We start from the raw sequence: 57,671 nt of genomic DNA, 5'->3' as shown, positions 1-57,671 counted from the left end.
AATAGGTTTTCTTCTAGCAGATTCATTATGCCCTTCCTATCAGGTGTGGTTATTTTATTACTTGTATTTGGGATTGGAACATACTCTTATTATTCCATTTTTAAAGAGGAACCCTTACATGCAGATTCTGCCTCATCATTTATAATTGATCTTCCAAAAGAAATTACTATAGAGGAACAAGGCGATTCACATATTTTTTTAAAAAATGGAACAGAGGTTGGGGGGGTAAAGAAGATCAACAAGGAATTAAAACAGCAACTTTTGTCTCAGTCAGGGATATTTGAAGATGATTTGTTGGAAGATTTTCAAGAACCAACTCAACGCGTCCTTTTCCATGTTAAACAAATACACGCCATTCAAACTGTTCATTATTTCATTCAACCCAATGATAAAGACGTCATCTATGATTTGTATTTTCATGCAAATAATCCCGGCTATTTCGGTGGTTCGGATTATCAAGCAGACTTAAAGATTATTCATGACATAGCAAAGACATTTCGAATTAACTAAACCTAATAACAATCGTTTCACTACCTTTATATATTTAAGTATTAATTGTGCTACCACAACCCTTATCTTTTAGTATTTCATTAAATTCCTCCTTTACATGCATTATTTGGTAAAAGTTGAAAATACTACACCTATGAATATAATGGCTTGGAGGAAGAGGAATGAAGAAGTTTTTACTAGTTGGGGTACTTTTTTTATTCCAGCTTGCGTATTTGTCTGTAGATGTGTTTGCTGAGGTTACCACAGAGGATTTAAAGAAATATACAACAGAGACCGGTTTGACTGAAGATGATCTTGAGGATTACCTGGCAGTTTATGATTTGTCCTTAAAGGATTTTGAAAACGTAAATGAACTGGTTTCCTATTTAGGAGAGCCTGTTAACAATGAGACCATTCAGACTCTTTTAACAAAACATAATCTAAATGAAGAAGAATTACAACATATCCTGGGCGGATTTGGGGAGTCAGTAGAAGATTATTTATTCATTAAGGACCTTGACACAACTGTTGACTTCTATCTTAATCATGCCGAGGTATTGGTAGAAGCAGAGCGAATGCTGTCTGAGGTTGGGCTAACAGAGGACGAGATTGATGGTTTATTTCTTCACTTTTTAAGCTTAAATGATATAAATCTTGAAGAGAAAATGAGATCTATCAGCTCTAATTTAGAGCAATACTTTTCCTATAATAATTCAGAAGGACTGTCTTCTGAGCAACAAAAAGAGCTTCTAGTGATGTACGATAAAATGATCGAAGTTTTTGAGTTACAACCAAGATACTATCTATTAAAGGATGGTGCTAAAGAAGCTATTGCTTATAATAAGCTACTTGAAATGGACACACTTGATGGTGCGGAACTGCTTGTTGAACTATATCGAGCTAATGATGAATACCTGCTCGATTTAAAGCTTTCAGAGGAAATGCTAGCTACTGATTTTATCATTGAACGTGGTGAAAAACTTCTAACTGTTGCTACACTTGCAACGGAAATGAGTATTAAGGTTCAAGGGAATAAACTTCCTATTACTGCTAGCCCATATTCGAATCTGCTATTAATTGGTACCCTATTCCTATTACTTGGGATTGGTGCTGTATTCATGACTCGTAAATATGCTTAAAAAATAAAGCCAGGTCTACAATTGGTAGACTTGGCTTTGCTTTTTTATCCTACACTTTGTTCTGAAAAGGATACCTTTTGTTTTTTCTTTCGCTCGCCTATGGAGTATAGCCAAATCCCAACAACAATAATGACTCCCCCAATAAGCTGTGTTTGGATGATTTTTTCTGAAAGGATAAAATAGGCTAGAATTCCCGCTCCTACTGGTTCAAATAGTATACTGACCGAAATGGTGGACGTACTTACCCATTTTAATGACCAATTGAAAAGGTTATGACCAAGCAAAGTTGGAACGATCGCTAATAGTAAAAAGTACATCCAGTCTTGATTAGCGTATCCTCCTAGTGGATAGTTAAAAATCACTACATATAAAAATAGAGTTATCGTACTAATGCTATACACAACAAATGTATATGTGACAAGTGATATCCGTTTTCGAACCGTTTGCCCAAATAGAAGATAGGCTGTAACCATCACACACGAAATGATTGCCAAGAAATCACCGTATAATGCACTCCCACTAATTCGGAAATCCCCCCAACTAATGATTATACTTCCACTTAAAGCTAGAAGGGTGCTTAGTATGGCCCCTAAACTTATTTTTTCTTTAAACAAAAAATAAGTTCCTATGAAAGCAAACACGGGCTGCATCGTTACTAATACAGTTGAACTCGTCACGGATGTGTAGTTAAGCGATTCAAACCAAAGGATAAAATGGAGAGCTAAAAAAACACCTGATATTGTGGAAAAAAGCCAATCTTTTTTTGTGATGACCCGAAGTTCTTTTCGATACTTCCATAAAAAAACAGGAAGCATTAATAGGACTGTAAAAAACAGCCGATAGAAAGCAATAACCGGTGCGGGTGCATTTGCTAATTTAACAAAAATGGCCGATGTCGATACTGCAACGACACCAATTGCCAACACGAAATATGGATTCATTTTTGGTTGATTCATGTATGTCCCTTCATTTCAAATATAATCTTATATAGTATATAAGATAAATGCATAAAAAGGATAGAAGAAAATTCTACCCTTTTTTATCGTAAAGAGACCTCACCTGTTTGGTTATAATTTTTTATGTCATATGCAGAAATCATAGTCGGCGAAATGGCATACAATGTGTCACCGATTGTCAGTAGACGTTGTATTCCCCCCTCCCACGTTTCATATGGTCCAGTATCGTGTGATAATTTTGCTTTCAAATCAATTCCTTCTAAATGGATATCGTATACATATGCACCCTGAAATTCGAATTTTTGCTCATACATTTTTCCTTCTAGATTTTGATAAACAGTGATTGGAAAGGCGAAAATCCCTTTTTCCTTATTAAATAATAATGCTTTATGGTCATAATTTAATGGGGAGTATGTTCCACGACCACCAATGATTTCAGTGAACTTTTCCTTTGGATTATTTACATCACGAATATCAAACAACGAAATTTTAACACCATCTGTATAAACCATAGGCTCACTATTACTTGTTTTATTATCAGCAACAACCTTTGTGTCTTGTCCAAAGCCAATCACATGATTTTCGTCATATGGATGGAGGTAGTTGCTAAAGCCGGGGATTTTAAGTTCTCCAAGGACTTTTGGTGCTTTTGGATTACTAGCATCGATGACGAATAACGGATCTACTTCTTTGAAAGTGACAATATAAATACGTTCACCCATGAACCGTGCTGAATAGATTCGCTCTCCTCGTGCCAGATCACTTAATGAACCAATTTGCTTTAAATTCTCATCATAAATAAACAAATTGTTCGAAGATGGTTTGGTGTTATTCCAAGTATCTCCTTTCGTTGTGGCTACTCGGAAGGTTCCATTGAATTCGTCCATGGAAAATTGATTTAAAATGGTTCCTGGTACTTCAGTTGAACTATGGAATTCGACTTTGTCCCCTTCTACTGTAAATTTGTAGACATTGGTATCTGGGGAATCGGAGTCACCCTCCCTAAATGGAATCGCATAATAATTTGCAACTGCAATATAGATGTTTTCCTTTGACATATACATTAAATTCCCACTACCTAAGTAAGACGTAATAGAAGCTTCTTTATCAGGGGCATTTAAGTCAAAGGCAGCAATTAGGGTAAAATTAGTTTCTTTTGAACCAGGAATATATTGAATTTTTTCATATGGTACCAAGGAACTTTCCTTACTAGTTGCTGAATCTGAGAAACGAGGCCTTAGATCGATTTCGTCTTCATTCGTATCTTCCATAATCCAATAATTCGGGTAGTGATTCGCAACCAGATAGATATAGTTATCAATTCTACGTGATGTCACATGGTTTCCTTCAACTTCTACCCTACGGATTTCCTCGGGATTTTTTGGGTCCTTTATATCATAAACAATCGCTGTTGTTGCTTCAAAATGTCGAGGAGGATAGATCATTGAACGTTGATTTTGATTTTTTTCCGGCGTACTATCATGAAATGTATAACCAATCACGACTAGTTTGTCTTCGTATAAGAACATTTGGTTCGGCGAAAATGAGTGAGAATATGGTATTGTCTTGATTACCTGCATTACATTTGCTGGTACTACCTTAATGATATTTAGTTTTCCATCAATAAGTTGATAAATATATTCCCCATCGGTTTTTACGATATCTGCTTCATCAACACCTTGGACTTGAGTGTTCGTCTCTGAGTGCTCGCTTCCACCTTTTTCCGCACTATCACCTGCAGCGGATTCTGTTGACACCGACATTTCCTGTTGTGCAGTATCTCTCGCGAAAAAACGAAACCTTTGATTACGCTTTTCCTCCTTAATCGCATCACGGAATATTTCTGTTAGCTTTTCTTTTGTAACGGGTTGTATCTCAGTATCGACTTGGCTAACAACTGCCGGCTTTGAAGTAGTAAAAATAGCCGTCATAGTAGTTATCACAATGACCGAGGCCAGAAAAACAATCCATCTTTTCTTCATTCATTTCACCCCTTTTCCACTTAGACGATAACTGGTAAGAAATGTTACAAAGAAAAGCGGAAACGCCTTGAATGAGGAACATCGACTAACTACTGCCACGTCCTGTGGCATACGTCGATGTCAGCACTTCCTCGAAAATGCAAAGCATTTTCTTCGTGCGATGATTATGCTGTCGAAGCTTTCCTTGTCCTGTGCAAGTCCGACAAGCATAAGAAAAGCCGGCGAGAAGGATGCTCTTTATCCTTCTTGACGGATTGACTTATGACCTCGAGGGGCTAGGCGCTGCAGCTAGACAAAAAGAAAGCCTACTAAAAAGAAGGCTCACCTACTATTTCATATTGGTTTAATAAAAGTTCAAATGTACGTAGCATTTTTAGCATTTGTTTTTCTTCATGACTGCTTAAACACGAGATTTGAATCCATTTCTTTTCTTGTAAATAGTGACTTTCATAATGAAGGTAATATCCCTGAAGTGCCATGTCATCTCCAAAATCCTTTGAAGATACATGTTCTGGCAAAAGAATCGTCATGATTGCGGGTGACGAATATTCAGGTGGTGTTAGAATCTGCAATCCTAGACCTTCAATGTACTCACGAATCATCTTGTATCGTTCTTTAATTTTCTGATAGCAATCATCATTTTCGTATTTTTTAAGTGCTTCATATAAAGCCTCAAGCATGTTTGAGGAATGGGAATATGGAATACTGTCATGATTTGCATACATTCCGAGATCAAGATATCTTGGAATGGACGGGTTTGGTGTAATGTCATGATTATGGAAGACAAATGATAATCCCGTATATCCGCCAATAGCTTTTCCACTTACTCCCGATGCAAAATAGACATCCTGTAAATCTAGTTTAACTGCACCGACCGTACTGATACAGTCAAGACAGAGGTTCACCTTGTTTGAAAGACAGATTTCTTTTAAATTCTGGAAGTTTGTAAGCATCCCCGTTGAAGTTTCACTATGAACGGCCCAAAGCCATGTATAATGACCTGTTCCAAGCTCTTTCTTAATCTCTGTTTCAGTGATAGGTACTCCCCAATCTTTTTCTAGCTTTTTAAAAGATAATCCCGCTCGATTGGCATGGTCAATTAGCCTTGAACCGAACTCCCCATTGTTTAGGATTAAGCCTTTTCCTCCAATAACAGCAAGCTGAGCAGCAATTACATCATTCGCAAGAGTCCCCGAGCCTACTAACACTTCCACATGCTTTGAGTTTGTCATGCTACAAAGTTTCTCTCTCACAGACCTCATTTGTAATAAAAATTCATTTGAACGATGTGATATTGGCTCCTGCTTAAGTGCCGCATTCACATTTTCATGAATTTTAATGGGACCAGGTAAAAAGCTAACCGGTTCCTTTAGAATTCTTCCAGCCAGTGACTCATCAAAAGTTTGTTTCGTTAAATACATTGGCCAGAACGAAGCTTCCTCAGAACCAGTTAGAGAAGCAAATGGAATAAACCCTAGCTGTCGATACAATTTCTCTTGTCTTGTTGTTCCAGAAATCAAGGCTACATCATAGCCTTCTTTCAAGCAAAAATTAGACATTAGCTGGGCAAGTCCAAAAAAGATTCTACCATTACTACGATATTCTTCTTCAACCGATAATAATCGAATTTCACATGGTTTACTCGGTTTTACCGGTAGTTGTTCATCTAAATTGTGTAACTTATAATCTAGTGAGAATGGTCTTTTGGCTCTTACAGCAATCATTCCCACTACTTTTGAATCCTTTACACAAATCAAATACGTATTTTGATCATGAAATTTATCCACTAACATCTTTTCTTCATTTTTATCATGCTGAGGAATTTCTTCAACAAAGGTTTTATAGTTTAAACGGTGTATTTGATTAAACTCCTGTTTTGTCCGAGCAATTTTATAGACAAATGTCATGATGGGATCACTCCACTTATTTATTTTCTTTTCCTACTCTTTCTTTTAAATTATCTCGATGTGCAAATAACAATAAAGCGATTACAATAAAAACAAGGGCACATTCGAGGATGGAATAATCCATAAACCAATAAATAAATGGCATCGTAAAAAAAGCTGTCATCCCTGCTATTGTAAAGCTTCTCGAAACTGCTAATAAAAGGAGAAAGATTCCACTAAACACTAGAAATGGCTGATATGCTAATACAACAAGACCACCTGCAGCTGTCGCAATTCCTTTTCCACCTTTAAATTTGAGCGTAATCGGCCAAATATGTCCGACGACAACAGCGATCAATGATAGAATCTGATATTCTAAGGAAAATCCAAGATATTTTGCCCCCATAACAACAAGTAACCCTTTTAACACATCACCTAAGGCTGTTAACAAAAATCCTGTTTTCCCTAGCAATCTACCAGCATTTCTCGCTCCAACATTTCCACTTCCAAGTTTGCGGATATCTTCACCTTTCATAAACTTCATTACGACATAGGCGGACATAATCGTTCCAATAAAATATGAGGCTAGTACATATAAAAAAACCACGAGTTCACCACCATTTTAGGTTTAATCAAATTTTACCATTTTTTATGACTGTTCACATTAAAAATGTAGATTGGCTTAGTCCTTTTTTAGTAGAAATATATGAACCTTTGGTTATTCTCATGCAAAAAATGAATCAAATACGACTTGGCGTATTTGTGTCCAAGACGTTGCCACAGGATGTGGCGCTCTTAGTCTTTGAACTTATGCTCGAAAACTTCCTTTAAAAATCTGTGACATCCGCCGGAGGCTTTAACTTTATTCAGTAGTGGTTTGAACCCCATACTTACTTTGTAACTTATAAAATCCCCCCCTTCTAGAGTAGTTAACTTCTGCTGAATAAAGTTAAAATGATTGTCTATTAAAAACGCTCATGATATAATTTGGTTAATTTCATTCGGGGTTGTAGCTCAGGGGGAGAGCATTTGCCTGGCAGGCAAAGGGTCGTGGGTTCGATTCCCATCAACTCCACTAAGTAAAAGTCACTCTTGTTCAACAAGGGTGGCTTTTTTCTTGTATGTGCAGCAAATTCTTTGATAACATTTATTTTAAAATAAATTACATACACTAAACAAAAATATTCTACTAGGGGGAAAAAACGGTGCAATATTTGTTGGGCTGTCTAGGAATTATTCTCCTACTTGCTCTTATTGTCGCAATCATCTCATGGATTGTCTCAAATCTATTCGCCACTATAGGGCTTGTGTTAGCAGCTATTGGCATCTATACGACCTATAAATATCAAAAAAACGGGCGTAAATTGAAACTACCGATTACCTTAATTGCCGTAGGTATAATCCTTGCTATTATTGGATTCTCTACAAATAATGAAGAAACTAAAACCGAAGTTGCAAAGGAACAAGTGGCAGATCAAGTAGAGAACGACAATGAACAAGTAGCGAAGGAAAAGGCGGAGGAACAAGCAAAAGAAAAAGCCGAGCTAGAAAAAGCTGCTAAGGAAGCAGAACAAAAAGCGGCTGAAGAAGCTAGACAAAAAGAAGAAGCGGAACAAAAAGCAAAAGAAGAAAAGGAACGACAAGAACAAACGGAACAAACAACGGACCAACAGGCTCAGGCAATCGGCTTAGAAGCGGTAATCGTATCTCGTGTTGTTGATGGGGACACAGTTGAGCTTTCTGATGGTCGGAAGATTCGTTTAGTTGGAGTAAATACTCCTGAATCAACAACAAGACATGAAGTATATGGGAAAGAAGCAAGTAACTATACTACCTCTCAACTGGAAGGAAAAAAAGTGTGGCTTCAAAAGGATGTATCCGATAAAGATCGCTATGATCGTTACTTACGTCTAATCTGGGTTTCAGTTCCTTCAAATGTCATGAATGAATCAGAAATCCGTTCCAAAATGTTCAATGCACAACTAGTCTTAAATGGGTATGCAGAACCATCCACCTACCCTCCTGATGTCACTTACAGCGACTATTTTGTCAAGTTCGCGCGAGAAGCACGAGCAAACGGAACTGGGCTTTGGGCATACGGAGAAAACGGTACAACAAAAGGAGACCTCGATACAGGTAGTTCAAAACCTGCGCCACCAGCTAACAAACCATCCACTGGTGGTGGCTCTAACAGTAATACAGGTGATGGTCAGGAATCCTATAAGAATTGTACAGAACTTCGAAAAGTCTATCCTGAAGGTGTTCCATCCACACATCCAGCTTATGAAGCCAAACATGACCGAGACAAAGATAATTGGGCATGCGAAAAGGCCTCATAGAGCGTACAGACTCAATCAGTTTGATTGGGTCTTTTTTTATTTAAAATTTTGATTCCTCACTTCAAAAGTTATGTAAGCTACTTATTATTTATGTCGAAAAAGGTTGTCGCAAATAGTCGGAATCTTTTGCCAAAAGTTGGTTGATTACTAGTTTCAAAATGTTACCATAGTATTGTAGGCGTTTCCACATCGCCTGTATTACTAGTTTTATAAAAAAAGGAGGAAAAAAATGAGCCAATTAACTTTTGCATTACGAGAAAAGGTTGAGTCATTTTTAAACGGGACAAAGAAGCTTTATATCAATGGAGAATTTGTTGAAAGTGCTTCTGGAAAAACCTTCGAATCCTATAATCCTGCAACAGGAGAGGTATTAGCAACTGTAAGTGAAGCAGGACCAGAGGACATTGATCGAGCTGTAAAGGCAGCCCGAAAAGCTTTTGATGAAGGCCCTTGGCAAAAAATGACTGCAGCCCAAAGAAGCCGTATCATGTATAAACTGGCAGATTTGATGGAGCTACATAAAGATGAGCTAGCACAATTGGAAACATTGGATAATGGAAAACCGATTCGTGAAACGTCAAATGCAGATATTCCTCTAGCAATTGAACATATGCGTTACTATGCTGGATGGTCAACAAAAATCGTAGGACAAACGATCCCAGTAAATGGACCATTCTTTAACTATACTCGCCATGAAGCAGTTGGTGTTGTGGGACAAATCATTCCTTGGAATTTCCCACTGCTAATGGCAATGTGGAAACTTGGTGCAGCTCTTGCAACTGGTTGTACTGTTGTATTAAAGCCCGCTGAACAAACTCCTCTTTCTGCTCTTTATTTAGCTGAGCTTATGGAAGAAGCAGGATTCCCAGCAGGGGTTGTGAACATCGTTCCTGGCTTTGGTGAAACAGCTGGCCAACCACTTGTAGATCATCCACTGGTTGATAAGATTGCTTTCACAGGTTCAACAGAAGTTGGAAAAAGCATCATGGAAAGAGCCTCCAAAACATTAAAACGAGTGACATTAGAATTAGGTGGAAAATCACCTAATATTATTTTACCGGATGCTGATCTTTCAAAAGCAATTCCTGGCGCATTAAATGGGGTTATGTTTAACCAAGGTCAGGTATGCTGTGCAGGTTCACGTGTCTTTATCCAAAAGAAACAATTTGATAATGTTGTGGCGGACATGGCAAGCCATGCTGAAAAGATTAAACAAGGGGCTGGACTTCATGCTGATACAGAAATTGGACCACTTGTTTCGATTGAACAACAAAATCGCGTTCTAGGATATATTGAAAAAGGACTTAATGAAGGGGCAGAACTAGTAGTTGGTGGTCAAAAACCATTTGAAGAAGGCTACTTCGTATCTCCAACAATCTTTGCAAACGTAAAAGATGAAATGACAATTGCAAAAGAGGAAATCTTTGGTCCTGTTATTTCGGCCATGCCATATGATGACCTAGATGAACTAATTGCTCGTGCAAACAATTCAGAGTATGGTCTTGCTGCAGGTGTGTGGACCCAAGATGTAGGAAAAGCACATTATATTGCAAATAATTTACGTGCGGGAACTGTATGGGTGAACTGCTATAATGCGTTTGACGCAGCTTCTCCGTTCGGTGGATACAAACAATCAGGTATTGGCCGTGAAATGGGATCCTATGCCCTAAATAACTACACAGAAGTAAAGAGTGTTTGGGTTGCAATGAATTAATAAGAAAAGCGCAAGCGCCTTGAAGATGAACATCGACTAAGTACTGCCACGTCCTGTGGCAAACGTCGATGTCAGCACATCATGTGCAAGTCCGATAAGCACAAGACGAGACAGCGAGAAGGTCGCTCTTTGACCTTCTGATGGATTGGCTTGTGACCTCGAGGGGCTAGGCGCTGAAGCTAGACATAGAAAGAAAGAAAGAAAGAAGGCGAGAACCTCTAGGTGGTTCTCGCCTTTTTCGTTAATAAGTAGTTGAATTTTGTTTTTGAGCTTGCGGTATCGGCAAATTGACCTTATTTATAAGATCGATGATCCTTGTGCTAATAAATTGACTTACAAGCGCAAAAATAATGATTTTCCAATCTACTACGATTCCAGTTGTAAGCAAAATGGTCCCATTAATCGCAAATAGAGTTTTTCCTGGTGAATATCCTTTTAATTTTGAAATGATTAACGCTAAAATGTCCATGCCACCAGATGAAGCTCCCATTCGAAATAATATTCCAATCCCCACTCCAAAGATGATCGATCCCACAAGTAAATCGACGAATACATATGAAATCGGGTTTGTTATAAATGGAGTAACCAATCGAATGGTGATTGCCGTGACTGTGACACAATACAATGTCCATATGGCCGTTCCCTTTCCAAGCCACTTAATTGCTGCAAATAAAAGGCCCGCATTTAGCAACCAAAGTGTACGATCAAAAGGAATACCCGCTACATAATTGAACAGTACTGCAACACTTGCCGCTCCTCCTGTTGGAATAAAATGCGGAAAAAGAAAAGTTGCCATTGCAAATCCTTGAATCATCGCTGCCGTTCCAAGTATTAAACTTTTATTCAGTGTATTCATAATGTTAAGCTCCTAATTCATCTCCTTGCGGTTCTATCACAATGGTACCATTCCTTTTCTCAGTAAAACAATCATTTATTCTCCATCATATCTTGCGAGTAACTCATATGGCCTCACTTTAAATGCTTCATATGGCGCATAATCTCCTTTAAGTGCATCCAGAACACGTGGTTTAAACTTTGGTCTTTTAATATATTCATTCATGTTCGATTTATCTAATTTTACAAAAGCTACTTCCCTTGTCTCCTTAGAGGTTGTTACATTTCCACCTACAGATTCGCCACGAAAGACAATTGAAATAGTGCTCCCATTTGAATAAATTCCTGTTACACCATGTATTATTATTTGAATTCCCGTTTCTTCAAAAACTTCCCGACAAAGTGCTTTGTCTAATGTCTCCCCTTCATCAACAGCTCCACCAGGCAGCTCCCATGTATCGGATCGCCAATATGTCTTAACTAATAATGTTTCTTGATTTTGATTTGTTATAAAACCACTAACACTAACCGTATGCTGTGGAGATTCGTATGTGCCTGTTGAAGATAAGAAATCCTCGTCACAATCCAAGTACAGTTTTTTAAATTCTTCTCCAATTTTTTCCTTTTGAACCCTCTTTTCAATCTGCAAATACTCGTCCATATTGGGATACTCCCAAATCGACATCAATTCCTCCATGGATTCCGTTTGCCATTGTCCAATTAGTTTTGCCCCATTCTTTATTTGAATTGGGATAAAGTGATCATTTAAAAAACGAATACATTGAGAAGCTTGATCAGGTTTGACACGGTATGTGATTCTTTTATAAAGCATACAAATCATTCCTTGTGACATAGATAATGTATCATACGCGAAAGGTTTTAATTCGTATGGACGGGATATGTTTCCCAAAATAAAAAGGCCTGCTTTACCCTACAATAATGGTAAGCAGACCTTTTTTATTTTGATTAGTCTCTCCAAATAATTTCACCCGATTTTGTTTGAGGATCGATTTCAACTTCGAAATCGTGTTTTTCATAAAAATAAACGAGGCGGTCAACGTGATCCCAGTCTCTTTTTGCAATATCACCTGTAATCACAGGAATATTTTGTTCACGAGCGATATCCTTTAAATGATTCATACAGATTGAACCATATCCTTGGTTCGCAGGTCCTTTAATATCACCGATATGGATCGCATTATCCTCGTCCTTGTACTGTGCATGAAGTGAAAAATCCCATTTACCTCTGTAGGCTGTTTCACAGTCGTTCACCATAATTTGGCATTGGTTCCCATCATCAAAGGCTGAGACGATTACCCATTTTTCATCTTTCGATTGGTCAATTCCGATGATTTGATGTTTTTTTGAAATTTCTTTCATGTTATCCTGCATACGATAAATCTGGAACTGCAATTCCTCTAAATCTTGTTTGACCTCTGACGGGCTCTTGTTCAGATCCTCTTTCATTAGCAAACTTTGAAAATACATCACAAACACCTTTCATTTTTTTGCAAAAAGCAATTTATTTCCATTTGTATGACAAAAATAGGAAATGTTTACGTTTCTTACAGTAAACATACAGTTTCCGATTATACTAAACTACTAGCATTTTTGCAAATCTGTCTTTACTGTCATATTTATATAAACTGGCCATAACATCTTTGTAACATTGCTGTCATTTTATTATGTTAGGATAGTTTTCAGAGTAGGAAAAAGGTCTTATGAAGGAGGTAGGATACTTTGAAAATCTCAACTCTTACAAAAAAGAAACCAGCTTTTCTCTATTTCATTGGAGCTTTAGTTATTATGGGTACTAGCATTTTTGCTACGATGCATCATTCAAATGCGCAAACAATTGAAAAGAAAAACAATCCAGTACAAGAAATAAAGAAAGAAAAAATAGATCATCAAGAACAACCAACTCAACCTGTTGAAAGCAAACCCGTTCAAATGGCTTCAAAAAATTATAATGTTGAACAGGAAAATACAATCTCTGGTCCTGAGCTGGACAAGCATTTAAAGGGGAATTTAAAAGGTCTTGGACCAAACTTTGTAAAATCGGGTGAAGAGCATGATATTGACCCTGTCTTTTTAGCTGCATTAGCTGCACAGGAAACCGGTTGGGGCAATTCGGATATTGCAAGTTCCCCATGGAATAATATTGGGGGTATTACTTGTATGCCTGATATTTACGCAAATATATTTGGCGAAGATTATCCTAACCCTGGTTGTGAAGCATTAGTAGAAGGTGGAACCAATTGGCAAAAGTTTTTATCAATTGAGGATAGTATTCGCTTTAAGGCAATCTATTTAAAGCAGTATTATGTAGAAAATGGGAATGAAACGATTGGTGAAATCCAAACAGTTTATGCTCCAAGTCAAGCTGCTAATGATGCCACTGGTTTAAATAATCACTGGGTAAAAAATATTGTATCCATCATGAACGATGTAAAAGCTGAACAAGCCTAGCAAAGGTGCCATTATGGCACCTTTTTATTTTGTAATTTAAAGTGAACTTTCTTATCATCTCATTCGTATTATCTGCAGAATATAAATGTGAATGAGGGTGTTAACAATGACAGAGTTTTTCATTTTCTGGATAGCTGCTTCGATTGGGGCAATCGCCGTTATGCCGTATCAATTTAAAATGCTGAAAGGGAAGATTGAAGAAGAAGCTAAAAAGAATCCAAGCAAAAAGATTCCTCCCACTCCTGTGCTGATTCTAATTAGTATTGTACAAAGCGTTTTACTTTTGGGAGTGTCAGCTTTTATTGGGACCTGGTTGGCACCAAAGGTTGATTTACATTGGTGGTTAATTGATCAATGGTTATATGGTACGGCTGTTCCTTATTCCATTTCGGGGACGATTCTATTGAGCGTGCTTGTCGGTGCCATTGCTTCAATTGTTATCATCGGTTTGGACTTTTTATTTATGAAAAGAATGCCCAAGGTTGACATGGATGAACCCTCAAGATTTCAGGCGTTATTAGCTTCATTTTATGGAGGTATTTCAGAGGAAGTTTTAACCCGTTTATTCATAATGACGGGAGTGGTTTATGTATCTAGCCTTTTGGGTTTAGGGAATGCATCCTATTGGATTGGGATTCTGTTTGCCGCTCTTTTATTCGGGGTTGGGCATTTACCAGCTGCCTTTGGACTATTCGGCAAATCCAATCTTGTGGTGACACGTACGATTTTACTTAATGCAATCCCAGGTATCCTATTTGGGTATTTATATTGGAAGTATGGAATCGAAATTGCCATGATTGCTCACTTTACTGGCGATATCTTTTTACATGTCATTTTCGGTCCGATATTTAGAAAAAGAATGGAAAAGTAGCTCACGAGGTTTCGTGGGCTTTTTTAAATTGTTTGACACACCTAATATGCCAGAACTAATACAATACAACAAAAGAGATATGGGAAGGAGCTCCACGATGTATTATTATGAACCTTGGATGATGCGCTCGCAGCAAATTAGAAGTAAGCATGCAAATCAAAATAAATTGAAGGTGAATGGGGAAGGAATTGTCACGGCAACACCGACTTCTTCCACAATTACGTTGGGTGTTATAACTGAAGGCAATACGGTTTCGGCTGCTCAAAATGAAAATAATCAAATCACGAATAATGTTATTCAATCTCTCGTTGTGCTGGGAATACCGAAAAATCATATCAAAACAGTAGAATTTCGAATTGAAATCCTGTATGATTTCGAAAATTCAAAGCAGACTTTGAGAGGCTATAGAGTTATTCACATGCTGCAAATTTCAGATGTAGATATTCAAGCAACCGGTAGCGTAGTTGATACGGCTGTTCAAAACGGAGCCAACACTGTTACAAGTATTCATTTTACTGTTTCGAATCCTCAGGTTTATTACGCAAAAGCGCTTGAAAATGCTATTAAGGATGCTCAGGGCAAGGCACGTACAATCGCTACTACATTAGAGGTTCAGCTACAAGAAATCCCGTTTCATATCAAGGAATTATCACAACAATCGCCACCCATCCCATTCCAAACGGCGATGTTTGCTAAAAGTGAAGCAGCAACACCGATTCAACCTGGGGAGCTAACGATCACGGCTAGGATTGAAGCGACTTTCACTTATACATTTTAGTTTTTTGAACAGGAATTATTTTTTAAAACAAAATAATGAACTGCACCTCAATAGGTGCAGTTTCTCTATGTTTTTTACGAAACTCACTATCCTCAAGATAGAGTAATTACTTCATATTTTGAGGCTAATTCGATAAATTGGTCCATCCCGCTTATCTGCCCGGCTGTAAGCTTTTCATTTAGCTCATAATAGTCAACACATGTTTTACAAGCAAGAACCTCAACTTTCTTTTCTTCCAGATCTTTTAATTGTAAAGAAACAAGCGAACTTTCCGTTAAAGTAAACACACCTCGGTTCATACAAAAAACCGCTGCAGGCAATTCTTCCTTTTGTTTAAGAATGGTGAAGAACGTTTCTAGTATCCCTTCGCCTAGTTCTTTTTCTCCTTTGCCAAGCTGATCGGAAGCAAGCAAAATAACTTTGTTTTTCATTATTTCCACCTCACTGATTTAATCATTTTATGTTAGCATATTTGAGGCCCGAACCAATAATGTTATAAATTGTAATTTAAATTATAAAAAGTGAAATACAGATAATGAATTCACAATATATTAGAAAGGGGCTTGAATTAAACAATTTGGGGAGGGGAAGAAAATTAATGAAACTAGCAAAACAATCATCTTAGCCTATTCAGCAATGGGAATCGCACTGAACGTGGTATTAGGCACGGTGGTATCCTGGATGAAAATTCCACTGTTGTTTCTAGATACGATTGGAACAGTGTTGATTTCCGTTCTATTTGGTCCTTGGTGGGGAGTCTTAACGGGGGGTTTAACGAATGTTGTATTAGGAACAACAACGGGTGCCTCCGCTATTTTCTTTGGTCTTGTCAATATAGCCATTGCATTAGTCGTTGGGTTTATGGCGCGCAAGTTTGACTTTACAAAATGGTACGTTGCTATTTCCGCGGGAATTCTTGTGTCAATCATCGCACCTTTAATAGGAACGCCAATTGCTATCGCGGTCTATGGTGGACTTAATGGAAGTGGAATGGATTTGATTGTTTTGTGGTTACGAGCTTCTGGTGAAAGTGTTTTTGCATCGACCTTTATCTCAAGAATAACTGGGAACTTTATTGATAAAATTATCACTTGCATGCTAGTTATGTTTTTAATCGTACGTCTTCCAGGTTTTACAAAAATAATGAATAAGGGGAGGAACCATGCAGCGTAGTAAAAAGATTTTACTAGTTTCTCATTGTATCTTAAATCAGAATACGGTGATTGAAAACGAAGCAAGAGCTGATGGGGCTATTATGTCCGCTATAGATTGGGCAATGAAAGAAGGATTTGGATTTTTGCAGCTACCTTGCCCTGAATTCACGTTTCTAGGTTTAAGCCGACCGCCCATGACGTACGAACAATATAATACTCCTGAATATAGGAAACATTGCAAAGTAATCCTCGAACCCGCCCTTAATCAAGCAAAAGAGTATTTAAAAAATGGCTACGAAATAGCAGGTATATTAGGAATCAAAAGCAGTCCTTCATGCGACCCTTCTAGGGGCATATTCATGGAAGAATTGATTGCCTTGTTTGCAGCTAATGAGATTCATTTGAAAACGTTGTGGTATTTGCCTAATGATCGTAATCCAATTTTTAATAGCAAATTACATTATATTAAAGTCTAATCCCCCTCGTACAATTCCAAGAGAATCTTATGGTGTTATAAAAGAGAAGTAACTACCTGCATCCCAGGCGAGGATAGGCGGTTACTTCTTTTTGTTTGCAATGTTCAACATGAATACTATTGTTAGATTAAGGTGCCACGGACTTTGCCTCGAAGTTGCCATTTAGACCACCTCCTTTCTCAAGGAAGTCGCTAAACACTCAAATGCTGGGTATGGTTTTATTTCTAAATAACCCCTTCAACTATTTGTGCATCTTTTGAAATAAGCAAATCTGTATGCTCCTTAAACAATACCTTTGCAAAATTTTGTATATCTTCATAGTTAATTGAAGTCCACTTTTCTAACTGTCTTTCTGCGTTTTTATTAAAGAAGTGTTTAGAAAACCGTTCGATAATAATAAATGCCGAATAGTTATGTGGGTTAGCGTTATTTACAGCTTGAACCATGAACTTCTCAAAGACTTCAAAGCTAGAGTAGTAAATAAGCTCCACAAGCTTTGCTCGGTACTCTAAGTCTTTTCCACTCAATTTCGGAAATTGTATATAATCGCTATAATGTTGTGCCTCGTGTTTAAGGAATGATACGCGAAAAACATCAGTTTCTAATTTGTCGCGATAATTGGGTAAGATACAGTACAACGCATCTTTTTCTGCCCAACCACCAGCATATACCTCTCCAAAAGTGGCAAAGTGTAACCAACTTAGCATCAGAAAGTCATCCAAAAAACATACTTGAACCTCTTGTGTCGTATCAGGAAGGTCAACAGAATATCTCCTAATGTTCGATATTTGCCAAATAAAAGGACCATAATGTGGCGTCACTTTGCCACCCTTAAAACCAAAGCCCTTTTCGTTAAAAATAACTTTCAAGTTTTCTTCAGTGGATTTCATGTCAACTCCTCTAAAATCCATAGGCAAAAAACGATTTAACTTGTTTAATAAATCTTGCTCTGCAATAGAACGCGCTTTTCTATTTGTTAGCACAACAACAAAATAATCACGATATGTATTCATTATATTTTCAACCCATGGATCTTTGTGGTAGATTTTAAAATTCGGATTTTCCTTAAAAAAGCGGTTATAATATTCCTCTTCCATCTTGATTTGCTCTTCTGTTTTATCATCAAGATTTTTTAAATACTCATATGTTTTTAACACACTACCTTCAACGCATTGAAGAAACACATTCTTCATTTTAATCCCCCTGACAGTGTACAATTTAACTCCAACTCATTATACATCCTAAACGATTATGGGACTGACAAAAACTATTTTAGTTGTAATTACCTTTGTATATTTTGTAGGCTGCTTTCTAGGAGAGTGCGGACTAGTTAAAGCCGTTTTCTAGTTCGCAGATGGATATTTATAGGAGATCACTAACTAGTCAAAGCCATTTACCGGTTCGTAGATGGATATTTATAGGAGATCGCTAACTAGTTAAAGCCGTTTTCTAGTTCACAGATGGATATTTATAGGAGATTGCTAACTAGTTAAAGCCATTTACCCGTTCGCAGATGGATATTTATAGGAGATCGCTAACTAGTTAAAGCCATTTACCCGTTCGCAGATGGATATTTGTAGGAGATTGCTAACTAGTTAAAGCCGTTTTCTAGTCCACAGATGGATATTTATAGGAGATTGCTAACTAGTTAAAGCCGTTTTCTAGTTCGCAGATGGATATTTATTGGAGATCTTTGGCTAGATTTGCCTAACTTCTAATAAAACTAGACTGTTTTCACAAAAAAATGCACCCTATTTAGAGTGCATAGTTTAATTTTCAATTTTTATGTTGTTTACAGCCGAGATATCCAAACCGCTATTGGATTTCTGCCGTTTCAATTCACAATATAGTCAATTTCAATTAAATCCCATGATGTAATGATACCTAATGGTTTTTCATCTATTTGGCCATTTTCAGTGATGATAACAGCCTCTAGTTTTTTTCCATGGGCATGTCGTTTTTCAAACATTTCCTCGACATTAAATATATCTCGATCTTTATCTACGAAATCAATGAGATGTTTTGTTTCGTATGGCATTACGTCCCCCACACGAATATCAGCTAAATGAATCTCATCATTAGCTAAATGCTTCGCCATCCATTTTAAGACGGCACCAGACGTTAATATTCCCACACACGAACCATCTTTATAGATAGGAAACTTTGTATACGTATTATTATGAATGGCAAGGATGACGTCTTTGATTGTTGAGTGATAATTAAAATAGATAACAGGGTTACTCGAAATAGAAAATGCTGTAACTGGTCGTTCCAAAAGTTCTGCAATTTCTTCAATTCGCTCAACCACATCTTGGTGAGGCTCTGCGATATAAAAATCAGCACGTAATTTTTCATGGACAATGGCATTTCGGAGCTTAGCAAATTGAAAAAGTTCATCTTTATATGATCGAATAATGGCATGCCTTTTCGCGCCATGCGCAACTAATTGACTAAAAATATCCCCTTGTACATTCTTGACCATCTTACTTAACGCTTTATGAATTCGATTGAAAGCTATCTCAAAACGTTCTGATAAATCTATTTCAACAGTTTCCACTTTTATAACCCTCCTACTCTTCTATCATTATATTTTAAAAATGACTAGAGTTGGAGAAAATTGTACAAAAAAAGCAGCCAAGGCTGCTTTTTTATCCATATTTTATTTTTTTGCTTCTTTATCAACAACAAGTTCAAAATATAATTGCCTCAGAATATAAGTTTTGTATGTTTCTAGTTTTTTACGTTCAACTGGATGTTGATGAATTCCTTTTTCTTTGAGTTGTTTGACATACCAACCCTTTGATCCTGGATAAGCCATATTCCATTCCCCCTCTTTTTTCGCTTGTCCTAAATGTATGCTACTAAGTGGAAAAGAATGACTCATAGAATGAATAGATTCTATGAAAAAATTTAAAATAAACGTGTAACCTATTTTGAAATTCTGCGTCTAATTCTATGAAGTTTTCATTTCTCTCTTGCCTCTAATTACTCTCTCATAATTAGAGGCATTTTTTTCATGTCCCCCCTATCATTTATATAGCGAAAAGGTCCCTAGGGTTTCCTAGGGACCTTTTCCTTTGTATGAAACATTACAATATTGCAAATGGTATTTTGGAGGAGGTGCTTGTGTGTGAAAAAGGAGATACTTAGTTGGGTACTAACTGGACTTGTAATAGCTTTTTTCCTATGCTCATTCTTTTACTTCAGTTCTGATATTTTCGCCAAATTTATTAGTGGGTTTTGGGATTAAAAAAGCTCCCTTGCGTTAAAATGGGAGCTTCTGCTTTTATAATTCTTCTAAATCGGCTACTGGAACGATATTTTTTTCATGCTCCCGGCCTCTCAAGTGTACGGTGCACATATTCCCTTGTTCATCACAGCTATCGATCCATACAGAGGTTCCTTGATAATGAACGGTTACTTCATTCGAAGAAGATAAAATTTGCTTTGCTCTACGAATATCCATCTTTCTCACTCCAATTTTCATTTTCTTTCCTTCCAATAGTTTCCGACTCTATAGGAATTTTATGCAAAAAAAAGTAAGGTATTGAACACACTAAAAGGAAAGAATCAAGGTAGAGGAGTGTAGGTATGAAGCTAAATGAAAATGAGAAAAAAGTACTTAGTGATTCGATCGATAAATTAAATGAAGGCTTAGATGTAGTTATACAGCTTTACAACGAAGCAGAAGAAGACAAGCCAATCATCCAATTTGATGATGAAGTCATAGATGCCATCGAAAAAGCAAAACAAACCTTTGGGGATGAAGAAATTACTCGAAGAATTAATACGATTATTAAAGAGATATTTGCCTTCCTACCAAAAGATGAAAAAAAATAAAACCATCAGAACATCATCTTTTCGAAAGGAGTAGTCAATTTGATATCAAGTATCTTATCTTCTTTTTTTAAGCGCTTTTTGATTGCAAAGCTAATTGGAATTGTATTATTGGTCATCATCATTTTTGGGGCAATTATTCACTTAATCGAGCCGGAGAACTTTCCAACGATTTTTGATGGGGTTTGGTGGGCAATCGTTACCGCAGCAACGGTTGGATATGGTGATTATGCGCCAACCTCCTTCTTTGGAAGAATAGTAGGTATGTTACTTATCTTTATCGGTGCTGGAATTGTAACAAGGTATTTTGCTGCCATTTCGACTTCAACCTTCGTTACCCAAAATGCTTATCTTGAAGGAACTTCCGGATTTCATGGCAAAAAACATATTATCATCATCGGTTGGAATGAACGTGTCAGAGAAACGATTTCGCTTCTTAAAACTCCTGGATCTGTCCTTGAAATTCTGTTAATCGATGATTCATTAGAAAAAAACCCGATGCCAGGCAATCATTTTCATTTTATTAAAGGAGATCCAACCCGTGATGAGACATTAAAACAAGCTAATATTCAAGATGCGGAAATGGTCCTCGTGACAGCGGACCAAGGAAAAGACGAAATACACGCTGATATGATTTCCATCCTTACGTTATTGGCTATAAAGGGTCTAAATCCCACTGTATATACGATTGTGGAAATCCTTACTACTCATCAAATCCAAAATGCAAAGCGTGGCGGTGCAGACGAAATTATTCAAACAAATCGGATTTCAAGTTTAGTCATGGTAAATAGTATTTTATCTCATGGGGTATCTGATGCATTACTCTCAATGTTAGTGGATTTAAAAGGCGTAAAGTTGCAGTTCTTGGATGCTACTTTTGATTTAATTGGGATGACGTTCCAAAAGGCGAGTGAGACCTTATTAAAAGAAGGTAAAATTCTAATCGGGATAAAGCGGAACGAAGGAATAACCATTAACCCTCCACTATCTCTTGAAATACGTACAAACGATCAAATCTTGATATTAAAAAGCTAAAAGGGATTCCAACTCATCGGAATCCCTTTTTTAAATATTTATATTATAAGCGTTTTTCTAGTTCAGCTTTCTTTTCTTCGAAGCCAGGTTTACCTAGTAATGCAAACATATTCACTTTGTATGCTTCAACACCAGGTTGGTCGAATGGGTTAACACCTAGTAAATAACCGCTCATTGCACATGCTTTTTCAAAGAAATACACAAGATATCCAAATGAATACTCGTCCATTTCTGGTACATGAACAATTAGATTTGGTACTCCACCATCAGTATGCGCAAGCATTGTTCCTTCAAATGCTTTTTTATTTACAAAATCAACGGATTTACCAGCTAAGTAATTTAATCCATCAAGATCGTACTCCTCGGCTTCTACAATAAGCTCATGACGGGATTTTTCAATATTAATGACTGTTTCAAACAAATCACGTCGACCTTCTTGTACATATTGTCCAAGAGAATGAAGATCGGTTGAGAAGTTTGCTGATGATGGGTAAATTCCCTTTTGGTCTTTCCCTTCACTCTCACCGAATAATTGCTTCCACCATTCAGAGAAATATTGAAGTCCTGGCTCATAGTTGATGAGCATTTCAATTGTCTTCCCTTTGTTGTAAAGAGCATTACGTACTGCAGCATATTGGTATGCAGGGTTTTCTTCAAGCTCTGATTTAGAGAAATCAACACTTGCAGCTTGTGCACCCTTCATCATTTCTTCAATATTTGCACCACTAACAGCAATTGGGAGTAAACCAACAGCAGTTAATACAGAATAACGGCCACCAACATCGTCTGGAATGACGAATGATTCATAGCCTTCTTCAGTTGCTAATGTTTTCAATGCGCCACGAGCTTTGTCAGTAGTTGCAAAGATACGACCACGAGCTTCTTCTTTTCCGTATTTTTCAATTAACATTTTTCTAAAGATACGGAATGCTAGTGCTGGTTCAGTTGTTGTACCAGATTTAGAAATGACATTAATTGAGAAGTCTTTTCCTTCTAGTAAATCCATTAGGTCTCTCATATAAGTTGAGCTAATGTTGTTTCCAACAAATACGATTTGTGGTGTCTTACGTTGTTCTTTTGATAGTGCATTATAGAAGGAGTGGTTTAACCAGTCGATTGCAGCTTTTGCACCTAAATAAGAACCACCGATTCCAATGACAAGTAAGATATCAGAATCTGATTTGATTTTTTCAGCACTCTTTTGAATGCGTGAAAATTCTTCTTTGTCATATTCTGAAGGAAGGTCTACCCATCCTAAGAAATCGCTACCTGCGCCTGTTTTTTCATGTATAGAATGGTGAGCGACCTTTACCGCATCACGCAGATATGTAATTTCATGTTCTCCAAAAAAAGTTAAAGCTTTTGAATAATCAAAACGAACATGTGTCATTTGCTATACCTCCACCCTTGTATTTTCAAAGTCTCTTTCCACTGTACCCAAACTTTTCCGCAAAATCAATACTGCCGACCTACTGTAAGCGTAACCAAATAAATTTTTCAAAAAAAAGTGGCTCACACAAGTAGTATGAGCCTTTTTGTTAGATTATAGGAATGTTTTTTTGCATTTATAGAGATGCCCGTAAAATTTCAAGGGAATCTTGTTTATTAAGTACTTTAAAGCGGCCGAATTCTCCATAAACAACTGTTTTTTCAGCCATAAGTTCAAGATTTTCTTCACCAATACCATAATCCGCAAGTGTAGACGGTGCTCCGATACTGCTCCAAAATTCTCTAAGTTTCTCGATACCTTCAAGAGCAACTTCTCGGTCTGTTTTTCCTTCAGTATCGACATTAAAGACACGAACTGCTAATTGTTTGAAACGACCTACATTTTCATCTAGTACATGCTTCATCCAATTTGGGAATAAAATCGCAAGACCGCCACCATGTGGAATATCATATACAGCAGAGACTGCATGTTCAATATTGTGTGTTGCCCAATCTCCGCTATATCCCATGTTTAACATCTTATTTAAAGCGAGTGTTCCATTAAGCATAATGGTTGCTCGGTAGTCATAGTTTTGAAGATCGTTGATTAACTTTGGTGCTGTTTCAATAACCGTGCGTAGAATCGATTCACACCACTGATCCTGTGTTAATGTATTTGGAACGTGATGGAAATAATGCTCTAAGACGTGTGACATCATATCCACCATGCCATAGACAGTTTGATCTTTTGGTAACGAAAACGTATTAACCGGGTCTAAAATAGAGAACTTAGGAAATACTGCTGGACTTCCCCATCCGTATTTTTCATTCGTTTCCCAATTTGTAATAACAGAGCCTGAATTCATTTCTGAACCAGTCGCAGCAATCGTCAACACTGTTCCTAATGGAAGAGCATCAGTAGCAACCGCTTTACGGGACATAAAATCCCATACGTCTCCATCGTATTTTGCACCGGCTGCGATTGCTTTTGTACAATCAATGACACTACCTCCACCAACTGCAAGTATAAATTCGATTCCTTCCTTACAGCATATATCAATGCCTTTTCGGACTGTTGATAAACGTGGATTTGGTTCAACTCCAGAAAGTTCGTGAACCTCTGCATCGATTTCTTTTAATAGATCTATGACCTGGTCATACAATCCATTTCTTTTAATGCTTCCCCCACCGTAAACAAGCAGTACTTTTTTGCCGTATTGTGGAATTTCATTCTTCAGCTCTTGTATCTGTCCTTTTCCGAATATAAGCTTCGTTGGGTTATAGTATGTAAAGTTTTCCATAATACTCGCCTCCTGAAAAAATTATGCCATATCACTCAATTTTGTAAAATAGGCTTTTATAGATTTACCTTTACAGTCCAGTGCATGTAAAAAAAAGAGACAATTTCAATAATCGCCTCTTCTCTCGTTGTTTTTAGTTGAAATTAGATTGTTCAATCCATTCTTCTAGCTTATCCTTTAACGTGTTGAAACCTTGTGTGTCAGAATTAGCTGGTTGTGCTTGTGCTGGACGTTTTTTAGGTTTTGCAGTTCTTTGCGCTGCTGGCTTTTCTGGTGCCTCTTGTGTTGCACGAATAGAAAGTCCAATTTTGCCTGCTGCTTCATCAATTGATAAAATTTTAACTTCTACTTCGTCGCCAACCTTTACATGCTCGTTAATATCTTTAACGAAACCGTGGGTTACTTCTGAAATATGAACCAAACCTTGTGTATTTTCGTCTAATGCAACAAATGCGCCATAAGGTTGAATTCCCGTAATTTTACCCTTAACAACACTTCCTACTTCAAATTTTTCTGTCATGCTACCCAACTCCTAAAACTTTAATTTATACACATTTTTAGAGGATGTTCAAAACTTGGTCAAAAATGACGCAACGTATTTCTGAGTTGGCTTGCTTCTTGAGTTCCTCACATATTAACTGCATACGCTCTGTACTCTCTGCTGCGCCACCTTGAAATACTCGGTCCTTTTTCACCCTCCTTATTGAACTTCACACTTTTATATACGCAATAAAAAATTATAACACAAAATGGTCAGATATTCAAAAATGATTCTTTTACATTCATTATAGTTGCCATTATGGATTGAAATTATGAAGCAGGTAATAATTACTCACTGTTCAGAGAAGGGATGTTATATGGTGTTTAAAAAAGGAGATGTATGGGTAAACTAGTTTCAAAGGCTTTCTAGTATTCCCCCTTTTGTATGTTGGACAAAACCAAATTGGTTTTGTCCATTTTTTATATTACACGAGGTTATTATTTTTCAGGAATCGTCCCATCCGTTTTACAGCTTCTTGAAGTTGTTCAAGGGATGATGCATAGGAGCAACGAATATAACCTTCACCACTTTCTCCAAAGACATTACCGGGAACAACTGCGACTTTTTCCTCCATTAATAAACGATGTGCAAATTCCTCTGATGATAGCCCTGTTTCTTTAATGGATGGAAATGCGTAAAACGCTCCCCCCGGCACATGGCAAGATAAGCCAATTTCCTGTAAGGAAGAAACGAAAAAGTTTCTGCGCTGGCGATAACTTTTTCTCATATACTCTACTTCAGAAAGACCATTTCGAAGAGCTTCGATTGCCCCATATTGAGCCATTGTAGAGGCACACATCATCGTATATTGATGAATTTTTAGCATTGCTTCCGAAATTTCTCTTGGTGCCGCTGAATACCCTAAGCGCCACCCCGTCATCGCAAATCCCTTAGAAAATCCTGAAACTAGGATGGTACGATCAAACATCCCTGGGATGCTTGAAAAGCTAGTGTATTTCCCTTCATAAGAGAGCTCTGCATAAATTTCGTCTGAAATGACAACCAAATCGTGTTTTTCCACGATTTTCGCAATGGCTTCAAGCTCTTCCTTCTTCAGCATCGTACCTGTTGGGTTATTTGGTGAGCAGATAATAATGGCTTTTGTACGGTCTGATACAACTTTTTCAATTTCATCAGGCTGTAGCTTAAATTCATTCTCAGCCTTTGTATTCACAGGTACTGGGATTCCCCCTGCAAGTGAAACGATAGGGCTATAAGCAACAAAAGTTGGTTCTACAATAATAACCTCATCACCTGGGTCAATAAGTGCTCGAATCGCTAAATCAATTGCTTGGCTACCACCCACAGTGACAATAATCTCATTATTTGGTGAATACTCAACACCGAAGGACTTATTTAAATAACCCGAAATTTCCTGTCGTAATTCAAGCAATCCGGCGTTTCCAGTGTAGGAAGTAATCCCCGCTTCAATGGATTGAATACTTGCCTCTCTAATTGACCAAGGTGTTACAAAATCCGGTTCGCCCACGCCCAAGGAAATGACTCCTTCCATCGTAACGGCTAAATCAAAGAATCTACGGATTCCTGAAGGCTTTAATTCTTGTACTTTTTTGGAAAGATAGTGGGTAGTCATGGTGTCACCACAATCCGTTTATCATCTTCGCCTTGGTCGAAGATAGTTCCATCATGCTTATATTTTTTCAAAATAAAATGTGTGGTTGTTGACAGAACTGAGTCCAGAGTTGAAAGTTTTTCAGATACAAAAGACCCAACCTCAGACATCGTTTTTCCTTCAATGACAACTGACAAATCATATGCACCAGACATTAAATAAACAGATTTTACTTCCTTAAAGTGATAGATACGCTTTGCAATTTCATCAAAGCCAACACCTTTTTTCGGGGTTACCTTGACATCAATCATGGCTGTTACACCTTCGTGACCTGCAACTTTCTTCCAGTCAACAATTGTGTTATATTCTACAATAATCTTTAGTTCTTCTAGCTTACGAATAATAGCATCGACTTCATCGACACTTTTGCCAACTAATTTTGCGATTGTTTCTACAGGAAGTCGTCCATTATTTTCAATAATTTCGAGTATCTCAATTTCATTTTCCTGTAATTGCATAACGGTCACCCCTAGATTTTTTGAAATAATTTTTGTCACTTATTATATCAGATAAATGGACAGTATATTGAAAAATTTTTAATTCATTCAAAACTTTATGAGTTTTTCTTTTCCCTTTGGTAAAAATAGGGATAAATCATTTAATTAGGATGTGGATTTTCCATCAATGGATACAATACAAATTAAGGGAATAAAGCTCCATTATGAGTTATATCAACAAGATAAAGAGAAACCGGTTCTCGTGTTATTGCATGGTTTTTTATCATCATCTTTCAGCTTTCGAAGGCTTATCCCAGTCCTTTCAAAAAACTATACGATTCTATCAGTAGACCTTCCTCCATTTGGAAAAAGTGAAAAATCAACAAGGTTCAATTACTCATATTCAAATATTGCATGGGTAGTAAGTGAGTTAATTCGTTCTTTTCATTTCACAAAAATCAATTTAGTAGGACATTCGATGGGGGGCCAGATTTGTTTATACCTTGCAAAACAAGCACCAGCTCTAGTCGATAAATTAGTTTTGTTGTGCAGCTCGGGTTATATGAAAAGGATGCCAAGATCCTTAATCTATTCTTCCTATCTTCCCTATTTTCATTTTATCGTAAAGAAAAAGCTTGCAAAGCAAGGTGTACTACATAATTTACGAAATGTCGTTCACAATCATGAGCTAATTGATCAAGAGATGATTGATGGGTATACGGAACCATTCTTAGATAATCGAATTTTTATGGGATTAACAAGGATGATCCGTCATCGCGAAGGTGATTTATCATCTGAGGAATTAAAACAAATCAAGCATCCTGTATTGTTAATTTGGGGTGAAAAAGATCGGGTTGTTCCGATTTCTGTGGGGAAAAGGCTTCATCAAGATTTACCCCATTCTACATTCATTTCAATCAAGAATACAGGCCATTTGGTCCCTGAGGAATGTCCTGAAAAGGTAGCTACGCATATTACAGAGTTTATTTAGCTAGATTAAGGTTTTTAGAACTTGTTTATAAGAAATCCTTGCTGATACTGTCGGAATCAAGGTGGCATTTGGACTCGGGTGGGGATTTCTAACTCTTGTTGTCAAAATAAAAGCGGTATTTGGACTCAATTGAGGATTTCCTCGCTCCTGCTGTCCAAATCATGACGGTATTGGGACTTGATATAACAATTTTCCATTACTCCGGTCGAATTTTCCCTGCAAACAAAAAAGATAGGCAGCCCATAGCCCCCATCTTTCCTAAAGTTCACATGCTGCATTATTTTTAATGGTTAATAACTGTAGGGCCATATTCTCACATTCTTTAAGAGCAATGATTTCTTCAAAGGAGAATTCGAAAATGGACTGAACTTTTCTGGCCAATTTTCCTGGGTCATCAAATTGATAAGCGGCCTGTAATACATCTACTGCTTCCGTTTCATAGGAGCCAATCCCATATCCAAGTGGATCCCATTCTTGAAGCAGGATCATCATTTGTAAATTTGCTTGTTGATTTTCCATATAATCACCTGGTGATTTACTTCATAGTATTATTTTTATCTTGATTCATAATTTGCTTTTCGAGCTCTTCAGCTTTTGCCTGTTCTTTCTTTGAATGCTTGACGATTAAACGAAATACGACAACCGCGATAATGATACAAATGACTAATTTTATTGCAGCTGGAATATATTCTGATTTATCCTCAGGAAAATATAGAAACAGATTTAAAATTGGTAAAAACAGCATTACTACACACCTTTCACCGATAAATAATAACTTTCATCATTATAACACAATCCTTTGGACGTGTTATAGATGCTTGTTCGATTGTGGTCAGTTATAATGAAGAGAGTGATTGTGTAGTCATTTGCGAAGGGAGTGATTATCATGTCTACTGAATTCAAAGTCGGTGACATTGTAACAGGAATTTATAAGACAGGAAAATATATTGGGGAAATAACAGCGATTAAGCCTGAACACTATCTAGTGAAGGTAAAGGCTGTTCTTAAGCATCCAATGCAAGGGGACATTCATTCACCGAGGGATGCTAATGTGCCGTTTTTCCAAGAGCGTAGAGCACTTGCTTTTAATGAACAGACCAATGTACCGAAAAAGATGGTTCGCGCCTTTTCAGGAGATATTCCAGAATATAAGGCTTCATTAAAGGAAGCTGTGGAAAAAACAAAGACTGAATTAGAAACAGAAGGATCCGAATGGGCAATGCGTAGCCTGGAAAACATGAAAGTATTAGAGATGGATTATTTTAAATAAGTCTTGCTTACATTTTGCTATTAGCCATAAATTTTATTTATTGGCTATAAAATGTTTTTATTGGCCATATTTTTACCCTATCAGCCATAACTAATTATGATTGACCATAAATTTGAATAAAGCCATTTTAGACTTAAAAACCTCCGGAATACCATTTCCGGAGGTTTTTCATATTAGTAAACCCGTTTGGCACCAACATAATACTTGGACCAATACGAATTATCCATGGAAACCACCGCGATTCCTTTCGAAGATGTGGCGGATATAAACTCATTATTACCTGCATAAAAACCAACATGTGAAATTTGGCCTGTATTATTGACAGCAAAAAACACAAGGTCACCTGGTTGGAGATTTGCTTTTGAAACAGAGGTCCCCATTGTGTAGTAACCAGCTGATGTGTTCCTTGGAATGTCTATTCCATGTCTAGCATGCATAAACGAAACAAATCCTGAACAATCAAACCCAGCCGTTGTCGTTCCACCCCAAAGATAGGGAATCCCGATAAAATTATAGCTATCTGAAACTAAATCTTTCAAAACTTGCTCCCTATTTTGAACATTTGATTCAGCTTTTGCATTTCCGGTCACGTTTATGACTTGTCCGATCGAAAGGGTATTGCTTGTTAGATTATTGATATTTTTAAGTTCTGTAACACTCATATTATAAGTGCGTGCTATTCCATATAAGGTGTCTCCAGCTTTAACGGTATATGTAGCACTTGCTACATTTTGTGGTGGAGTCGATTTTGCATTTCCTAGTTGTATTGTTTGGCCAACAGAAATGATTGATGAGGTTAATTGATTGTTTTTCATAATTTGGTCAACGGTTGTGTTAGCTCGCTGGGCAATCGAATATAGCGAATCACCAGGTTGAACCGTGTATGTTTGTGCTTGAATTTGTGAGGACTCTGGTGCAGTACCAATGACTTGTAGGGTTTGCCCTACTTGAATCGTATTTGATGTTAAATTATTTAATTGCTTCAATTGGTCGACACTCATGTTATACGAATTTGCAATAGAATAAAGGGTATCACCGCGGTTTACCGTATATGTCGCGGTTGTACTAGGTGGTGGCGTCTCACTAATCACAAGTGTTTGACCAGGATAGATCATATCTCCAGTTAGATGGTTCAACTGCTTTAATTGAGAGACGGTCAAATTATATTGCGTTGCAATTCCATATAAGGTATCTCCATTTGCCACTGTATGTGTAGAGTTTTTTTGGACATGACCATTACTTGCTGCTTCTACGGTTGACGTATGATTCCCCCCCACCATTGAAACAGTAGCAACGACAATTGTTCCCATCATAACTTTAACGATATTAGGATTCAGGTTGGGGACTTTTTCTTTTAGGTATATTCGGATACTTTCGTTAAAATGAAGCTTTTTCCCTTGTTCTTGTGTACCAAGTTCACTGGAAAATTCCTGTAACCCTGGATCAATATATAAAGTAATGGTTTGTGGATTTTCGATTTTATGACCTATAAACATTGGGCATCCCTCCTTTTCCAATTAGGATATCCTATCGGGATGCGATTATTTTTTAAATCCATTGTAAATATTCGACAGTGATCTACAGTAAAAATAAAAACCAATTCACTATTTGGAGTGAATTGGTTTTTATAAGGCAAATTTATTTAGGACTTTTGAAAAATCAACACGATCGCCAATGGTTGTTGGCTCTGGTTTTGCTAAATAGCGTTTATCATTTTCAACTAATTTGAATATATTAAAGGTTGTAAGTGCATCATCGAGGGCACAATGGTGTTTACCTGTCCCTTCCTTACCGTATTCCTGAACCGCCTTCCACAGACCTGTTTGGTTTTGATCTCCGAAAAAACGTTTATATTCCATTGACAGATCCCGCTGTTTTCCTTTAAAAGGAAACGGAATTCCAGCCTTTTGACAATTGTGACGAAGGACCTTCATATCCATATTTCCCCAGGTAATAATAGTGCTTGAGGATGTTTTTTCATATTCAGATAGCTTGTTCACTAGTTCATGAAACGATATTCCACAATTTACTTGCTCTTGGGATATGTTTAAAAAAGACTTGCACCGTTCAGTTAGTGTAGGAAATTTTATCGGTTTTACATAGGATGAGTATTGGTCGATTATCTTCTGATTCTTCACAGATACAAGACCAACTTCAATAATCTCGGGATAAAATCCTTGTGGGTTGCTTTTCCCCTCAGGCATTGTAAATTCAAAATCAATGAACAAATATTGATGCTGATTATCCACACCTAAACCTCCTTTGTCATATTTCTCCTACCAAAGAAGTGGCTAACTTCTGCTAAAAATAGTTTAACTTAGACGAACATCTTTTTTAAATATTATAACATGGTTCCTTTCATTTTTCAGAATATATTTATAATATATATGCTTTTTTACCTTTAATAAAGTAAGATAATATTTTATAATATTTAGTAAACCGAAATATCCGAATTGAGAAGGTGTTATCCATTCAAACAACAAAGCGTAATCTGGTTATTATGTGGTTTGCCAATTTTTTTGTTGCAGCTAGTGCAACAATGATTATGCCATTTCTGTCTTTATACATCGAAACTTTCGGTGATTACTCGGATAGCTTTGTGCAACGGTGGGCCGGCTTAGTCTTTGCCGCAACCTTTGTCACTGCTTTTTTTATTTCACCGATTTGGGGACGTTTTGGCGACCGAAATGGCTACAAAAAGATTCTATTAATTACAGGAACTGGCATTGCCTTCAGCATCTTTTTAATGGGTTATGTGAATACAGTTCAGCAATTATTTGTCTTGAGGCTCTTTATGGGTGTTGTTACTGGGTTTATTCCTACCTCCCTAGCCCTCATTTCCGCACAAACCCCGAAGGAAATTGCAGGAAAAACATTAGGGACTCTTCAAATGGGAAATGTTTCAGGAGCATTATTTGGTCCATTATTAGGTGGATTGCTTGCTGATGCCGTTGGTTTTCAGTATACCTTTGTTATCACCGCAGTGGTGATTTTAGGTGCAGTTATTCTAGTGGGCATTGGTATTAAAGAAGTTCGGTTAAATGAAACAAGTACGACGGTAAAAAAATATACACGTAAAGAGGTATTAATTCATATCTTCAAGAACCCTGTTTTATTAACCGTCATGTTTATATCAACACTCATTCAAGTAGCGAATTTCAGTATCCAGCCCTTACTAGCATTATATGTCACTCACTTAACCGACAGTAGTAATATTGTATTTTTAGCTGGAATGGCGTTTTCAGCGACTGGATTTGGAAACTTATTATTTACGAGACAATGGGGGAAGTTAGGTGACCGAATGGGGCATGAAAAGATTTTAACACTCCTTCTCCTTGCCTGTTCCATTTTGTTTATCCCGCAAGGTCTTGTAAGCGAATTATGGCAGCTTGTTCTATGTAGATTTTTATTCGGCATGGCAGTCGGTGGATTAATTCCGTGTATGACAGCCTACATCCGCCAAGTTGCCCCTCTTTCGATGCAGGGGGAAGTCCAAGGCTATAATGTCAGTTTTCGTTTTTTAGGAAATGTGATTGGTCCAATATCAGGTGGAATCCTTAGTGGTATCTTCGGTATCTCTACTGTTTTTTTCGTAACAAGTGGACTCTTTTTAACAGGGGCGATTATTTTAAGGCTAAGTGTTGTTCGACATTCTGATAAATCAACTCAACAAGCCGCGTAATACAGATGGCAAATGCCGTCTGTTTTTTTATATAATGAGAGAATAGTAATCTTTGAGAGAGTGTTATATATGAGAAGACAAACAGGGTATTTCATCACCTTAATTCTTTTTTTTGTGTTTATGTTTGTGTTATTCCAGGTACATAGCGAGCTTAAGGCTACAAGAAGCTTCTCTACTGTACTTGATGAAGAAATTCCAATCGGTGATGTTGTGTTACCACAAACAAGCTACATTAAAGACAGCACTGGAAACGTGATTTCGGAGATCCGCCAGGGTGAAAATCGAACAATCCTTCCAGCTGAAGAAATTCCACAAATTGTGAGGGATTTGTTTATAACAATTGAGGATCAGCATTTTTATGAACATCTAGGATTCGATATTACCGGGATTGGTCGGGCAGCCCTTATCAATCTAGAAAATGACTCGATCGATCAGGGTGGCAGTACAATCACCCAGCAACTTGCACGAAATCTATACTTAACAAATGAAAAGACCTATAATCGTAAATTAAGTGAGCTCTTGTACTCGTATCAATTGGAACGAACTCTTACGAAAGAGGAAATTTTAACGTTGTACATTAACGCCATTTATTTTCAAAATGGGGCATATGGAATTGAAACGGCATCCCAGCTCTATTTTAACCAGTCTATCAAGGATGCTACACTAGCGAAAATCGCATTTTTAAGTGCCATCCCGAATAACCCAACCCTCTACAATCCAATAACGAATTTTTCGAATACGAAGAAACGTCAAGAACGTATTTTACAAAGATTAGTAGAGGCAGGTAAAATCACAACTGAAGAATATGAAAAAGCAGTACAGGAACCGATTGAGCTTATGATGAGTGATCGTGTCGACCAGTATCCAGATTATTCGACCTATATTTATCAAGAGTTTGAAGAATTAATTGCTGAAAAAGAAGGCTTTAATGAAAAGTTACATTCAGCACCTGACAACGTAAAGAAAGAACTTCAAAAAGGCTTGGATCAAAAGGTAAACGAAGTTCTCGAATCTGGAATCATGATTGAAACAGCGTTAAACCCGAGTATACAACAAGAAGCTGTACAAGCTTTGGATCGCTATTTACCGAATGCAAATGTACAAGGAGCTGCTGCCGTTATTGATCACTCGACGAATCGAATTGTCGCAATCGCTGGCGGAAAAAACTATCAAAAGTTTACGTTCCATCGTGCCTTTCAAGCCTTTCGACAACCAGGTTCCGTGATTAAGCCCTTGCTTGTTTATGCGCCTTATTTTGATCAAACGGGTGCTTCTATTTCACAAACAATTAATGCCAATAACTATTGTAAAAATGGGTATTGCCCACGAAATTATGGGGGCGGAGAATATGGTAATGTTACCCTACGAACAGCTTTTAAGTATTCCTACAACACCCCTGCTGTTCGGTTGTTTGAAAGAGTTGGGATTGAACACGCATTTTCCTATTTAGACAAGCTTCATTTTTCCAATGTAGTAAAAGAAGACCATAGTTTGCCAGCAGCCATTGGTGGATTTACTTATGGAATGTCTCCACTTGAGATGACAAATGCCTTCGCAACATTTGGGAACAACGGTCAATATATACAAGCTCGTGGAATTACCAAAGTGACTGATTTACAAGGAAACATCCTATATGAATGGGATGAAAAACCTGTAGTGGTGTGGAGTGAATCTGCTAATCAAAAGGTAAGAATCTTACTTGGGGATGTTGTAAAGTCGGGAACTGGTAAAGATGCTTATTTTTCAACGGGTTATATTGGTGGAAAAACGGGAACGACGAATGATGTAAAAGACCTTTGGTTTATTGGTCTCACTGATCAATATACGGCTGGTGTGTGGGTTGGAAATGATCAAAATAAGAGCATCTCGTATATGGAGTCACGCAAACCTCAAATGTATATTTGGAAGGATATGATGAAAGCGAGCCACAAATGATAATGGGCTCGCTTTTTAGATTGGTAAACTTGCGATGATACTGTTGTATAGCTGAAGGCAAACATAGGTTATTGTCATAAAAAAGGTAAACCAACTAAGTGTATGAAAAAAGACAATCCCAATTAATCCGCCAAAGGTTAGTGTATCCTGAATTTTATAAACAAAAAATATAAAATAGCCAAGTGTGGCTAATAACAGAACGATCACAATGCCGTAAAAGGATTGGACAAACGCTAATGAAAGTGTCCCTCCTCCTAAATAGAAAAACGATCCCGCTCTTATTTTCCGCAGACTTTCTCCATTGCTATCCTTCGTGAAGAACAATAGCGAAAGCTCAAGTAATGTATTAGCAATTAATTTTAAGGCCGCAAACACCATGAAATAGAGTAAGAAAAAAACAAAGAAAATCGCAAAATTAATCCACGTTGGCGAAAAAAATTCCTGCATTCCACGATAAATGCCAATTTGTTTTAACAACTCCAATGTTTTCAATTCCGTCAGAATCGCTAATGAAACACTAAATAGAATAATAGAAATGAGCGGAAAGTAGCTTGTAAAATATGTATTTTTCATTTTGCTTCCTCATATTTTTGTTAAAATACGTGTTCAAAAAGGAGGATGAATAGGACCGCGTCGACAAGAGCGCCACATCCTGTGGCATTGTCGACACTAGCACGTCCTGTGCGTCGAAATTTCAAGGCGGTGCAGCTTTGAGTACCGGATCGTATGCAGTAAATACGTGAGGAACGGAGAAGCAAGCCAACGCAGAAATTCGATGTGTCATTTTCACCGGACTTTTTGAACATCTTCTAGAAATACCTTTTTCGATTTTAACATACATTTTTTAGTAGTAAATCTCTTTTTTGAAAATACATATAGATTAAAGGCTACAATTTTAGAGGAAAGAGGGATTCTATGAAAAAAGGGTTCTTATTAATGTTGCTCATTAGTTGTTTTGCATTTTTTACGTTTTTAAGTTCGGCTAGTGCTGCTGGGGAATCAGATTTTACAAAAGCGGTCAATGAAAAATTGAAGGAAATCAATTATTATGCGAACGGCTCTGCAGAAATAGTCAATTCCATCTCAAAGGAAGCTGAAATTACAAAGGTTGTTACACCGGATGATCCGGAGACAAAGGAAAACGAAGAGGAAATTGATACGTATAAAGCAAATGTCGTTGTGGGGCATGTGGCATATAAACTAAAGCGTGACAGCATTTTCTATATCCAAAAGCATGAATTCTTTTATTATGATGTCGACAATCAGGAATTTTTAATGCTAGGAAATTTCCCTGAAGATGAAGAAATTAACGCTCTTTTTAAGGAGTATATGGATGCGGGACATAAAGCTGGGATTTCATTAACATCAAACTTATTGTTCACTTTATTTGTACTCCTTGCCTTTCTTGCTGTTCCTATGTTAATCATGATGTTTCATAATAAAGCCATTCCAGTTCCAATGGTAAGAAATAATAGTGTCATGTAGGATGAGATGCTTTGTCTCATCCTTTTTTATTTAGCGCTCAATTCGAATATACTCTCGCGGCTTGAATTTTGGATAGACCTTAGGTTTCTCTGGTGTTTGTGGAGAATTGATGGTTTGGATTTGAAATTGATGTTGATTTTCTAGTTGGCTTTCTCCATACTCTCTCTTCGTTTGTTCATGAATCACCCATGCTCCTATAAACAGAAAGGCAAAAATAGCGATTGCCACAATTCCTTTTTTTACGTTCACAAGATTTCACCTCTTGCTATTAGCATTCGACTTAATAGGATATTTTATACAGTTTTCTCAAATACAAGTAGGTAATTCCGACTGAATTTTAACTAGTTAGTGACTTTTATAGAAAAATTTTTTAGGTCAAAAAGACGCGTCTCTACATATTTAATAACAACTGAAAAACTTGGTGACACTAGAAGTTGCAAGGCATGCAACTTCTTTATAATTGTTATATAATTCTAGAAGATAAAAAAATAACAAGGGGGTACTGTTTTGTCACTTGTACATTGGGCCATTTTATCTCCATTTCTAATGGCTATCTTTATTCCTTTCTTCCGCAAATATTTGCGAGGGATTCATACAGGTTGGTTTGTACTAATTTTACCTGTAGTCCTATTCTCTTATTTCTTTCCATTCATAAAGGATACGATGAATGGAAACCCGATAATCCGTACTGCAGAATGGATGCCTTCCATTGGCGTAAATTTCACAGCGTACATTGATGGATTAGGACTCTTATTTGCTTTATTGATTACAGGCATAGGGGCATTAGTAGTCCTCTACTCAATCTATTACCTTTCGAAAGAAAAGGAATCCTTACACAACTTTTATGTGTACTTACTCTGTTTCATGGGTGCTATGCTTGGAGTTGTTCTCTCAGATAATGTGATTGTGCTTTATACATTTTGGGAATTAACAAGTCTATCTTCATTTCTATTAATCGGATATTGGCACAATCGTGAAAAATCAAGATATGGTGCACAAAAATCAATGTTAATCACCGTCTTCGGTGGATTAGCAATGCTAGCAGGTTTTGTTTTACTATCAATCATGACTAATACATTTAGTATTCGTGAAATGATTGGACAAGTGGATATGTTACCATCAAATCCACTATTCATCCCTGCGATGCTTTTAATTCTATTAGGCGCTTTTACAAAATCAGCACAATTTCCATTCCATATCTGGTTACCTGATGCGATGGAAGCACCAACACCAGTCAGTGCATATCTACACTCTGCAACAATGGTAAAAGCAGGTATCTATTTAGTTGCGCGCTTGAGTCCTATTTTTGCTGGATCAAGTGAATGGTTTTGGATTATTTCGACCTTTGGCATTATTACCTTGTTCTGGGGATCATTCAGTGCGGTTAAACAAACCGATTTAAAAGGAATCCTTGCGTTTTCAACAGTTAGTCAGCTTGGAATGATAATGTCGTTACTCGGAATTGGTTCAGCAGCTCTTCACTATGATCATCTTGATTCAAATATTTATCTGGCTGCCATAGTCGCTGCAATTTTCCACTTAATTAACCATGCAACTTTCAAAGGAAGCTTATTCATGGTTGTTGGGATTGTCGACCATGAAACAGGTACGCGTGACATTCGCAAGCTCGGTGGATTAATGACCGTTATGCCAATTACCTTTACATTGGCTGTCATTGGTGCATTTTCAATGGCTGGTTTACCACCTTTTAATGGTTTTTTAAGTAAAGAAGCATTCTTTACAGCAATTGTAAATGCAACAACACTTGATGTTTTTAATATGGAAACATTCGGCGTTATTTTCCCAATTCTGGGTTGGGTGGCTAGTGTATTTACTTTCATTTACAGTATGATTCTTGTCTTTAAAACTTTTACTGGTAAAGCACAGTTTGAAAAACTCGATAAAAAACCACATGAAGCACCGATTGGGATGTTAATTTCACCTATTATTCTAGCTTCACTTGTCATAATATTTGGGTTTTTCTCAAACATATTGGCGCCAAGCGTAATCGAGCCTGCTGTGGCATCCATTCTTCCAAGCTTACTTGATGGCGGTTCAAGCTATCATGTTCACTTTGAGTATTTCCACGGATGGAACGCACCACTCTTTATGTCAATTGGAGTCATTGTGTTAGGAACACTTATGTTTCTCACTCTTGCAAAATGGACAGGCATTTATAATGTCTTTTCCAAGCGGTTAACGTTAAACAATCTCTATGACAAAGGGCTTGTCACAATGGAGCGATCAGCTTCAAAGCTTAATGGTTTTTATATGACCGGAGTTATTCGCGACTATTTGGTTATTATGTTTGCGTTCTTTATCTTGGCAATTGGAAGTTCACTCATTATTAAAAATGGATTTGCCTTTGATTTAACACATGTTGCGCCGGTTCGGCTTTTTGAAGCAGTACTAGCATTTGTTCTTGTCGGTGGGGTTGCCACAACGATTTTTGCTAAGTCAAGACTGACCGCAATTATTGCACTTGGTGCAGTTGGATATTCAGTTTCATTATTCTTTGTGCTTTTCCGCGCTCCGGATTTGGCGTTGACTCAGCTAGTAATTGAGACCGTTTCTGTAGCCTTATTTCTACTATGCTTCTATCACCTTCCGAAGCTTCAGAAAAAGGAAAAGCCAATGCGTTTTCGTTTAACAAACCTAATTATTTCATTAGGGGTCGGAACAATTGTAACTTTACTTGCAATTTCCGCAAATAGTACAAGATTGATTGATTCCATCTCAAGTTATTTTGTCGAAAACAGCTATAAGGAAGGCGGAGGTACAAATATCGTTAACGTCATTTTAGTAGACTTCCGTGGCTTCGATACATTGTTTGAAATTACTGTACTAGGCATAGCTGCACTTGGTATTTTTACAATGATCAAATTACGCTTAACAAGGAGGAAAGAAGGATGAAAACTAATGATTTAATCTTACAAACAGCTACAAAAATAACTGTTTTCATCATTCTTGCCTATTCCTTGAATCTCTTTTTTGCAGGGCATAATACGCCAGGCGGAGGATTTATCGGTGGACTGATTTCGGCAGCGGCGATCGTCCTTTTCCTTTTAGCATTTGATATGAAAACAGTTAAAAAAGCCCTGCCTTTCGACTTTAAAAAGGTCGCTGCTCTTGGTCTATTAATAGCAGCATTAACAGGAATGGGTTCATTCTTATTCAATGTACCCTTTTTAAGTCATACCTTTGGTTACTTTGATTTACCAATTTTCGGGGAAACGGAACTTGCCACTGCCGTATTATTCGATACCGGTGTCTATTTAGTTGTTGTTGGAGTAACCTTGACCATTATTCAAACAATCGGGGAGGATGATGATTAATGGAGATTTTAATGGCAATTGTCATCGGAATTCTTTTTACGGCAGCGACGTATTTGATGCTTTCGAAAAGTCTTATTCGAGTAATTATTGGGACAGGTTTGCTCAGTCATGGAGCCCATTTATTGATTTTAACAATGGGTGGGTTGAAGCAAGGTGCTGCTCCCATATTAGTAGAAGGGACGAAGGCTTATGTTGATCCACTTCCCCAAGCCCTTATCTTAACTGCGATCGTAATTAGCTTTGGGGTAACATCGTTTATCCTAGTGCTCGCGTATCGATCCTATCAGGAGCTTGGAACGGATAACATGGATAAATTAAGGGGAAATGATAGCAATGAATAATTTTGTAATCCTTCCAATACTGATTCCTCTCCTGACGGGAATCATACTCATATTTGTAAATAAATATACGAAAGCATCAAGAGTGATAAGCTTATTATCTACAATTCTGACAGTCATCCTGTCATTAATACTTGTCAATCAGGTCTATCATAATGGGATTCAAACCCTTAACCTCGGAGACTGGGATGCTCCTTTCGGTATTGTACTAGTAGCAGATATGCTTGCTTCTTTACTAGTTACAACAGGTAGCATTGTTGTCTTAGCATGTATTATCTATTCATTTAAGAACATCGGAAAAGAAAGAGAACGTTTCTTTTATTATGCTGCTGTACAATTCTTAATGGTTGGGGTACTAGGTGCATTTTTAACAGGGGATATTTTCAACCTCTTTGTCTTTTTCGAGGTCATGCTAATGGCTTCCTATGTTCTAATTGTACACGGTGGGACAAAGCCGCAATTACGTGAATCCATTAAATACATCTTGGTGAACGTGATTTCATCTGCCCTATTTGTTATTGCGGTTGCTTACCTATACGCAGTGACAGGAACAGTTAATATGGCAGATCTATCAGCAAAAATAAGTGAACTAGGACAACCTGGTATTGTGACTGTAATCTCCATCTTATTTTTAGTGGTATTTGGATTAAAAGGAGCCATCTTCCCGTTATTTTTCTGGTTACCGGGTTCCTATAATGCTCCTCCAACACCGATAACGGCCCTTTTTGGAGCATTGTTAACAAAGGTTGGCGTGTATTCCATCATTCGTACATTTACTATTATTTTCTACCATGATACTGGTTTTACACATACCTTAATTGGGATTCTTGCTGGATTTACAATTGTTGTAGGAGTAATCGGCGCTGTTGCGTATTGGGATGTTAAACAGATTATTATCTACAATATATTAACTGCGGTTGGTGTTATTTTAGTGGGTGTTGCAACGTTAACACCAACATCATTGACTGGATCGATTTACTATTTAATTCATGACATGATTATCAAGGCTGCCCTCTTCCTTTTAGTCGGTGCCATGATTGTGATAACTGGTACAAGCAATTTGAAGAAAATGGGAGGCTTAATTAACCATCATCCATATTTAGGCTGGATGTTCTTTATTGCTACTATTTCACTTGCAGGAATCCCTCCATTTAGCGGATTCGTTGGGAAGCTTCTAATTGTAAAAGGAAGCCTTGCTGCAGAGCATTATGTACTGGTTGCGGCAATTTTAATTTCAAGTCTTCTTGTCCTATATTCGGTAATGAAAATCTTCATTAACGGATTCTGGGGTGAAGCAAAACTTAGGAAAGATGAAGAAAAAGGATCAACAAAAGGACTGCTAATTCCGATTACTCTTCTACTTTCACTCTCAATTGCACTTGGATTTGGTGCTGAATGGTTCTATCCGTATATCTCTCAGGCAGCTCAAGACTTGACGGATCCATCCATCTACATCCAAGCTGTTTTAAAGGAGTAGATCTTATGTTGTTGCAATTAGTTTTAAATATTTTTATTGCCGTTTCGTGGATGTTTATTTCGAATGCTTATGACTTTAGTGCCTTTTTTGGCGGATATTTGATTGGGCTTTTACTTATTTTTGTTTTACGTCGTTCCTTCTCACATCGTTTTTACCTTCATAATGTGTGGGCAGTAATTAAGCTGATTTTGATTTTCTTTAGAGAGTTAATTCTTTCAAACTATGCAATTATGAAAGTGGTTGTAAAGCCAAAGCTTGATGTGAAACCTGGGATTTTCGCAATGCCAACTGAACTCACAAAAGATTGGGAAATCCTAACGCTATCAAATCTGATAACATTAACACCTGGAACACTGGTTGTTGATATTTCAGATGATAGAAAAACACTGTACGTCCATGCAATGGACATACAAGACGTTGATGAAGCCATTGATTCAATTAAAAATTCATTTGAAAAAGCAATTATGGAGGTGAGCCGATAATGTTTGAAATTTTACTTAATCTCGCTCTAGTCTTCTTATCGGTTTCAACAATTGCTTATATATACCGTGTTATAAAAGGGCCATCGATCCCTGACAAAGTCATAGCCCTTGATGCAATCGGGATCAATTTAGTGGGAATTACTGCGATTATTTCCATTATCTTACGCTCCAATTCGTTCCTTGAAGTTATATTATTAATAGCGATTGTCGCATTCGTTGGTACCGTCGCTTTTTCAAAATTCCTTGAGAAAGGAGTCGTAATTGAACATGACCGAGATGCTTAAAATTTTATTTGCAGTTATGATCTTGTTTGGAGCGCTTCTAAGCATATTAAGTGCAATTGGGATTGTTCGATTACCTGATGTGTACACAAGAAATCATGCGGTATCAAAAAGTGCGACACTAGGGGTTTTGTCGATCCTCCTTGGAACATTTTTATATTTTTGGATCATTGAAGGCTATATGAACTTTAGGGTGATTTTAGGATTTGTCTTCCTATTTATGACTTCACCTGTTTCTGGTCATTTAATCAGCCGTGCTGCTTATAACTCAAAGGTTCCACTTTGGGAAAAAAGCGCTCGTGACGACCTAAAGGATAAAGAAAAACTTGCAAAAGAAAATATGAGTCAATGAGAAAAAGCGAGGACGATTGGGGTCCTCGCTTTTTTCATTTCTTTAATTTCAAAATGGCCATGGTACAGCGCGATACACAAATGAGATTTTCTTCCTCATCTACGATTTTAATGTCCCAGACCATTGTTGTTTTGCCTTTATGAAGAGGGGTACCGATTGCTTTTACAACACCGTCCCTTTTTGCACGAATATGATTGGCGTTAATTTCGAGTCCGGCACATCCTTCCGTTTCTTTGTCTACCAGATTGTATGTACCGATACTTGCAACAGTTTCCGCTAAAGCAACAGAAGCACCACCATGTAAAACTCCAAATGGCTGGCGGGTACGCTCATCAACTGGCATAGTAGCTATTACCCGTTCAGGTGTCACTTCTTCAATTGTAATACCCAATGCTTGAACTAATGTATTTTCTACCATTTTTCTCCTCCTAAGCTCCCTACTTATTTTCGAATGCCCGACAATGAAATCGAAAGAAGTTTGTCATCATCTTCCTTCGGGTTTCCTCGACCATCCTTGTTATTTGTGATTGTATAGAGTGTGCTGTCTTCTATGTAAACATCCCTCATCCGGCTATTGATATCAAGGATTACTTCAATCCTCCCCGACGCAATTTCATAGCTTCTTACCATAGAGCCACGTAGTGTAGCGATATATAGCTTTCCATTTGCATAATCGATACCAGAAGGAGCCCATGTGTCCTCACCTGTTTGATAAATAGGTGTGACCATGTCTGGCTTTGTTTCACTCCCTTCAATAATTGGCCAGCCATAATTTTTCCCTGGTTCAACTAGGTTAATCTCATCGTGCGCTCTTTGTCCATGCTCGGTGCTGTATAACGTTCCTTTTTCATCCCAGGCAAGCCCCTGTGGGTTCCTGTGACCGTATGTGTATACATACGAGTTAGGAAATGGATTATCATTTGGAATAGAGCCATCGAGGTTGATGCGTAAAATTTTCCCAGCTAGACTTGTTAAATCTTGTGCATTTTCTGGAACCCCAGCATCTCCAGCAGTAACGTAAAGCTTATCATCAGGGCCAATTTTAATACGGCCACCATTATGAATTCTTCCTCCTGGAATACCTTCAAGTAATACCGCCTTTTCCACCCAAGTAGACCCATTTCTTTCTACAAGGATGACGCGATTTAAAATGTTGTCCTCTTCTAGATATGTATGATACATAAATGCATCATTCGAGGTCTGAAAATCGGGAGCTAGTGTAAACCCTAATAGGCCCCCTTCCCCTTGATGCAGGATTTCTTTATGAAGCTTTAGTTGCTGGGGCTTCACCTTTCCAGATGCCTCCTCTATTTCGGATAGTTTTCCAATCCGCTCTGGAATAAAGATGATTCCATCTGTTTTTGTGACCATCCATGGAATCGTTAGATTTATAGCAATAATAGATGGGTTAGAAACCGTTTCTTTTACTGGTCCATCAAGGTTTTCATCCTGTGAACAGCCGACAATGATAGTGAAAATGAGAAACAAAGACAGCTTTTTCATGATCTGTACACCCTCTCAGTGTGAAAACTTTCGTAGCTTCCTCCTCCTTCTTATCTTTACCAATACATACACCATCAACGCCGTAACAGCTACACCAACGACTATATCGTAGTATTTAATAAACGCTTCAATGAACTCTTCCCCTGCAAAATAACCGACTGAAAAGACAATGGAAACCCATACTAAAATAGTGGTATAAAGGGTTAATGCAAATTTTATAAATGAAAATTTACTAAACCCGAATAAGAATGGAAACAGAACTCGAAAGCCGGGCACGAAATAGCAAAATGCTAATGCAAACGTATTGTATTTTTCAATGATTAACAAAGCACGTTCGATTTTTCTTCGCATTTTATTTTGTTTATTCATGAGGAAGACCATGGCATTTCCAGCGGAGCGTCCTAATACATAGCTTGTGGTAACGGCAGCTAGAATTCCAAAGTATGTTACAAAAAAAATCTTCCAAGGTACAAAAACATCCTCTGCCGCAAAAAAACCGATTGTTGATACAATGACTTCATTTGGAATTGGAATCACAAATGCTCCCACCCACAGCCATAAATAAAGTCCGAGATAACCATGTTCTTGGATTATTGATACTACTTCATTTATCTGCAATTTTATCCCGCCTTCATCGGGTACGTTATTCTAGATACTTACCTTTTTCTATTATAAGATTAAATGGATAATATTAGAAACCATTTTATTTAAGGGAGAGGAAAGTGTGGACAAACCCATAGTAATCATTACCGGGGCATCAAGTGGATTTGGTCTTCTAAGTTCAATTGAGTTTTTAAAAAAAGGATTCTTTGTTGTCGCCACAATGAGAGATCTACAAAAAAAAGAAAACATTCTACGTCAACTAAATAATCCGAATTTAGAGGAAAACCTCCAATTTTGTAGGTTGGATGTGACCGATGCTGATTCTTTACATGCATTTCAAACAACCCTTCAAAAGCTTGGTAAAGTCGATATTTTACTAAATAATGCAGGCTTTGCTACAGGTGGTTTTGCCGAGGAAATTTCAATATCGGAATACAAGACCCAGTTTGACACGAACTTCTTCGGGTTGATTGAAGTGACTAAACTTGTGCTACCATTTATGAGAAAGCAAAAAGCTGGTAAAATCATGAATCTTAGCAGCATAAGTGGACAAATTGGATTTCCAGCCATCTCTCCTTATGTTGCATCTAAATATGCATTAGAAGGCTGGTCTGAATCATTGCAACTTGAGGTAAGATCATTTGGTATCGATGTCGCGATTATTGAGCCAGGTTCATTTCAAACGAATATATGGAGGAGTGGTAAAAAGGTAGCAGAAAAGTCGATGCTTCCGACATCTCCCTATCAAGAATTGATGAAAAAAATTGAAGCAAGACTTGAAAAAAACCAAGCTTCTTACGGTGACCCACTTGAAGTAGCCAAATTCATCGTTAAGCTTGCTACAAAGCCCTCCCTCACTAGACTTCGTTACCCCGTAGGGAAAGGAACAAGATTGACCATTTCCCTTAAAAATTTACTTCCTTGGAAGATGTGGGAAGGAATTGTTCTTAAGATGTTAGGAATTGATAGGAAGTAGGGCTTTACTACCCTTGGAATGCACCCTTATCCCAAAAATTACATATATTGTAAGGGAATTTCGATAAGGGAGGTCTACCGTTGTATCATCATCCGTTTATCTATGGACGTCAAGGACCGCCAAGAACTGTTTTGTATCCAGGATACTACTCAAACCTTACAAGACATTCTGTTTTTCCTGACTCAGTGTCGTATTACCCATACTCATATTATCGTCAATTTCCAGAAGTTGACCCAACTTTATTTAAGGAATCCGCAGAAGAAATGAGAATTCTCATGAAGGATGCAAGCCTGATATTGGCTAAATTAGCTGATTCTAAAGAGTTTGCGAAAAAAGTAATGGCTGCTGCACAGGCATCAAATGACCAGGAAGTAGATCGACTGCTAAAAACAACAGGCATTCAGTCGAAAGTGAAAGCAACCTTTAATCCTGATGGTTTAATTCTTCACTTGGAAGCAAGTGTAAAAGGCTCTAAATCCAGTGTATTAACTATTTCATTAAGATGGCGATAAAGAACAACCAATTTGAACGAAGGTAAAAATTTGCCTATCGTTCTTTCTTGATTACAAGAATGAAATTTAGACGGTTTAGGACATGATAAAACACGAGGAGGTAAAATAAATGGAAGATAGAAATAGAGATACACTAAGATATATACAAAGCAAAGAAGAACAACTCGTGAATCAGCTGGATCCAGAGTTAGACCTTCGTAATATAAATTTCGCAACTGGCGAAAATGAATATTTAAACGAACGCTACGAGGATTATTCTCTCGATCATTAAACGAATTCATGGAGGAAGTTAGATGGCGAAAAAAGAAAGACTTAACGAAGAAGCTGCAGTAAATAACAACTTAACTTCATCTACGTATTCAAAAAACAAAACGGCGAAGAAGAAAAATGGGGCCAAATAGGTTGTGCCCCGTTTCTAGTTTGCTTCAATCGAAATTTCTTTTAACCTGCTATAGGCTTCCTCTTTATTGAACGATGAGTACCATCTAAAATTGGCGTCATCTAGGATACGATAATGTTGACTTATCATATTTTGTTGGAGACGAAACCTGCCTTCCTTTTCGAGATCCTTCCACCATATTTTACCACCCATTGTACGTTCTTTTGCACGATCAATCCCATTTCGTCCAATAATTTCAATAACATCGATAGGGTCACCGCCTAGAGTTGTTTGGATAATCTCACTATCGCGAAATAATGCACATACAGCTACGATAATTGTCCATCCCGCTTCAATTCTTCTTTTTTCAATTTGCACCAACGTCTTTTTTGAAATCCCCAAAATCTCAGCCATTTTATCCTGTGTATATCCTTTTTCTGTTCGAATTAACTTCATTTTTTCAGAGAGTATTTGAGTCAATTGTTCCTTATCCATATATAATCACCTTTTTAATCATTAAGCTTTTCTTTCTAAGAGAAAGCCAAAAACCTTAGTGTAATTTTACACTAAGGTCTACAAATTCGCAATTTTTTGTGTTTCGACTTAATAGATCAATTTCAAACCACTTATAAAAATGATGATCCCTATCACCGTTTGTAGGGGTTTCATCGGAACCTTTGCGGATAAAGAGCTACCAATAATTACTCCAGGGATTGAACCACATAGCAAATTCGTCACTAAAAGAAAGTCAACATTCCCAAAACCCACATGAAAAATGCTGCTTACTGTAACTAAAATAAATGCATGTGCAATGTCTGTTCCAACCAACTCAGAGGCTCGTAATTGATAAAATAACAACATCGCAAGTGCAAAAAGCGAACCAGAACCAACGGATGTTAATCCGACAATAAATCCAAGGATTGCCCCTAATAATATTGTGGCTTTTGCTTTATCTTCAATGGGCTTTATACTGTAGGTGCTTTGTGAAAAACGAGAGCTAAATAATGTCTTTACTACAGTCGCAATAGCAACCATCATAAGGACATAACCGAGGGCATGCTTCACAATTTCTCCTTGCAGGAGTTTATCTCCACCAGCAAAGTGTAATGTAGTAACGGCTATAATTGCACTAGGAACACTACCTAAAGCCAAATATTTCACAAGCTTAAAATTGATTGTTTTCTGCCGAAAATGCTGAACAGATCCAAAGAATTTGGTGATGGAGTTATAGAGAAAATCTGTTCCAACTGCAATTAGTGGATTGATACCAATTAAGATTAAAAATGGGGTCAATAATGCCGCTCCTCCTACGCCTGTTAATCCGACCAAAAACCCGACAAAAAGGCCCATTAATACAATTCCAATACTCATTCCGACCGCTCCCAACATTTTCGGATATGGGCATTATATTTACAGGACTACCTTTTTGACACATTTTTCTTGCAATGGACAAAAAAAATATTTTTTAACTATAACAATTTTTAAAAAGGAGTGGATGTTCATTTAACGGTTTCATATTGAAAAGGAAATCATCTACCACTAGTTTATCAACCATTTTAAATGCATATGACTCATCTTTTTATTTGTTAACTTCATTAAATTTTATGTTGACATATAATCTTTCTTGTTTTACGATTTTGTTAACTATAAATTTACGGAGGTTAACATATAATGACAGCAGTTTCAAAACCACGAATTCGAGCAATAGAAATTACATATGTAGGGATGTTTGCAGCGCTAATGGCAATAGGTGCAAACATTACTTCAATGGTTCCATTTTTACAGGTTGCTGGGGTTCCATTAACCATGCAAACCTTTTTTGCCGTATTAGCTGGACTTCTACTCGGGAGTCGATTAGGAGCCATTTCGATGATTGTCTACATGCTCATTGGGATGGCAGGAGCACCTGTTTTTTCAGGATTTGAGGCAGGAATCGCACCTATCATTGGAAGCACTGGTGGATTTATTTTATCATTTATTCCAACAGCCTATTTTGCTGGTAAAGTAGTTGAACACTCAAAGGCGACCCCAACATTAAAAACATTTATGGTTGCTGCGTTTGTTGGTCTCTTCATGAACTATTTCATCGGCACAAACTATATGTACTTTGCCTTAAATTTTTGGTTAGAGGTTAAAATGAGCTATGGAGCAGCGTGGACAGTTATGGCTTGGTTCATAGTGAAGGATCTCGTATTCACCATTTTTGCCGGAATTATTTCACCAAGAATTTATCGCACAGTAACAAAAAACTCAGTGAATCATCTTTCAACAAAAGCCTCTTAAAAGTGAAAATACCCCCACGATTGTTCGTGGGGGTATAGTTTTATAGGAGAATGGCTGCAATCCAGCCAAAAATAATAAGTGGAATATTATAGTGTAAAAATGTAGGTACACAAGTATCCCAGATATGATTATGCTTACCATCGACATTAAGCCCAGCGGTAGGACCGAGTGTACTATCTGACGCAGGTGAACCCGCATCTCCTAAAGCTGCTGCGGAACCCAGGATGGCAATTGTCGCCATCGGACTAAACCCAAGCTCCATGCATAAAGGAACAAAAATCGTCGCGATAATTGGAATCGTTGAAAAAGATGATCCTATTCCTAATGTGATTAAAAGACCGACGATTAACATCATTAAAGCAGCAAATGCTTGGTTTCCATTCATTAAGGATGCTGACTGCTTAACAAGCTCTTCCACATCCCCTGTTTCATTAATAACAGCAGCAAACCCGGATGCTGTTATCATGACAAAACCAATGAAAGCCATCATTTTCATTCCGCCTGTTATCACTTCGTCAGCTTGATTTACTTTCATAGAGCCACTGAAATAGAGAACGATGATTCCGACCAAAGCTCCAAAAATCATCCCATCTACATCAAATACTTGTGAAAGTGTTAACTGAACGGTTAATGTAGCAAGTACAGAAATGAGAGCGAAAGCAATGCTCTTTTTAGTATAAGTTGCTTTTGAATTCGATTTATTTTCAATTTCAATATTTTTATATATTTTAGGTTTACGATAGGAAAAAAAGATTGCGATTAGTAATCCAACAACCATCCCTGCAGTTGGAATTAACATTGCAACAGGGATATCTTTTTTCGCAACTTCTAGCCCGCTATCGAGCATATATTGCTGTAAGAGTCCGTGGAAAATCTCTCCAAATCCTACTGGGAGTGCAATATACGGTGCTGTTAAACCAAACGTAATAACAGAAGCAATCAATCGACGATCGATTTCAAGCTCATTAAAGACCTTTAATAAAGGTGGAATTAAAATAGGTATAAATGCAATATGAACAGGTACTAGGTTTTGTGATGAAATAGAAATGGCTAAAATGATAAAAATGATTAAAACCTTGGAATAAGTTTTACGTTTACTATCCCCTTGCTGACCAACCATTTTGATGGCTAAAGCTACCATGGCATCTGGTAGGCCAGTTCTTGATATAGCAACTGCAAAACTACCAAGCAAGGCATAGCTCAATGCTACAGTGGCATTACCGCCTAAACCATCTGTAAAGGTAGAAACAGTCGATGCAAGGTCCAGGCCACCTGTAAGTCCCCCAACAATCGCCCCCACTGCAAGAGCAACGACAACATTTATACGAAATAAGCTTAGTATAAGCATAACGAGAACGGCTATAACAACTGCATTCATGATGAAAACTCCTTCTAGTAATAGTTAATTAGTTTTTACTTTAGTCTGGTAAATTGGTAGAGAATTAAAATACCTAGACTACAATATCATATGATGGGAGATAACGTCAATGGTATTTTTTGCGAGAGAAGGTACATTTAGAAGAAAAAAAGAAGCCTACGCTCGGTAGACTTCCTTCCTAATTATGATTCTACAGTTATACCAAATCTTTCTACTAAAGTTGCAAGTGTGCGGACCATAACCCCGGTTGCACCTGCAGGACCTAAGTCATGAGCACTTGTAGTAGTTGCCGTTCCAGCTATATCAAGGTGTACCCAAGGTGTACTCTCTGCGAATTCACCAAGGAATGTGCCTGCAAAAATGGCATGTCCATCTCTTCCTGGTGAATTGTTCAAGTCAGCCACCTGGCTCTCCCGAACACGCTTCTTATGATTTTCTGTAATTGGTAGACGCCAAATTGGCTCGCCGGCTTCTAATGAAGATTCCAACACTTCTTCAAAAAAGGCTTCATTATTTGTCATTGCGCCAGTTATATCATTTCCTAAAGCAACAATTACTCCACCCGTTAAGGTTGCCACATCAACTAAATAAGAGGCACCGTGGAACTTAGCATACGTAATTCCGTCCGCTAACGCTAAACGACCTTCAGCATCTGTGTTTAGGATTTCAATTGTTTTACCATTCATCGATGTCACGACATCATCTGGTTTAAACGCATCACCACTGATCATGTTATCAGTTGATGGGATGACAGCTACAACATTTTTTTCCGGTTTTAGTTCACCAATAATCTCCATTGCTCCTAAAACAGCAGCAGCTCCACCCATGTCTGATTTCATACCAACAATGCCGTCCTTTGGTTTAATGGAATAACCGCCTGTATCAAAGGTAATCCCTTTTCCAACTAGGCCAATGACATCCTCCCAGTTATCGGTTCCCTGATATTTAAGGACAATCATTTTGGGAGGCTCCACAGAACCTTTATTTACGGCTAAAAGAGCACCCATCCCTAACTTTTCCATCTCTTCTTTTTCAAGGATTTCAACTTCAAACCCGTATTTCATTCCAAGTTCAGTTGCATAATTTGCTAAATCTGTAGCCGTTAGCATATTACCTGGTAAATTTACAAGAGTTCTCGCAGAGTTTGTCCCTTGTCCATAAGTAAATCCTACTTTTAAACTTGCTTCGACCTCATCTACTTCATCTTTTGTGTAAACAACTACATCTTCAATTTTCTTTTCTGGTTCATTTGATTTTTGTTTATAATCTGCAAATTTATATGTAGACAATGCAATTGCTTCTCCAAATGCATGTGCAACATCATGAACCTCTAGCTTTTCTGTTACAAAGGAATCTAACTCAACCGCAAAGCTTTCGATTTTTGCTTCATCGATTGCTTTAACAGCCTTTCCAAACGCTTCTCTGAGTGATTCAAAGGATTGGTCATCCTCCTTACCAAGCCCGAGAAAGTACACTCGTTTAATGGGGGCCTTTCCTAATGTATGTACTTTAGATACAATACTTTGCTTCGTTGATATGTCTCCTTCTTTTAACAGTACTGTAATTTGACCGTCCATTAATGTATCAATTTCGTGAGTGAGCCCAGTTGTTTTTTGATTCTTCGCATATAAACCAATGAGTATTGCTTCATGAGTATCTTGTACCTTAATTTCATTTTTTACTGTAAACACATTAACACCTCCAACTTATTTTTACCTTTTTATTATAAACTTCGGGACACTAAATTTCATCTGAAGAAGATTCATTTTGCAGACATTCGCAAATTCTTTTATAATAACAGTAACAATTGGCGAACATGCTGGTTTTTAAAAGATTATCCTATCAACTAAAGAGAAAAAAGTGCATTCTAATGAGAGGACGTAGTTTACATGGAGCTTTTTACTAATTTCCCCCTTTGGGCCGCACTTGCTGCAATTGGATTTGCGCAGTTTGTTAAGGTCCCGCTACATTTTTTTGTGACTAGAAACGTTGATTGGTCCCTAATTACGAGCACTGGTGGTATGCCAAGCTCCCATTCAGCGGCTGTAACAGCTTTAACAACAGGAATTGCCCTTGAGCAAGGAGTCGGTTCTCCTTTTTTCGCAATATCTACTGTTTTTGCCGTAATTGTCATGTTCGATGCTTCCGGTGTTCGCAGACACGCTGGTGAACAGGCTACCGTTCTCAACAAACTTGTTGCAGACTTTCAAAAATTTGCGGAAGATGCAAAGCTATGGCCAAGGCTTGATGAAGAAAGAAAACGAAGTGAGTTAAAAGAATTATTAGGTCATAAACCCATTGAAGTATTTTTTGGTGGTTTGACAGGGATTTTATTAACATTCTTACTTTATGTTTTATAAAACAAAAATGGCTAATCATTGCGATTAGCCTTTAACTTTTTTCACCTAATATTTGTTGTCGAAATACCTGCATGGATTTATCCTCATTCATGGCAGCAATTTCTTCTTCTGATATTTTACCGTCACCCATTTTGATTACATAGACATCGAGGGTTCTTTTCCCCCATTTATTATAAACATCATGAACAGTTTCATAATACAAGTCAATTTTATTTCCTTTAATCGCCCCACCTTTATCGGCAACCACACCATACCCATAATCAGGGATAAACAGGATGGTTCCAATTGGAAAGACATTTAAATCGGCAGCGATGGTAGAATACAGATCACGCTTGACCTTTACACCAGAGTAAGTGATTCCATAGGAAGGGTGATTGGCATCTTTACCTGTCGATTCAACTCCCGCTGTGTATCCAGTTGCAACAACTGTTTTTGTCGGGTATTTTGAAAAATCAATGGCTTCTTCGATTGGTAGTGTACTTTCAACACTCGAAGCCAAGACCACATTATTTCCTTGAATGCGCAACATCAATTTGGAGGCCAATCCGACACTTTTGATTACAACTGTTTGCGATTTCTTTTTCATTTGGTCGCCTGCCCAGTTTGTAAGGTCTTTCGTCTGCACTCCGGAAAAAGATTGGAACGTAGTGAATAGTGCGAATGTAACTAACACCGTCATTACACTTCTTCTTATAATTGTGTTTAGATGAAACACATTTTTCCACTCCTCTCACGACTCTATTTCTTTCCAATTCGGTTAGAAATTATTCGTTTTTAGGTGGAAAATAATTCATGTATAAAAAAGAGACGTAAGGATTTCTATCACAGAATCCTTACGTCTCTTTCAACACAATTATATGGAAATGGTTTTCTAAAACATTCTGTATCCTTTTTTTCGGAGGAGCTTAATGACTACTCCCGATAAAACTGCGCCAGCAAGACCGCTAAGTAAAATCGCAATATCTAAAGGAGCTAAAGTCATAATGCTATTCCCTAAAGAGCGAAAAGCAGTTCCTGGTGATGTAAAATAGTCGAGAAAGGAAACCTCTTGAATAATGGCCAACCCAATTACCGGGTAGATAATAGCCATAATCCACGACATCCGTAAAAGCATGTTAAGAATAAATCCAATTCCAAAAAATAAAACGAAAAACAACAGCATCGAAATTAATAATATCGGTAAAAAACTGAATGACATGGTACCTCTCCTCCAGTAACAAATGCGCAAGCGCCTTGATCAGCCCTGACAAGCACAAGACGAGATGGCTGGAAGGTTGTACTTTGACCTTCTTGACAGATTGGCTTGTGACCTCGAGGGGCTAAGCGCTGGAGCTGGACGCACAAATCCCTTCCTAGTGTACTAAAGGGATGGAACGTAAGTCAATTGATTTTACTCTGATTATATGGACAAATAGTGAAAAAGGAATGCGAGTCTCCCCACATTCCTTTTAGATTACCTTATAAAAATTTCAATTTACCTTTTTTAAGAACGAGTGATGGACCACCAACGATGAAGAGTGCACGATTGTCGATTACTTTCTTCATGAATGCTGCTTTGGATCCCCAAATCTTTCTACCGAATACAACTCCGATTCCATCATGCTCGCCAAGTGAACATACTGTTCCTTTATTATCGAACGTAAATTCACCAAGCTCACCTTGACCACGAACAAGAACTGCAATGTTTTTCGCCACTAATGCACCTTGTTGCATAGCAATTTGTGCAGTTGGTGGGTATGGACGATTAATTTCTTCGTTAATAACTAGTGAGCTATCACCAACAAAGAAGATATTGTCATGTCCTGGTGCGCGAAGCTGCTTATCAACCTTCACACGTCCACGCATTGCTTCAAAACCAGATGCATCGATTACGCTGTTTCCACGAACACCCGCTGCCCAAACGACAGTGCTAGCTTTAATTTCTTCAGTCACATCATCTTTCCCAACGATGATTCCATCAGGTGTTCCTTCTTTGATTGCAGTACCAATCTTGAATTCTACACCTTTTTTCTCTAAGTGGTTAACTGCATATTCAACTAATTCAGGATCGAAGCCTGGTAGCGCAGTTGGAGCAGCCTCCACACAGATGATTCTTACTTTATTTTGATCAACATCATATTCACGGCAAAGCTCAGGAACTCGGTTAACTAGTTCTCCTAAAAACTCAATTCCAGTAAATCCAGCTCCACCAACAACGATTGTAAGACGGCTATCGTTTTTTTCCTCTTCTGTATTATAAGTTGCAAATTGATATTCAATATGCTCTCTAATTTGACGAGCAGTATTTACGTTTGAAATCGTAAATGCATATTCTTTTAAACCTTTAATACCAAATGTTTCAGATTCTCCGCCCAATCCAACAACTAAATAATCGTATTCAACCTGTGAATCATCTTCAAGGATTACACGTTTTCCTTCGGTGTCAATCTTTGCTACAGAGCCTTTTACAAACTTAACTTTATGTCCACTAATTACATCTTCAATTTGATAACGTACACGATCCGCATGTAAAGTTCCCGCAGATGCTTCATGTAACCAAGTGGTTTCATAGTGATAATCATTTTTATTAACAAGTGTAATATCCGCTTCATTTACACCTAATGTTTTTTGTAGGTTAACGATAGTAGTTAATCCACCGTATCCTGCTCCTAAAACGACGATTTTTGGCTTTCTCACTGTAATCACGCCCACCTTTTCTTTTTTTGCAGTAGAAATTTAGCTATTCCTATTTTCAACTGCAAGCTCTGATTTTATTGATAAAATAGTTTGTGATATCTTTCACGTAAGATACCATGACTGGACATAAAAAATTACGACATTTGTCAAAAAGTTTTACTATTTAATATCCATATCCTATAATAGGACTTTTATATTGATATTTCAAGTACTTCAGGGGCATTTTAAAACTTAAGAATATTAAAAAAACAATAGTTTTTGACGTTTGTAAGAAAAAAGTCATTTTATCGACTAAAAATTGCCATATTTGGAATAAAAAAAGCTAGGCTCGAATTAAGCCTAACTTTTTATTTAACAATTTTCAGGTGTTCCAGATACTTTAGCCGTACGGAAGGAAGAACCACATCCACATGATGCAATAGCATTTGGGTTATCAATGGTAAATCCTCCACCCATTAGGGATTGTTTGAAGTCTATTTTTACACCATTTAAAATCGGAGCATCTTCTTTATTGATGAGGATCTTAATTCCATGTTGTTCATCATGAAGGTCTTGTTCGTTTTCTTCTTGTTCAAAGCCCATTCCGTATGAAAGCCCACTACAACCGCCACCTTTAACAGCAACACGTAAGAAGGATCCTTCTTCTTCATTTTGTTTCATCATATCTTTAATTTGGAAAGCTGCTGCCTCGGAAATATTAACGACATGATCTGTCATCCTCGTAACCTCCCTCTTTTTTAAAATCAGGTTATTACTATAAGTATAATGTTAAATTGAATTTGATACAAATAATCCGTTTCGTACAAAATTTTCTTTTTCTTTAAGTTTAAAACAAGAATTTTTTGACCACAATGGGTCTATCCCCCGTTTTTTTAGAAACTCTTCATTATCTAATGAAGGGTTTTCTTTTTGTCAAAAACAAGAAAAAGCAGTATGGTGACTGCTTTTTTCGAAATATATATTTAATGTTAGAACATTGGGTTCTCTTCTAAATAGGTATAAATATTTTTAACTAGCTCTTCTGCTGTTTCACCAGTAACTACATCCCCATTTACAAGAGCATAAAGTGACTCAAAACATTGACCACAATAGCTTAGGCATCCATACTCGATCACATCAAGATTTGGATCTTGTTCGAGGATTTCCTTTGCCTTCTCGGAGCCACTCGCCAAATTACTAACACAAAATTCAATGATAGGATTCACTGGTTTTTTCACCTCACTACAACTACCTATCGTACTCTCTTTTTATCCATACGTCAATTTTGCTGATATCTGTTGTTATTTTGTCACATTTTCGCTATACTTTATGTGTCTTTGAAAAGGATTACAGATTCAAATATATAATGGATGTAAAGTATGAAATCGTTTCAACTAAAGAGAGGAACAAAAGGGGATAATCATCATGAAAAATCTTGTTATACTTGGTGGAGGGTATGGGGGAATGCGAATTTTGCATCGCTTGCTGCCCAATCAATTACCCGATGGATTTAAAATCACCTTAATTGACCGAGCACCTTATCATAGTTTAAAAACGGAATTTTACGCACTTGCCGCAGGTACCATTTCCGATTCACATGTTCGTGTAACATTTCCTGAACACCCACGTTTGCACGTAAAATTCGGGGAAGTTACTGGCATTGATATGAATGATAAACTGGTTCATTTGAGAGATGAAGAACCAATACAGTATGATGACCTAGTCATTGGATTAGGATGTGAGGATAAGTATCATAATGTACCTGGTGCCAAGGAATTCACTTATAGTATTCAATCGATTGACAATGCGAGGGCAACCTATCAAAAACTTAATAATCTTCCCGCTGGTGCAACCGTTTCGATTGTAGGAGCAGGTTTAAGTGGGGTTGAACTAGCAAGTGAACTTTATGAAAGCAGACCGGACTTGCAAATTAAGCTTTTTGATAGAGGACAGCATATTCTCTCGGCTTTCCCGGAAAAATTGAGTGTGTACGTTGAAAACTGGTTTGATAAAAACGAGGTTGAGATCATTAATAACTCAAATATAACGAGAGTTGGAGATAACGTCTTATTTAATAATGACCAGCCTGTTCAAA

At 37.4% G+C, this 57,671-nt stretch carries 64 protein-coding genes and 1 tRNA gene (2 of these 65 running past the window's edge); 30 read left to right on the top strand and 35 right to left on the bottom strand.

Going from position 1 to position 57,671, the window contains the following annotated elements; translation table 11 throughout:
- Positions 1–510, top strand: the 3' portion of a protein-coding gene (locus DZB84_RS14770) for a hypothetical protein (protein ID WP_116353032.1). 105 nt of this gene lie to the left of the window's left edge; 510 of the gene's 615 nt are visible here — the last part of the coding sequence; the start codon falls outside the window, past its left edge; its stop codon occupies positions 508–510.
- 161 nt (positions 511–671) lie between these two features.
- On the top strand, positions 672–1,628 hold the full coding sequence (locus tag DZB84_RS14765; RefSeq protein ID WP_116353031.1) for a processed acidic surface protein: 957 nt from the start codon (positions 672–674) through the stop codon (positions 1,626–1,628).
- A gap of 44 nt (positions 1,629–1,672) precedes the next feature.
- Here DZB84_RS14765 and DZB84_RS14760 read toward each other — a convergent pair whose 3' ends face one another.
- From DZB84_RS14760 to plsY, 4 genes are all read right to left on the bottom strand, one after another.
- Complete coding sequence (locus tag DZB84_RS14760) at positions 1,673–2,584, bottom strand: DMT family transporter (protein ID WP_116353030.1); 912 nt, start codon at positions 2,582–2,584, stop codon at positions 1,673–1,675.
- Between the two features lie 83 nt (positions 2,585–2,667).
- Positions 2,668–4,566 (bottom strand): beta-propeller domain-containing protein, encoded by a 1,899-nt coding sequence (locus tag DZB84_RS14755; RefSeq protein WP_116353029.1) that lies wholly within the window; start codon positions 4,564–4,566, stop codon positions 2,668–2,670.
- A 308-nt stretch (positions 4,567–4,874) separates the two neighbouring features.
- Positions 4,875–6,473 carry an aminotransferase class V-fold PLP-dependent enzyme gene (locus tag DZB84_RS14750; protein ID WP_116353028.1) on the bottom strand — a complete coding sequence of 533 codons (1,599 nt, stop codon included), beginning with the start codon at positions 6,471–6,473 and terminating at the stop codon, positions 4,875–4,877.
- Positions 6,474–6,489: 16 nt separating this feature from the next.
- Entirely contained in the window at positions 6,490–7,059 is a 570-nt protein-coding gene (gene plsY / locus DZB84_RS14745; RefSeq protein ID WP_116353027.1) for a glycerol-3-phosphate 1-O-acyltransferase PlsY, read from the bottom strand.
- Positions 7,060–7,455: 396 nt separating this feature from the next.
- On the opposite strand from plsY, the gene DZB84_RS14735 reads away from it, so the two are divergent.
- The 3 genes from DZB84_RS14735 (at position 7,456) to DZB84_RS14725 (ending at position 10,505) form a co-directional block, all read left to right on the top strand.
- Positions 7,456–7,527 (top strand) — tRNA-Ala (locus DZB84_RS14735).
- Between the two features lie 130 nt (positions 7,528–7,657).
- Positions 7,658–8,791 carry a thermonuclease family protein gene (locus DZB84_RS25295; protein WP_223254459.1) on the top strand — a complete coding sequence of 378 codons (1,134 nt, stop codon included), beginning with the start codon at positions 7,658–7,660 and terminating at the stop codon, positions 8,789–8,791.
- Positions 8,792–9,020: 229 nt separating this feature from the next.
- On the top strand, positions 9,021–10,505 hold the full coding sequence (locus tag DZB84_RS14725) for an aldehyde dehydrogenase family protein (protein WP_116353025.1): 1,485 nt from the start codon (positions 9,021–9,023) through the stop codon (positions 10,503–10,505).
- 241 nt (positions 10,506–10,746) lie between these two features.
- Here DZB84_RS14725 and DZB84_RS14720 read toward each other — a convergent pair whose 3' ends face one another.
- From DZB84_RS14720 to DZB84_RS14710, 3 genes are all read right to left on the bottom strand, one after another.
- Positions 10,747–11,361 carry a YitT family protein gene (locus DZB84_RS14720; RefSeq protein ID WP_116353024.1) on the bottom strand — a complete coding sequence of 205 codons (615 nt, stop codon included), beginning with the start codon at positions 11,359–11,361 and terminating at the stop codon, positions 10,747–10,749.
- Between the two features lie 75 nt (positions 11,362–11,436).
- Positions 11,437–12,171, bottom strand: a complete 735-nt coding sequence (locus DZB84_RS14715; protein WP_116353023.1) for an NUDIX domain-containing protein — start codon at positions 12,169–12,171, stop codon at positions 11,437–11,439.
- 134 nt (positions 12,172–12,305) lie between these two features.
- Entirely contained in the window at positions 12,306–12,827 is a 522-nt protein-coding gene (locus DZB84_RS14710) for a GNAT family N-acetyltransferase (protein WP_116353022.1), read from the bottom strand.
- Positions 12,828–13,079: 252 nt separating this feature from the next.
- Here DZB84_RS14710 and DZB84_RS14705 point away from each other — a divergent pair, with 252 nt between their 5' ends.
- The 3 genes from DZB84_RS14705 to DZB84_RS14695 all read left to right on the top strand — a co-directional run bounded on the left by DZB84_RS14705 (position 13,080) and on the right by DZB84_RS14695 (position 15,457).
- Positions 13,080–13,808 carry a glucosaminidase domain-containing protein gene (locus DZB84_RS14705; protein ID WP_116353021.1) on the top strand — a complete coding sequence of 243 codons (729 nt, stop codon included), beginning with the start codon at positions 13,080–13,082 and terminating at the stop codon, positions 13,806–13,808.
- A 106-nt stretch (positions 13,809–13,914) separates the two neighbouring features.
- Positions 13,915–14,679: a CPBP family intramembrane glutamic endopeptidase gene (locus DZB84_RS14700; protein ID WP_116353020.1), complete on the top strand. Its 765-nt coding sequence runs from the start codon at positions 13,915–13,917 to the stop codon at positions 14,677–14,679.
- 97 nt (positions 14,680–14,776) lie between these two features.
- Entirely contained in the window at positions 14,777–15,457 is a 681-nt protein-coding gene (locus DZB84_RS14695) for an SIMPL domain-containing protein (RefSeq protein ID WP_189655256.1), read from the top strand.
- A 92-nt stretch (positions 15,458–15,549) separates the two neighbouring features.
- Here DZB84_RS14695 and DZB84_RS14690 read toward each other — a convergent pair whose 3' ends face one another.
- Positions 15,550–15,888: a DsrE family protein gene (locus DZB84_RS14690; protein WP_116353018.1), complete on the bottom strand. Its 339-nt coding sequence runs from the start codon at positions 15,886–15,888 to the stop codon at positions 15,550–15,552.
- Positions 15,889–16,024: 136 nt separating this feature from the next.
- On the opposite strand from DZB84_RS14690, the gene DZB84_RS14685 reads away from it, so the two are divergent.
- Positions 16,025–16,630: a CD3073 family putative ECF transporter S component gene (locus DZB84_RS14685; RefSeq protein WP_317616462.1), complete on the top strand. Its 606-nt coding sequence runs from the start codon at positions 16,025–16,027 to the stop codon at positions 16,628–16,630.
- The gene (locus tag DZB84_RS14680) at positions 16,620–17,087 is read left to right on the top strand and encodes a CD3072 family TudS-related putative desulfidase (RefSeq protein WP_116353016.1); all 468 of its coding nucleotides are present in this window, start codon (positions 16,620–16,622) and stop codon (positions 17,085–17,087) included. The genes DZB84_RS14685 and DZB84_RS14680 overlap by 11 nt, the downstream gene beginning before the upstream one ends.
- 224 nt (positions 17,088–17,311) lie before the next feature.
- Here DZB84_RS14680 and DZB84_RS14675 read toward each other — a convergent pair whose 3' ends face one another.
- The 4 genes from DZB84_RS14675 to DZB84_RS14660 form a co-directional block, all read right to left on the bottom strand.
- Positions 17,312–18,244, bottom strand: coding sequence for a hypothetical protein (locus tag DZB84_RS14675; protein WP_142759843.1), 933 nt, complete (start codon positions 18,242–18,244; stop codon positions 17,312–17,314).
- A 677-nt stretch (positions 18,245–18,921) separates the two neighbouring features.
- Positions 18,922–19,644, bottom strand: coding sequence for a CBS domain-containing protein (locus DZB84_RS14670; RefSeq protein ID WP_116353014.1), 723 nt, complete (start codon positions 19,642–19,644; stop codon positions 18,922–18,924).
- A gap of 102 nt (positions 19,645–19,746) precedes the next feature.
- Entirely contained in the window at positions 19,747–19,905 is a 159-nt protein-coding gene (locus DZB84_RS14665; protein WP_116353013.1) for a DUF2639 domain-containing protein, read from the bottom strand.
- A gap of 468 nt (positions 19,906–20,373) precedes the next feature.
- Complete coding sequence (locus tag DZB84_RS14660; protein WP_116353046.1) at positions 20,374–20,553, bottom strand: H-type small acid-soluble spore protein; 180 nt, start codon at positions 20,551–20,553, stop codon at positions 20,374–20,376.
- A 125-nt stretch (positions 20,554–20,678) separates the two neighbouring features.
- Between DZB84_RS14660 and DZB84_RS14655 the strand changes: the two genes are divergently transcribed.
- Positions 20,679–20,927, top strand: coding sequence for an atypical membrane-integrating protein (Mistic protein) (locus DZB84_RS14655; RefSeq protein WP_116353012.1), 249 nt, complete (start codon positions 20,679–20,681; stop codon positions 20,925–20,927).
- Between the two features lie 39 nt (positions 20,928–20,966).
- Positions 20,967–21,959, top strand: a complete 993-nt coding sequence (locus DZB84_RS14650) for a potassium channel family protein (protein ID WP_116353011.1) — start codon at positions 20,967–20,969, stop codon at positions 21,957–21,959.
- Positions 21,960–22,002: 43 nt separating this feature from the next.
- On the opposite strand, the gene DZB84_RS14645 is transcribed toward DZB84_RS14650, so the two are convergent.
- From DZB84_RS14645 to DZB84_RS14625, 5 genes are all read right to left on the bottom strand, one after another.
- Complete coding sequence (locus DZB84_RS14645) at positions 22,003–23,349, bottom strand: glucose-6-phosphate isomerase (protein ID WP_116353010.1); 1,347 nt, start codon at positions 23,347–23,349, stop codon at positions 22,003–22,005.
- Positions 23,350–23,524: 175 nt separating this feature from the next.
- On the bottom strand, positions 23,525–24,688 hold the full coding sequence (locus DZB84_RS14640) for an iron-containing alcohol dehydrogenase (RefSeq protein ID WP_116353009.1): 1,164 nt from the start codon (positions 24,686–24,688) through the stop codon (positions 23,525–23,527).
- Between the two features lie 133 nt (positions 24,689–24,821).
- Complete coding sequence (gene yugI / locus DZB84_RS14635; RefSeq protein ID WP_116353008.1) at positions 24,822–25,208, bottom strand: S1 domain-containing post-transcriptional regulator GSP13; 387 nt, start codon at positions 25,206–25,208, stop codon at positions 24,822–24,824.
- Positions 25,209–25,653: 445 nt separating this feature from the next.
- Entirely contained in the window at positions 25,654–26,823 is a 1,170-nt protein-coding gene (locus DZB84_RS14630; protein WP_116353007.1) for an aminotransferase, read from the bottom strand.
- A complete protein-coding gene (locus DZB84_RS14625; protein ID WP_116353006.1) occupies positions 26,820–27,320 on the bottom strand; it encodes an Lrp/AsnC family transcriptional regulator in 501 nt (166 codons plus the stop codon). Before DZB84_RS14625 ends, DZB84_RS14630 begins: the two co-directional genes overlap by 4 nt.
- Before the next feature lie 166 nt (positions 27,321–27,486).
- On the opposite strand from DZB84_RS14625, the gene DZB84_RS14620 reads away from it, so the two are divergent.
- The gene (locus tag DZB84_RS14620; RefSeq protein WP_116353005.1) at positions 27,487–28,290 is read left to right on the top strand and encodes an alpha/beta fold hydrolase; all 804 of its coding nucleotides are present in this window, start codon (positions 27,487–27,489) and stop codon (positions 28,288–28,290) included.
- Positions 28,291–28,548: 258 nt separating this feature from the next.
- On the opposite strand, the gene DZB84_RS14615 is transcribed toward DZB84_RS14620, so the two are convergent.
- Together DZB84_RS14615 and DZB84_RS14610 are read right to left on the bottom strand one after the other, a co-directional pair.
- On the bottom strand, positions 28,549–28,809 hold the full coding sequence (locus tag DZB84_RS14615; RefSeq protein ID WP_116353004.1) for a DUF1871 family protein: 261 nt from the start codon (positions 28,807–28,809) through the stop codon (positions 28,549–28,551).
- 16 nt (positions 28,810–28,825) lie between these two features.
- A complete protein-coding gene (locus DZB84_RS14610) occupies positions 28,826–29,035 on the bottom strand; it encodes a hypothetical protein (RefSeq protein ID WP_116353003.1) in 210 nt (69 codons plus the stop codon).
- Between the two features lie 141 nt (positions 29,036–29,176).
- Between DZB84_RS14610 and kapB the strand changes: the two genes are divergently transcribed.
- On the top strand, positions 29,177–29,560 hold the full coding sequence (kapB, locus tag DZB84_RS14605; RefSeq protein WP_116353002.1) for a kinase-associated lipoprotein KapB: 384 nt from the start codon (positions 29,177–29,179) through the stop codon (positions 29,558–29,560).
- Positions 29,561–29,733: 173 nt separating this feature from the next.
- Here kapB and DZB84_RS14600 read toward each other — a convergent pair whose 3' ends face one another.
- Together DZB84_RS14600 and kapD are read right to left on the bottom strand one after the other, a co-directional pair.
- Positions 29,734–31,056, bottom strand: coding sequence for a C40 family peptidase (locus DZB84_RS14600; RefSeq protein ID WP_223254458.1), 1,323 nt, complete (start codon positions 31,054–31,056; stop codon positions 29,734–29,736).
- A gap of 129 nt (positions 31,057–31,185) precedes the next feature.
- A complete protein-coding gene (gene kapD / locus DZB84_RS14595) occupies positions 31,186–31,809 on the bottom strand; it encodes a 3'-5' exonuclease KapD (RefSeq protein ID WP_116353001.1) in 624 nt (207 codons plus the stop codon).
- A gap of 251 nt (positions 31,810–32,060) precedes the next feature.
- Between kapD and DZB84_RS14590 the strand changes: the two genes are divergently transcribed.
- Both DZB84_RS14590 and DZB84_RS14585 read left to right on the top strand, forming a co-directional pair.
- Positions 32,061–33,242 (top strand): MFS transporter, encoded by a 1,182-nt coding sequence (locus DZB84_RS14590; protein ID WP_317616461.1) that lies wholly within the window; start codon positions 32,061–32,063, stop codon positions 33,240–33,242.
- Between the two features lie 69 nt (positions 33,243–33,311).
- Complete coding sequence (locus tag DZB84_RS14585; RefSeq protein ID WP_116353000.1) at positions 33,312–35,177, top strand: transglycosylase domain-containing protein; 1,866 nt, start codon at positions 33,312–33,314, stop codon at positions 35,175–35,177.
- A 15-nt stretch (positions 35,178–35,192) separates the two neighbouring features.
- On the opposite strand, the gene DZB84_RS14580 is transcribed toward DZB84_RS14585, so the two are convergent.
- Complete coding sequence (locus tag DZB84_RS14580) at positions 35,193–35,750, bottom strand: DUF5366 family protein (protein ID WP_116352999.1); 558 nt, start codon at positions 35,748–35,750, stop codon at positions 35,193–35,195.
- Between the two features lie 342 nt (positions 35,751–36,092).
- On the opposite strand from DZB84_RS14580, the gene DZB84_RS14575 reads away from it, so the two are divergent.
- Positions 36,093–36,662 carry a hypothetical protein gene (locus tag DZB84_RS14575; RefSeq protein WP_116352998.1) on the top strand — a complete coding sequence of 190 codons (570 nt, stop codon included), beginning with the start codon at positions 36,093–36,095 and terminating at the stop codon, positions 36,660–36,662.
- A 30-nt stretch (positions 36,663–36,692) separates the two neighbouring features.
- On the opposite strand, the gene DZB84_RS14570 is transcribed toward DZB84_RS14575, so the two are convergent.
- Positions 36,693–36,911 (bottom strand): hypothetical protein, encoded by a 219-nt coding sequence (locus DZB84_RS14570; RefSeq protein WP_116352997.1) that lies wholly within the window; start codon positions 36,909–36,911, stop codon positions 36,693–36,695.
- Between the two features lie 258 nt (positions 36,912–37,169).
- On the opposite strand from DZB84_RS14570, the gene DZB84_RS14565 reads away from it, so the two are divergent.
- Genes DZB84_RS14565 through mnhG form a run of 7 tightly spaced genes read left to right on the top strand, consistent with a single transcriptional unit; the run spans position 37,170 to position 42,927 of the window.
- Positions 37,170–39,575 carry a Na+/H+ antiporter subunit A gene (locus tag DZB84_RS14565; RefSeq protein ID WP_116352996.1) on the top strand — a complete coding sequence of 802 codons (2,406 nt, stop codon included), beginning with the start codon at positions 37,170–37,172 and terminating at the stop codon, positions 39,573–39,575.
- A complete protein-coding gene (locus DZB84_RS14560) occupies positions 39,572–39,997 on the top strand; it encodes a Na(+)/H(+) antiporter subunit B (RefSeq protein WP_116352995.1) in 426 nt (141 codons plus the stop codon). The genes DZB84_RS14565 and DZB84_RS14560 overlap by 4 nt, the downstream gene beginning before the upstream one ends.
- Positions 39,997–40,338: a Na(+)/H(+) antiporter subunit C gene (locus DZB84_RS14555; RefSeq protein ID WP_116352994.1), complete on the top strand. Its 342-nt coding sequence runs from the start codon at positions 39,997–39,999 to the stop codon at positions 40,336–40,338. Before DZB84_RS14560 ends, DZB84_RS14555 begins: the two co-directional genes overlap by 1 nt.
- A complete protein-coding gene (locus DZB84_RS14550; RefSeq protein ID WP_116352993.1) occupies positions 40,331–41,812 on the top strand; it encodes a Na+/H+ antiporter subunit D in 1,482 nt (493 codons plus the stop codon). The genes DZB84_RS14555 and DZB84_RS14550 overlap by 8 nt, the downstream gene beginning before the upstream one ends.
- 5 nt (positions 41,813–41,817) lie before the next feature.
- Positions 41,818–42,294 carry a Na+/H+ antiporter subunit E gene (locus tag DZB84_RS14545; protein ID WP_116352992.1) on the top strand — a complete coding sequence of 159 codons (477 nt, stop codon included), beginning with the start codon at positions 41,818–41,820 and terminating at the stop codon, positions 42,292–42,294.
- Entirely contained in the window at positions 42,294–42,578 is a 285-nt protein-coding gene (locus tag DZB84_RS14540; RefSeq protein WP_116352991.1) for a Na(+)/H(+) antiporter subunit F1, read from the top strand. Before DZB84_RS14545 ends, DZB84_RS14540 begins: the two co-directional genes overlap by 1 nt.
- Entirely contained in the window at positions 42,562–42,927 is a 366-nt protein-coding gene (mnhG, locus tag DZB84_RS14535; RefSeq protein WP_116352990.1) for a monovalent cation/H(+) antiporter subunit G, read from the top strand. Before DZB84_RS14540 ends, mnhG begins: the two co-directional genes overlap by 17 nt.
- A gap of 34 nt (positions 42,928–42,961) precedes the next feature.
- On the opposite strand, the gene DZB84_RS14530 is transcribed toward mnhG, so the two are convergent.
- From DZB84_RS14530 to DZB84_RS14520, 3 genes are read right to left on the bottom strand one after another with little or no spacing between them, the layout of a single operon-like run.
- Complete coding sequence (locus DZB84_RS14530) at positions 42,962–43,345, bottom strand: hotdog fold thioesterase (protein ID WP_116352989.1); 384 nt, start codon at positions 43,343–43,345, stop codon at positions 42,962–42,964.
- 23 nt (positions 43,346–43,368) lie between these two features.
- Positions 43,369–44,430, bottom strand: a complete 1,062-nt coding sequence (locus tag DZB84_RS14525; protein ID WP_116352988.1) for a PQQ-dependent sugar dehydrogenase — start codon at positions 44,428–44,430, stop codon at positions 43,369–43,371.
- A gap of 15 nt (positions 44,431–44,445) precedes the next feature.
- Positions 44,446–45,048, bottom strand: a complete 603-nt coding sequence (locus tag DZB84_RS14520; RefSeq protein ID WP_189655255.1) for a DedA family protein — start codon at positions 45,046–45,048, stop codon at positions 44,446–44,448.
- A gap of 106 nt (positions 45,049–45,154) precedes the next feature.
- Here DZB84_RS14520 and DZB84_RS14515 point away from each other — a divergent pair, with 106 nt between their 5' ends.
- The 3 genes from DZB84_RS14515 (at position 45,155) to DZB84_RS24950 (ending at position 46,792) form a co-directional block, all read left to right on the top strand.
- Positions 45,155–46,009 carry an oxidoreductase gene (locus DZB84_RS14515; RefSeq protein WP_116352986.1) on the top strand — a complete coding sequence of 285 codons (855 nt, stop codon included), beginning with the start codon at positions 45,155–45,157 and terminating at the stop codon, positions 46,007–46,009.
- Between the two features lie 80 nt (positions 46,010–46,089).
- Entirely contained in the window at positions 46,090–46,521 is a 432-nt protein-coding gene (locus tag DZB84_RS14510; protein WP_116352985.1) for a YuzC family spore coat inner layer protein, read from the top strand.
- Positions 46,522–46,630: 109 nt separating this feature from the next.
- Positions 46,631–46,792 (top strand): hypothetical protein, encoded by a 162-nt coding sequence (locus DZB84_RS24950; protein ID WP_189655254.1) that lies wholly within the window; start codon positions 46,631–46,633, stop codon positions 46,790–46,792.
- Positions 46,793–46,936: 144 nt separating this feature from the next.
- Here the strand turns inward: DZB84_RS24950 and DZB84_RS14505 are convergent, their stop codons facing one another.
- Positions 46,937–47,395 carry a helix-turn-helix transcriptional regulator gene (locus tag DZB84_RS14505; RefSeq protein WP_116352984.1) on the bottom strand — a complete coding sequence of 153 codons (459 nt, stop codon included), beginning with the start codon at positions 47,393–47,395 and terminating at the stop codon, positions 46,937–46,939.
- 108 nt (positions 47,396–47,503) lie between these two features.
- Positions 47,504–48,271, bottom strand: coding sequence for a sulfite exporter TauE/SafE family protein (locus tag DZB84_RS14500; RefSeq protein WP_116352983.1), 768 nt, complete (start codon positions 48,269–48,271; stop codon positions 47,504–47,506).
- A gap of 300 nt (positions 48,272–48,571) precedes the next feature.
- Here DZB84_RS14500 and DZB84_RS14495 point away from each other — a divergent pair, with 300 nt between their 5' ends.
- Entirely contained in the window at positions 48,572–49,183 is a 612-nt protein-coding gene (locus DZB84_RS14495) for a biotin transporter BioY (protein WP_116352982.1), read from the top strand.
- Between the two features lie 40 nt (positions 49,184–49,223).
- On the opposite strand, the gene DZB84_RS14490 is transcribed toward DZB84_RS14495, so the two are convergent.
- A complete protein-coding gene (locus tag DZB84_RS14490; RefSeq protein WP_116352981.1) occupies positions 49,224–50,561 on the bottom strand; it encodes a Na+/H+ antiporter family protein in 1,338 nt (445 codons plus the stop codon).
- Positions 50,562–50,743: 182 nt separating this feature from the next.
- Entirely contained in the window at positions 50,744–52,252 is a 1,509-nt protein-coding gene (locus DZB84_RS14485) for a leucyl aminopeptidase (RefSeq protein ID WP_116352980.1), read from the bottom strand.
- Positions 52,253–52,450: 198 nt separating this feature from the next.
- On the opposite strand from DZB84_RS14485, the gene DZB84_RS14480 reads away from it, so the two are divergent.
- A complete protein-coding gene (locus DZB84_RS14480; protein WP_116352979.1) occupies positions 52,451–52,921 on the top strand; it encodes a divergent PAP2 family protein in 471 nt (156 codons plus the stop codon).
- 31 nt (positions 52,922–52,952) lie between these two features.
- Here the strand turns inward: DZB84_RS14480 and DZB84_RS14475 are convergent, their stop codons facing one another.
- From DZB84_RS14475 to DZB84_RS14455, 5 genes are all read right to left on the bottom strand, one after another.
- The gene (locus DZB84_RS14475) at positions 52,953–53,636 is read right to left on the bottom strand and encodes a 3D domain-containing protein (RefSeq protein WP_411266267.1); all 684 of its coding nucleotides are present in this window, start codon (positions 53,634–53,636) and stop codon (positions 52,953–52,955) included.
- 156 nt (positions 53,637–53,792) lie between these two features.
- Positions 53,793–54,119: a YuiB family protein gene (locus DZB84_RS14470; RefSeq protein WP_116352978.1), complete on the bottom strand. Its 327-nt coding sequence runs from the start codon at positions 54,117–54,119 to the stop codon at positions 53,793–53,795.
- Between the two features lie 260 nt (positions 54,120–54,379).
- Entirely contained in the window at positions 54,380–55,606 is a 1,227-nt protein-coding gene (locus DZB84_RS14465; RefSeq protein ID WP_116352977.1) for an NAD(P)/FAD-dependent oxidoreductase, read from the bottom strand.
- A 342-nt stretch (positions 55,607–55,948) separates the two neighbouring features.
- Positions 55,949–56,314 carry a HesB/IscA family protein gene (locus tag DZB84_RS14460; protein ID WP_116352976.1) on the bottom strand — a complete coding sequence of 122 codons (366 nt, stop codon included), beginning with the start codon at positions 56,312–56,314 and terminating at the stop codon, positions 55,949–55,951.
- A gap of 251 nt (positions 56,315–56,565) precedes the next feature.
- A complete protein-coding gene (locus DZB84_RS14455) occupies positions 56,566–56,802 on the bottom strand; it encodes a YuzB family protein (RefSeq protein WP_116352975.1) in 237 nt (78 codons plus the stop codon).
- A gap of 199 nt (positions 56,803–57,001) precedes the next feature.
- On the opposite strand from DZB84_RS14455, the gene DZB84_RS14450 reads away from it, so the two are divergent.
- Positions 57,002–57,671, top strand: partial view of an NAD(P)/FAD-dependent oxidoreductase gene (locus DZB84_RS14450; RefSeq protein WP_116352974.1) — the 5' portion only. It continues 398 nt past the right edge of the window; the window shows 670 of its 1,068 coding nt (coding positions 1–670); it begins with the start codon at positions 57,002–57,004; its stop codon lies off the right edge, out of view.

The organism is Bacillus sp. HNG (assembly GCF_003400205.1).
Lineage (GTDB): Bacteria > Bacillota > Bacilli > Bacillales > Bacillaceae_L > Ferdinandcohnia.
Note: the sequence above shows the minus strand (reverse complement) of the source record. Positions and strands in the feature narration are given on the sequence as shown.

Excerpts from the sequence above, each read along its gene's own strand:
- DZB84_RS14765 (WP_116353031.1), top strand. The coding sequence starts at position 672 with ATGAAGAAGTTTTTACTAGTTGGGGTACTTTTTTTATTCCAGCTTGCG.
- DZB84_RS14760 (WP_116353030.1), bottom strand. The coding sequence starts at position 2,584 with ATGAATCAACCAAAAATGAATCCATATTTCGTGTTGGCAATTGGTGTC.
- DZB84_RS14755 (WP_116353029.1), bottom strand. The coding sequence starts at position 4,566 with ATGAAGAAAAGATGGATTGTTTTTCTGGCCTCGGTCATTGTGATAACT.
- DZB84_RS14750 (WP_116353028.1), bottom strand. The coding sequence starts at position 6,473 with ATGACATTTGTCTATAAAATTGCTCGGACAAAACAGGAGTTTAATCAA.
- DZB84_RS14725 (WP_116353025.1), top strand. The coding sequence starts at position 9,021 with ATGAGCCAATTAACTTTTGCATTACGAGAAAAGGTTGAGTCATTTTTA.
- DZB84_RS14720 (WP_116353024.1), bottom strand. The coding sequence starts at position 11,361 with ATGAATACACTGAATAAAAGTTTAATACTTGGAACGGCAGCGATGATT.
- DZB84_RS14715 (WP_116353023.1), bottom strand. The coding sequence starts at position 12,171 with ATGCTTTATAAAAGAATCACATACCGTGTCAAACCTGATCAAGCTTCT.
- DZB84_RS14710 (WP_116353022.1), bottom strand. The coding sequence starts at position 12,827 with ATGTATTTTCAAAGTTTGCTAATGAAAGAGGATCTGAACAAGAGCCCG.
- DZB84_RS14700 (WP_116353020.1), top strand. The coding sequence starts at position 13,915 with ATGACAGAGTTTTTCATTTTCTGGATAGCTGCTTCGATTGGGGCAATC.
- DZB84_RS14695 (WP_189655256.1), top strand. The coding sequence starts at position 14,777 with ATGTATTATTATGAACCTTGGATGATGCGCTCGCAGCAAATTAGAAGT.
- DZB84_RS14690 (WP_116353018.1), bottom strand. The coding sequence starts at position 15,888 with ATGAAAAACAAAGTTATTTTGCTTGCTTCCGATCAGCTTGGCAAAGGA.
- DZB84_RS14680 (WP_116353016.1), top strand. The coding sequence starts at position 16,620 with ATGCAGCGTAGTAAAAAGATTTTACTAGTTTCTCATTGTATCTTAAAT.
- DZB84_RS14665 (WP_116353013.1), bottom strand. The coding sequence starts at position 19,905 with ATGGCTTATCCAGGATCAAAGGGTTGGTATGTCAAACAACTCAAAGAA.
- DZB84_RS14660 (WP_116353046.1), bottom strand. The coding sequence starts at position 20,553 with ATGGATATTCGTAGAGCAAAGCAAATTTTATCTTCTTCGAATGAAGTA.
- DZB84_RS14655 (WP_116353012.1), top strand. The coding sequence starts at position 20,679 with ATGAAGCTAAATGAAAATGAGAAAAAAGTACTTAGTGATTCGATCGAT.
- DZB84_RS14645 (WP_116353010.1), bottom strand. The coding sequence starts at position 23,349 with ATGACACATGTTCGTTTTGATTATTCAAAAGCTTTAACTTTTTTTGGA.
- DZB84_RS14640 (WP_116353009.1), bottom strand. The coding sequence starts at position 24,688 with ATGGAAAACTTTACATACTATAACCCAACGAAGCTTATATTCGGAAAA.
- yugI (WP_116353008.1), bottom strand. The coding sequence starts at position 25,208 with ATGACAGAAAAATTTGAAGTAGGAAGTGTTGTTAAGGGTAAAATTACG.
- DZB84_RS14630 (WP_116353007.1), bottom strand. The coding sequence starts at position 26,823 with ATGACTACCCACTATCTTTCCAAAAAAGTACAAGAATTAAAGCCTTCA.
- DZB84_RS14625 (WP_116353006.1), bottom strand. The coding sequence starts at position 27,320 with ATGCAATTACAGGAAAATGAAATTGAGATACTCGAAATTATTGAAAAT.
- DZB84_RS14620 (WP_116353005.1), top strand. The coding sequence starts at position 27,487 with ATGGATACAATACAAATTAAGGGAATAAAGCTCCATTATGAGTTATAT.
- DZB84_RS14615 (WP_116353004.1), bottom strand. The coding sequence starts at position 28,809 with ATGGAAAATCAACAAGCAAATTTACAAATGATGATCCTGCTTCAAGAA.
- DZB84_RS14610 (WP_116353003.1), bottom strand. The coding sequence starts at position 29,035 with ATGCTGTTTTTACCAATTTTAAATCTGTTTCTATATTTTCCTGAGGAT.
- kapB (WP_116353002.1), top strand. The coding sequence starts at position 29,177 with ATGTCTACTGAATTCAAAGTCGGTGACATTGTAACAGGAATTTATAAG.
- DZB84_RS14600 (WP_223254458.1), bottom strand. The coding sequence starts at position 31,056 with ATGTTTATAGGTCATAAAATCGAAAATCCACAAACCATTACTTTATAT.
- DZB84_RS14590 (WP_317616461.1), top strand. The coding sequence starts at position 32,061 with ATGTGGTTTGCCAATTTTTTTGTTGCAGCTAGTGCAACAATGATTATG.
- DZB84_RS14585 (WP_116353000.1), top strand. The coding sequence starts at position 33,312 with ATGAGAAGACAAACAGGGTATTTCATCACCTTAATTCTTTTTTTTGTG.
- DZB84_RS14580 (WP_116352999.1), bottom strand. The coding sequence starts at position 35,750 with ATGAAAAATACATATTTTACAAGCTACTTTCCGCTCATTTCTATTATT.
- DZB84_RS14575 (WP_116352998.1), top strand. The coding sequence starts at position 36,093 with ATGAAAAAAGGGTTCTTATTAATGTTGCTCATTAGTTGTTTTGCATTT.
- DZB84_RS14560 (WP_116352995.1), top strand. The coding sequence starts at position 39,572 with ATGAAAACTAATGATTTAATCTTACAAACAGCTACAAAAATAACTGTT.
- DZB84_RS14555 (WP_116352994.1), top strand. The coding sequence starts at position 39,997 with ATGGAGATTTTAATGGCAATTGTCATCGGAATTCTTTTTACGGCAGCG.
- DZB84_RS14550 (WP_116352993.1), top strand. The coding sequence starts at position 40,331 with ATGAATAATTTTGTAATCCTTCCAATACTGATTCCTCTCCTGACGGGA.
- DZB84_RS14545 (WP_116352992.1), top strand. The coding sequence starts at position 41,818 with ATGTTGTTGCAATTAGTTTTAAATATTTTTATTGCCGTTTCGTGGATG.
- DZB84_RS14540 (WP_116352991.1), top strand. The coding sequence starts at position 42,294 with ATGTTTGAAATTTTACTTAATCTCGCTCTAGTCTTCTTATCGGTTTCA.
- mnhG (WP_116352990.1), top strand. The coding sequence starts at position 42,562 with ATGACCGAGATGCTTAAAATTTTATTTGCAGTTATGATCTTGTTTGGA.
- DZB84_RS14530 (WP_116352989.1), bottom strand. The coding sequence starts at position 43,345 with ATGGTAGAAAATACATTAGTTCAAGCATTGGGTATTACAATTGAAGAA.
- DZB84_RS14525 (WP_116352988.1), bottom strand. The coding sequence starts at position 44,430 with ATGAAAAAGCTGTCTTTGTTTCTCATTTTCACTATCATTGTCGGCTGT.
- DZB84_RS24950 (WP_189655254.1), top strand. The coding sequence starts at position 46,631 with ATGGAAGATAGAAATAGAGATACACTAAGATATATACAAAGCAAAGAA.
- DZB84_RS14505 (WP_116352984.1), bottom strand. The coding sequence starts at position 47,395 with ATGGATAAGGAACAATTGACTCAAATACTCTCTGAAAAAATGAAGTTA.
- DZB84_RS14500 (WP_116352983.1), bottom strand. The coding sequence starts at position 48,271 with ATGAGTATTGGAATTGTATTAATGGGCCTTTTTGTCGGGTTTTTGGTC.
- DZB84_RS14495 (WP_116352982.1), top strand. The coding sequence starts at position 48,572 with ATGACAGCAGTTTCAAAACCACGAATTCGAGCAATAGAAATTACATAT.
- DZB84_RS14490 (WP_116352981.1), bottom strand. The coding sequence starts at position 50,561 with ATGAATGCAGTTGTTATAGCCGTTCTCGTTATGCTTATACTAAGCTTA.
- DZB84_RS14480 (WP_116352979.1), top strand. The coding sequence starts at position 52,451 with ATGGAGCTTTTTACTAATTTCCCCCTTTGGGCCGCACTTGCTGCAATT.
- DZB84_RS14470 (WP_116352978.1), bottom strand. The coding sequence starts at position 54,119 with ATGTCATTCAGTTTTTTACCGATATTATTAATTTCGATGCTGTTGTTT.
- DZB84_RS14460 (WP_116352976.1), bottom strand. The coding sequence starts at position 56,314 with ATGACAGATCATGTCGTTAATATTTCCGAGGCAGCAGCTTTCCAAATT.